This is a genomic window from Pseudomonas sp. FSL W5-0299, assembly GCF_005930655.1.
Lineage (GTDB): Bacteria > Pseudomonadota > Gammaproteobacteria > Pseudomonadales > Pseudomonadaceae > Aquipseudomonas > Aquipseudomonas mandelii.
This window is the reverse complement of the sequence record NZ_RXHX01000041.1, coordinates 1-53,985: the sequence shown is the minus strand read 5'-3', so window position 1 is coordinate 53,985 and position 53,985 is coordinate 1. Positions and strand designations below refer to the sequence as shown.

50 protein-coding genes and 3 pseudogenes are annotated in these 53,985 nt (G+C 59.6%); 22 read left to right on the top strand and 31 right to left on the bottom strand.

Annotated elements, in window-relative coordinates; genetic code table 11:
* The 3 genes and pseudogenes from FHL16_RS29525 to FHL16_RS29515 form a co-directional block, all read left to right on the top strand.
* Positions 1-294: pseudogene (locus FHL16_RS29525) on the top strand (phage infection protein); the annotation flags it as partial.
* Positions 295-492: 198 nt separating this feature from the next.
* Positions 493-921, top strand: a complete 429-nt coding sequence (locus tag FHL16_RS29520; RefSeq protein WP_010459164.1) for a nuclear transport factor 2 family protein — start codon at positions 493-495, stop codon at positions 919-921.
* A 109-nt stretch (positions 922-1,030) separates the two neighbouring features.
* A complete protein-coding gene (locus tag FHL16_RS29515) occupies positions 1,031-1,483 on the top strand; it encodes a hypothetical protein (protein WP_077750118.1) in 453 nt (150 codons plus the stop codon).
* A gap of 14 nt (positions 1,484-1,497) precedes the next feature.
* On the opposite strand, the gene FHL16_RS29510 is transcribed toward FHL16_RS29515, so the two are convergent.
* From FHL16_RS29510 to FHL16_RS29500, 3 genes are all read right to left on the bottom strand, one after another.
* Positions 1,498-1,956: a MarR family winged helix-turn-helix transcriptional regulator gene (locus FHL16_RS29510; RefSeq protein WP_077750117.1), complete on the bottom strand. Its 459-nt coding sequence runs from the start codon at positions 1,954-1,956 to the stop codon at positions 1,498-1,500.
* Positions 1,957-2,213: 257 nt separating this feature from the next.
* On the bottom strand, positions 2,214-2,708 hold the full coding sequence (locus tag FHL16_RS29505) for a cupin domain-containing protein (protein WP_077750116.1): 495 nt from the start codon (positions 2,706-2,708) through the stop codon (positions 2,214-2,216).
* A 255-nt stretch (positions 2,709-2,963) separates the two neighbouring features.
* The gene (locus FHL16_RS29500; protein ID WP_077750115.1) at positions 2,964-4,823 is read right to left on the bottom strand and encodes an ABC transporter ATP-binding protein; all 1,860 of its coding nucleotides are present in this window, start codon (positions 4,821-4,823) and stop codon (positions 2,964-2,966) included.
* A 276-nt stretch (positions 4,824-5,099) separates the two neighbouring features.
* Between FHL16_RS29500 and FHL16_RS29495 the strand changes: the two genes are divergently transcribed.
* Positions 5,100-5,795 (top strand): tRNA (adenine(22)-N(1))-methyltransferase, encoded by a 696-nt coding sequence (locus FHL16_RS29495; RefSeq protein WP_186353611.1) that lies wholly within the window; start codon positions 5,100-5,102, stop codon positions 5,793-5,795.
* Positions 5,796-5,854: 59 nt separating this feature from the next.
* Here the strand turns inward: FHL16_RS29495 and FHL16_RS29490 are convergent, their stop codons facing one another.
* The 6 genes from FHL16_RS29490 to FHL16_RS29465 form a co-directional block, all read right to left on the bottom strand.
* Positions 5,855-6,205, bottom strand: coding sequence for an antibiotic biosynthesis monooxygenase family protein (locus FHL16_RS29490; RefSeq protein ID WP_077750113.1), 351 nt, complete (start codon positions 6,203-6,205; stop codon positions 5,855-5,857).
* 33 nt (positions 6,206-6,238) lie between these two features.
* The gene (locus FHL16_RS29485; RefSeq protein ID WP_077750112.1) at positions 6,239-7,222 is read right to left on the bottom strand and encodes a zinc-dependent alcohol dehydrogenase family protein; all 984 of its coding nucleotides are present in this window, start codon (positions 7,220-7,222) and stop codon (positions 6,239-6,241) included.
* A gap of 65 nt (positions 7,223-7,287) precedes the next feature.
* Positions 7,288-7,590 carry an ArsR/SmtB family transcription factor gene (locus FHL16_RS29480; protein WP_010459152.1) on the bottom strand — a complete coding sequence of 101 codons (303 nt, stop codon included), beginning with the start codon at positions 7,588-7,590 and terminating at the stop codon, positions 7,288-7,290.
* A gap of 91 nt (positions 7,591-7,681) precedes the next feature.
* On the bottom strand, positions 7,682-8,608 hold the full coding sequence (locus FHL16_RS29475; RefSeq protein WP_077750111.1) for a Gfo/Idh/MocA family protein: 927 nt from the start codon (positions 8,606-8,608) through the stop codon (positions 7,682-7,684).
* A gap of 227 nt (positions 8,609-8,835) precedes the next feature.
* Positions 8,836-9,609, bottom strand: coding sequence for an L-iditol 2-dehydrogenase (locus FHL16_RS29470; protein WP_077750110.1), 774 nt, complete (start codon positions 9,607-9,609; stop codon positions 8,836-8,838).
* A 196-nt stretch (positions 9,610-9,805) separates the two neighbouring features.
* Positions 9,806-11,113, bottom strand: coding sequence for an ABC transporter substrate-binding protein (locus tag FHL16_RS29465; protein ID WP_077750109.1), 1,308 nt, complete (start codon positions 11,111-11,113; stop codon positions 9,806-9,808).
* 294 nt (positions 11,114-11,407) lie between these two features.
* Between FHL16_RS29465 and FHL16_RS29460 the strand changes: the two genes are divergently transcribed.
* Positions 11,408-12,358 carry a helix-turn-helix domain-containing protein gene (locus FHL16_RS29460; RefSeq protein ID WP_077750108.1) on the top strand — a complete coding sequence of 317 codons (951 nt, stop codon included), beginning with the start codon at positions 11,408-11,410 and terminating at the stop codon, positions 12,356-12,358.
* Between the two features lie 49 nt (positions 12,359-12,407).
* On the opposite strand, the gene FHL16_RS29455 is transcribed toward FHL16_RS29460, so the two are convergent.
* From FHL16_RS29455 to FHL16_RS29440, 4 genes are read right to left on the bottom strand one after another with little or no spacing between them, the layout of a single operon-like run.
* Complete coding sequence (locus FHL16_RS29455; protein ID WP_077750107.1) at positions 12,408-13,526, bottom strand: agmatine deiminase family protein; 1,119 nt, start codon at positions 13,524-13,526, stop codon at positions 12,408-12,410.
* 23 nt (positions 13,527-13,549) lie between these two features.
* Positions 13,550-14,647 (bottom strand): extracellular solute-binding protein, encoded by a 1,098-nt coding sequence (locus FHL16_RS29450; RefSeq protein ID WP_077750106.1) that lies wholly within the window; start codon positions 14,645-14,647, stop codon positions 13,550-13,552.
* Position 14,648: 1 nt separating this feature from the next.
* Positions 14,649-15,557: an N-carbamoylputrescine amidase gene (aguB, locus tag FHL16_RS29445; RefSeq protein WP_077750105.1), complete on the bottom strand. Its 909-nt coding sequence runs from the start codon at positions 15,555-15,557 to the stop codon at positions 14,649-14,651.
* A 4-nt stretch (positions 15,558-15,561) separates the two neighbouring features.
* On the bottom strand, positions 15,562-16,614 hold the full coding sequence (locus FHL16_RS29440) for an agmatine deiminase family protein (protein ID WP_077750104.1): 1,053 nt from the start codon (positions 16,612-16,614) through the stop codon (positions 15,562-15,564).
* 134 nt (positions 16,615-16,748) lie between these two features.
* On the opposite strand from FHL16_RS29440, the gene FHL16_RS29435 reads away from it, so the two are divergent.
* The 8 genes from FHL16_RS29435 (at position 16,749) to FHL16_RS29400 (ending at position 28,897) form a co-directional block, all read left to right on the top strand.
* Positions 16,749-17,636 (top strand): LysR substrate-binding domain-containing protein, encoded by an 888-nt coding sequence (locus tag FHL16_RS29435; protein ID WP_077750103.1) that lies wholly within the window; start codon positions 16,749-16,751, stop codon positions 17,634-17,636.
* A 607-nt stretch (positions 17,637-18,243) separates the two neighbouring features.
* Positions 18,244-19,482 (top strand): non-hydrolyzing UDP-N-acetylglucosamine 2-epimerase, encoded by a 1,239-nt coding sequence (wecB, locus tag FHL16_RS29430; RefSeq protein WP_077750119.1) that lies wholly within the window; start codon positions 18,244-18,246, stop codon positions 19,480-19,482.
* Between the two features lie 41 nt (positions 19,483-19,523).
* Positions 19,524-21,737, top strand: a complete 2,214-nt coding sequence (locus tag FHL16_RS29425) for a hypothetical protein (RefSeq protein ID WP_077750102.1) — start codon at positions 19,524-19,526, stop codon at positions 21,735-21,737.
* A 12-nt stretch (positions 21,738-21,749) separates the two neighbouring features.
* Complete coding sequence (locus FHL16_RS29420; protein WP_077750101.1) at positions 21,750-23,864, top strand: glycosyl transferase family protein; 2,115 nt, start codon at positions 21,750-21,752, stop codon at positions 23,862-23,864.
* The gene (locus FHL16_RS29415; RefSeq protein WP_077750100.1) at positions 23,861-26,404 is read left to right on the top strand and encodes an NfrA family protein; all 2,544 of its coding nucleotides are present in this window, start codon (positions 23,861-23,863) and stop codon (positions 26,402-26,404) included. The genes FHL16_RS29420 and FHL16_RS29415 overlap by 4 nt, the downstream gene beginning before the upstream one ends.
* 8 nt (positions 26,405-26,412) lie before the next feature.
* On the top strand, positions 26,413-27,066 hold the full coding sequence (locus FHL16_RS29410; protein WP_077750099.1) for an alginate O-acetyltransferase AlgF: 654 nt from the start codon (positions 26,413-26,415) through the stop codon (positions 27,064-27,066).
* The gene (locus tag FHL16_RS29405) at positions 27,063-28,037 is read left to right on the top strand and encodes an alginate O-acetyltransferase AlgX-related protein (RefSeq protein ID WP_077750098.1); all 975 of its coding nucleotides are present in this window, start codon (positions 27,063-27,065) and stop codon (positions 28,035-28,037) included. Before FHL16_RS29410 ends, FHL16_RS29405 begins: the two co-directional genes overlap by 4 nt.
* Positions 28,034-28,897: a hypothetical protein gene (locus FHL16_RS29400; protein ID WP_077750097.1), complete on the top strand. Its 864-nt coding sequence runs from the start codon at positions 28,034-28,036 to the stop codon at positions 28,895-28,897. Before FHL16_RS29405 ends, FHL16_RS29400 begins: the two co-directional genes overlap by 4 nt.
* A gap of 26 nt (positions 28,898-28,923) precedes the next feature.
* Here the strand turns inward: FHL16_RS29400 and FHL16_RS29395 are convergent, their stop codons facing one another.
* The 3 genes from FHL16_RS29395 to FHL16_RS29385 form a co-directional block, all read right to left on the bottom strand.
* Entirely contained in the window at positions 28,924-29,403 is a 480-nt protein-coding gene (locus tag FHL16_RS29395) for a VOC family protein (protein ID WP_077750096.1), read from the bottom strand.
* A 118-nt stretch (positions 29,404-29,521) separates the two neighbouring features.
* Positions 29,522-30,730 carry an MFS transporter gene (locus tag FHL16_RS29390; protein ID WP_077750095.1) on the bottom strand — a complete coding sequence of 403 codons (1,209 nt, stop codon included), beginning with the start codon at positions 30,728-30,730 and terminating at the stop codon, positions 29,522-29,524.
* An 880-nt stretch (positions 30,731-31,610) separates the two neighbouring features.
* Positions 31,611-31,991 carry a c-type cytochrome gene (locus FHL16_RS29385; protein WP_077750094.1) on the bottom strand — a complete coding sequence of 127 codons (381 nt, stop codon included), beginning with the start codon at positions 31,989-31,991 and terminating at the stop codon, positions 31,611-31,613.
* 172 nt (positions 31,992-32,163) lie between these two features.
* Here FHL16_RS29385 and FHL16_RS29380 point away from each other — a divergent pair, with 172 nt between their 5' ends.
* A complete protein-coding gene (locus tag FHL16_RS29380) occupies positions 32,164-32,469 on the top strand; it encodes a DUF7693 family protein (protein ID WP_010459128.1) in 306 nt (101 codons plus the stop codon).
* On the opposite strand, the gene FHL16_RS29375 is transcribed toward FHL16_RS29380, so the two are convergent.
* Genes FHL16_RS29375 through FHL16_RS29365 form a run of 3 tightly spaced genes read right to left on the bottom strand, consistent with a single transcriptional unit; the run spans position 32,466 to position 34,594 of the window.
* Complete coding sequence (locus FHL16_RS29375; RefSeq protein ID WP_077750093.1) at positions 32,466-33,434, bottom strand: saccharopine dehydrogenase family protein; 969 nt, start codon at positions 33,432-33,434, stop codon at positions 32,466-32,468. The two genes, FHL16_RS29380 and FHL16_RS29375, sit on opposite strands and share 4 nt — an antisense overlap.
* The gene (locus FHL16_RS29370) at positions 33,431-33,832 is read right to left on the bottom strand and encodes a VOC family protein (protein ID WP_077750092.1); all 402 of its coding nucleotides are present in this window, start codon (positions 33,830-33,832) and stop codon (positions 33,431-33,433) included. The genes FHL16_RS29375 and FHL16_RS29370 overlap by 4 nt, the downstream gene beginning before the upstream one ends.
* Positions 33,833-33,850: 18 nt before the next feature.
* A complete protein-coding gene (locus tag FHL16_RS29365; protein WP_077750091.1) occupies positions 33,851-34,594 on the bottom strand; it encodes an SDR family NAD(P)-dependent oxidoreductase in 744 nt (247 codons plus the stop codon).
* 138 nt (positions 34,595-34,732) lie between these two features.
* Here FHL16_RS29365 and FHL16_RS29360 point away from each other — a divergent pair, with 138 nt between their 5' ends.
* Positions 34,733-35,626, top strand: coding sequence for an AraC family transcriptional regulator (locus FHL16_RS29360; RefSeq protein ID WP_077750090.1), 894 nt, complete (start codon positions 34,733-34,735; stop codon positions 35,624-35,626).
* A 144-nt stretch (positions 35,627-35,770) separates the two neighbouring features.
* Positions 35,771-37,456 carry a sensor domain-containing diguanylate cyclase gene (locus FHL16_RS29355; RefSeq protein WP_077750089.1) on the top strand — a complete coding sequence of 562 codons (1,686 nt, stop codon included), beginning with the start codon at positions 35,771-35,773 and terminating at the stop codon, positions 37,454-37,456.
* Between the two features lie 142 nt (positions 37,457-37,598).
* Here FHL16_RS29355 and FHL16_RS29350 read toward each other — a convergent pair whose 3' ends face one another.
* The 3 genes from FHL16_RS29350 to FHL16_RS29340 form a co-directional block, all read right to left on the bottom strand.
* A complete protein-coding gene (locus FHL16_RS29350; protein ID WP_010459119.1) occupies positions 37,599-37,934 on the bottom strand; it encodes a hypothetical protein in 336 nt (111 codons plus the stop codon).
* 306 nt (positions 37,935-38,240) lie between these two features.
* Positions 38,241-38,669, bottom strand: a complete 429-nt coding sequence (locus FHL16_RS29345; RefSeq protein ID WP_077750088.1) for a DUF1801 domain-containing protein — start codon at positions 38,667-38,669, stop codon at positions 38,241-38,243.
* A 130-nt stretch (positions 38,670-38,799) separates the two neighbouring features.
* On the bottom strand, positions 38,800-39,735 hold the full coding sequence (locus FHL16_RS29340) for a Ppx/GppA phosphatase family protein (protein ID WP_077750087.1): 936 nt from the start codon (positions 39,733-39,735) through the stop codon (positions 38,800-38,802).
* Between the two features lie 281 nt (positions 39,736-40,016).
* Between FHL16_RS29340 and FHL16_RS29335 the strand changes: the two genes are divergently transcribed.
* Positions 40,017-41,081 (top strand): alpha/beta fold hydrolase, encoded by a 1,065-nt coding sequence (locus tag FHL16_RS29335; protein ID WP_077750086.1) that lies wholly within the window; start codon positions 40,017-40,019, stop codon positions 41,079-41,081.
* A 93-nt stretch (positions 41,082-41,174) separates the two neighbouring features.
* Here FHL16_RS29335 and FHL16_RS29330 read toward each other — a convergent pair whose 3' ends face one another.
* From FHL16_RS29330 to FHL16_RS29315, 4 genes are all read right to left on the bottom strand, one after another.
* Positions 41,175-41,633: a metallophosphoesterase family protein gene (locus FHL16_RS29330; RefSeq protein WP_077750085.1), complete on the bottom strand. Its 459-nt coding sequence runs from the start codon at positions 41,631-41,633 to the stop codon at positions 41,175-41,177.
* A gap of 19 nt (positions 41,634-41,652) precedes the next feature.
* Positions 41,653-42,243, bottom strand: coding sequence for an eCIS core domain-containing protein (locus FHL16_RS29325; RefSeq protein WP_077750084.1), 591 nt, complete (start codon positions 42,241-42,243; stop codon positions 41,653-41,655).
* Between the two features lie 90 nt (positions 42,244-42,333).
* Positions 42,334-42,498, bottom strand: a complete 165-nt coding sequence (locus tag FHL16_RS29320; RefSeq protein WP_010459110.1) for a DUF2986 domain-containing protein — start codon at positions 42,496-42,498, stop codon at positions 42,334-42,336.
* A gap of 179 nt (positions 42,499-42,677) precedes the next feature.
* Complete coding sequence (locus tag FHL16_RS29315) at positions 42,678-43,814, bottom strand: alkene reductase (protein WP_077750083.1); 1,137 nt, start codon at positions 43,812-43,814, stop codon at positions 42,678-42,680.
* A gap of 117 nt (positions 43,815-43,931) precedes the next feature.
* Between FHL16_RS29315 and FHL16_RS29310 the strand changes: the two genes are divergently transcribed.
* Complete coding sequence (locus FHL16_RS29310) at positions 43,932-44,303, top strand: winged helix-turn-helix transcriptional regulator (protein WP_234452946.1); 372 nt, start codon at positions 43,932-43,934, stop codon at positions 44,301-44,303.
* A 122-nt stretch (positions 44,304-44,425) separates the two neighbouring features.
* On the opposite strand, the gene FHL16_RS29305 is transcribed toward FHL16_RS29310, so the two are convergent.
* The 3 genes from FHL16_RS29305 to FHL16_RS29295 form a co-directional block, all read right to left on the bottom strand.
* Positions 44,426-45,415, bottom strand: a complete 990-nt coding sequence (locus tag FHL16_RS29305; RefSeq protein WP_077750081.1) for an MBL fold metallo-hydrolase — start codon at positions 45,413-45,415, stop codon at positions 44,426-44,428.
* 198 nt (positions 45,416-45,613) lie between these two features.
* Complete coding sequence (locus FHL16_RS29300; RefSeq protein ID WP_077750080.1) at positions 45,614-46,612, bottom strand: acyltransferase family protein; 999 nt, start codon at positions 46,610-46,612, stop codon at positions 45,614-45,616.
* Positions 46,613-46,860: 248 nt separating this feature from the next.
* Complete coding sequence (locus FHL16_RS29295; protein ID WP_077750079.1) at positions 46,861-47,202, bottom strand: hypothetical protein; 342 nt, start codon at positions 47,200-47,202, stop codon at positions 46,861-46,863.
* A gap of 207 nt (positions 47,203-47,409) precedes the next feature.
* Between FHL16_RS29295 and FHL16_RS29290 the strand changes: the two genes are divergently transcribed.
* A complete protein-coding gene (locus FHL16_RS29290) occupies positions 47,410-47,658 on the top strand; it encodes a hypothetical protein (RefSeq protein WP_077750078.1) in 249 nt (82 codons plus the stop codon).
* A gap of 135 nt (positions 47,659-47,793) precedes the next feature.
* Here FHL16_RS29290 and FHL16_RS29285 read toward each other — a convergent pair.
* Positions 47,794-48,022 (bottom strand): annotated as a pseudogene (locus tag FHL16_RS29285) (VOC family protein); the annotation flags it as partial.
* A 777-nt stretch (positions 48,023-48,799) separates the two neighbouring features.
* On the opposite strand from FHL16_RS29285, the gene FHL16_RS29275 reads away from it, so the two are divergent.
* Positions 48,800-49,249, top strand: a complete 450-nt coding sequence (locus FHL16_RS29275) for a hypothetical protein (RefSeq protein WP_077750077.1) — start codon at positions 48,800-48,802, stop codon at positions 49,247-49,249.
* A gap of 312 nt (positions 49,250-49,561) precedes the next feature.
* Positions 49,562-51,220 (top strand): arylsulfatase, encoded by a 1,659-nt coding sequence (locus tag FHL16_RS29270; RefSeq protein ID WP_077750076.1) that lies wholly within the window; start codon positions 49,562-49,564, stop codon positions 51,218-51,220.
* Positions 51,221-51,329: 109 nt separating this feature from the next.
* Here the strand turns inward: FHL16_RS29270 and FHL16_RS29265 are convergent.
* Positions 51,330-52,128 (bottom strand): annotated as a pseudogene (locus FHL16_RS29265) (transporter).
* A gap of 220 nt (positions 52,129-52,348) precedes the next feature.
* Between FHL16_RS29265 and FHL16_RS29260 the strand changes: the two are divergent.
* Positions 52,349-53,617 (top strand): OmpP1/FadL family transporter, encoded by a 1,269-nt coding sequence (locus FHL16_RS29260; RefSeq protein ID WP_077750075.1) that lies wholly within the window; start codon positions 52,349-52,351, stop codon positions 53,615-53,617.
* Positions 53,618-53,985: the final 368 nt, after the last annotated feature.

The window sequence follows — 53,985 nt, the reverse complement described above, 5'->3', positions numbered from 1 at the left end:
TCATTAAACCGCGTCGCCGAAGGTGGTTCCGACCGTCTGATCGAAAACCGCGTCGCCGAAGGTGGTTCCGACCGTCTGATCGAAAACCGCGTCGCCGAAGGTGGTTCCGACCGTCTGATCGAGAACCGCGTCGCCGAAGGTGGTTCCGACCGTCTGATCGAAAATCGCGTCGCCGAAGGTGGTTCCGACCGTCTGATCGAAAACCGCGTCGCCGAAGGTGGTTCCGACCGTCTCATCGAAAACCGCGTCGCTGAAGGTGGTTCCGACCGCCTGATTGAAAACCGCGTCGCCTGAATGAATGGCTTCACAGCGGTACCCATCAAAAAGCCCGGCCTGACCCGCCGGGCTTTTTCGTGAGCTACTTTTAGTACATTCGCATAGCCGTCAGTCGATCTTGGCGGCACTATCAGGGTCTTGCAGCAAGCCATCGGGCGACACTGCATGTGCAACACTGAAACGTTCTACAGAACAACAAAAATACAGGAGTTGAAAATGTCTGAGCTGAACCTGCACCCCAATGCCGCGCACTCCCTGAAGCAATGGCACGACATGATCCGCAAGGGTGACTTGAGCGCCCTGCCGGAGTTGTTGGACCCACAGGCAGTATTCCGCTCACCGATGGCCCACACGCCCTACCCGGGAGCGGCCGTGGTATCGATGATTCTCAACACGGTAGTCAATGTATTTGAGGATTTTGCCTATCACCGGGAACTGTCGACGGCCGACGGCTTGAGCGTCGTCCTGGAGTTCAGCGCCAAAGTGAACGGTAAAGAGTTAAAGGGTATCGACATGATCCGCTTCAATGAACACGGAAAAATCGTCGAATTCGAGGTGATGGTTCGCCCATTCAGTGCCTTGCAAGCCTTAGGCGAGCAAATGGGACAACGCCTTGGCGCTTTTCTGGCCGCCAGCAAAGCCTGATTGCAAAGCATCGGTTGGGGCGCGGTGCTGCAGGGGGCCGACAGGCAACCCGAGCACCTCGCTCTATACCGGCTAATCACCCATTGCAGTTCTTACGCAGGAGTTGGCAATGAACTTCAGATGCTCACTTGCAACCCTAATGATCAGCGTAAGCCTTTTCGGCTGCGCCACTTCAACAGACCATGGCGTGTCTGTCCCCTTGGTCGCCACCCGACAGAACACCGGGCAGATCGGCAACGTCACGCTGACAAGCTGGGAAAAACAGACCGGACTCAGCTTCTTCATCACGGGAGCTCCCAGCGGAGCGACTTTGCCCTTGCGTCTCTACAGCTTCATCCATAAAGGCACCTGTCAGCAGCCCGGGCCAGTGGCCTTTGCAATGAACGACAAGGTCAACACCCTGCGCGAACCTGTACGCGGCTGGTCGTTCTCAAGAAGTGCACCGATCGCCCTGCAAGACCTGCTTTCCAGCGAGTATTCCATCGTCGTGCGAACGGCTCCGGAGAGTGGCAACGTCGATATTTTTTGCGGTGACATCAAGCAGGGAGGCGCAGTGAAGTAGCCATTCGAAACGGCTTACTCCCTGTCTTTCGTAGTACGGATGAGGTTGTCCCGTAATTTCACAATGGCTTTCTGAATTTGCACGAATTCGTCGGGATCAAGACCGGTTTGCGGGAAGCCTTCTTCCGTGAGGCCTTCACGCAGTTTTCGCCCCTCGCTTGTGAGGCGGATGCGAACCTGCCGCTCGTCTTCCGGGTCGCGCTGGCGCAGCAGATAACCCATCGCCTCCAGTTTCTTCAGGATCGGCGTGAGGGTGTTGGATTCGAGGAACAGCTTTTCGCCAAGGCTGCCAACGGTCTGGTTGTCTTCTTCCCACAGCACCACAAGGGTGATGTATTGCGTGTAGGTAAGTCCGAGCCGTTCAAGCATTGGCTTGTATGCCTTGCCGAAAGCGAGGTTAGAGGAATAGACAGCAAAGCACAGGAAGTCGGAAAGCTTCAGGTCGAGGGCGGCTGTCTTTTCGGTGGATTTCATGAGCGTTCTCTGTGGCCAAAGACGGATGGGCTGCAAAGTCAGACTATACATCGCATGCGATGGTATCGGAAGTGCTCACTGCTACGGCCGCCGCTTTCAGGTCGATCAGGCCTTTGAAGGCCAACGACCGGTCCAACGGGAACGCCCCTTGATCGCGCGGTTCAGATCACTTTCACGCAGGAGCTGACCAGCATGCTGATTTCACACTCGCGCTTGCATCTCCGGGCCAAGGGGTAAGCCTGCCCTGCCCCTCTTCTTCACTTTGACGCATGACGAGGATCGTCACGACGGTCAATGTACTCAAGCCCCAGCGGACCTGTTCCGTACACCTGAGAAATATATTCCCCCGATCTGGCCCAGTGAAAATGCGGCGTATTAGCCGGGAGCACCACTACACTGCCCGGGCCATAAGCGACCAACTTGTCCGGATCAAACACAGACCCAAAACCAATGTAAAACACACCGGACATGACGGTGTATATACGGTCTTCAGGATGGGTATGGGGCATTAACTTCGTGCCATTCGGTACTTTGACTCGCACGACGTAGGGGCCTGGCTTGGCAGGATCACCGACCAGTACAGCCAGTTTTACTTCTTGCGGAAACGCTGGAAAGCTACGCCACTCCACGTCTTCGTTATACAAAGCACCGGTTTTACCGAGCGGCAATGGTTGTGCTTGAACCACCGACAGGGTTGTACACAGGGCAAGAAACGTAGTCAGGCAAGCAGTTTTCATAATGCTCTGAATCATGGGAGGCCCCTGAGAAAAAATGTCCTCTCTACTGTAGGGGTGGCGATCTCCTGTGATAATGCCGCTGATGCGTATTTCAGTTGATACGCAATGTAATCAATTCAATAACAGGTGTCATAACAGCCCCCCGACTCACCGCGATGGCTAGCCCTTTCACTTCGCGAGCGTGTGCGCTGACACAACCTCCAACGGAGGGATGAATTCAGTCCGGGCTCTTGCCAACCAACAGTTCGCCCGGACGCTCACCCTCCCCCCTCACACCTGATCCATCGCCTCGAACACACCCTTGTCCTCACCCAGGAATCCGCCGCTTTGGTGCTGCCACAGCCGCGCATAGACGCCGTTCTTCCCAAGCAATTCGCTGTGAGTGCCCTGTTCGATGATGCGTCCGTCATCCATGACGATGAGTCGGTCCATGGCCGCAATCGTGGACAGCCTATGGGCGATAGCGATCACGGTCTTGCCCTGCATCATTTCATCGAGGCTTTCCTGAATGGCGACTTCGACTTCCGAGTCCAGGGCGCTGGTGGCCTCGTCAAGCAGCAGGATCGGGGCGTTCTTGAGCATCACACGGGCAATCGCGACGCGTTGGCGCTGGCCGCCCGACAGCTTGATGCCGCGCTCACCCACAAGGGTGTCGTAGCCGGTACGGCCCTGCCGGTCGCTCAGTTGGCTAATGAATCCATCGGCCTGGGCATTGGCCGCGGCGCTGCGAATTTGCGCCTCGGTCGCATCGGGACGGCCGTAAGCGATGTTGTCGCGAATAGAACGGTGCAGCAGGGAGGTGTCCTGCGTGACCATGCCGATGGAGCCGCGCAGGCTTTCTTGCGTCACGTGTGCAATGTTTTGGCCGTCAATGCGAATCTCCCCGCTGTCGACGTCGTAGAAGCGCAGTAGCAGGTTGATCAGCGTGGATTTGCCAGCGCCAGAGCGGCCGACCAGGCCGATTTTTTCGCCCGCGCGAATGCTCAGGCTCAGGCCATCGAGCACCTGGCGTTCGCCATTGTAGTTGAAGCTCACCTTATCGAAGGTGACTGCGCCGCCAGAGGTCACCAGCGCGCCCGCGCCCGGTGCATCCTGCACCTTGGCGCCCAGGGTCAGTGTTGCCATGCCGTCCTGTACGGTGCCGATGCTCTCGAACAGCGAGGTCATTTGCCACATGATCCAGTGCGACATGCCATTGATCCGCAGCGCCATGGCGGTGATTGCCGCCACGGCACCCGCGCCAACCTCACCCAGGTGCCATAGCCACAGGGCATAACCACCGGCTGCCATGATCAACGCCACCACCAATGCCTGGTTGACGATCTCGAACTGGCTGACCAGACGCATCTGGCGAAAGCCGGTTTGCTTGAAATCCTCCATCGCGGCACGCGCGAAGTGCGCTTCACGATTGGAGTGGGAGAACAGTTTGACCGTCGTGATGTTGGTGTAGGCGTCCGAGATACGCCCGGTCATCATCGACCGCGCATTGGCCTGTTCCTGCCCGACTTTCCCCAGACGGGGTACGAAGTACAGCATGGCCAGACCGAACAACACGACCCAGGCAACGAACGGCAGCATCAGTTTCAGCGCGAAGCCGCCGGCCAGTGCGATGATCGCGATGAAATACACCCCGATCCCGGGTGCGATCTCGATCAGGGTGAAGAGCACGTCGCGCACCGCTAGCGCCGTCTGCATCACCTTGGTAGTGACTCGGCCGGAAAACTCATCGGAGAAAAACGAAAGGCTTTGCCGCAGCATCAGGCGATGGAAGTCCCAACGTAGCCGCAACGGCAAGTTAATCGCCAATATCTGGTGCTGCACCATGGTGCGCAACGCCACCAGCCCGACACTGGTCACCATGACGATGCCCATGCCCCACAACACGCGACTTTCCTGCGCCGCCGCTTCACCGCCCGCCTGCCAGGTCGAGAGCAGGTCCACGACCTGACCGAGGAAGGAAAACAGCCAGGCTTCGTAGATCGATACACAGGCACTGAGCAACGCAAGCGCAAGGATGTAACCGCGGGCGCCCCGGGTACAGGCCCACAGGAAACGAGCCAGACCGGCGGGTGGTGGTGGTACCTCGTCAGGAGGAAAAGGGTCGAGTCTTCGTTCAAACGCACGAAGCATGGTGTTCTCCAAAACGATCAAGTGGGGGAGATTCTGCCATTGAACGGTTGCTTTGAGGGTTTTGTGAAATTGAGGTAAGCCGCTGCTGGCCGATTGCACCGCCGAACTGACTCAGCAATGACAGAAAGTGCTCGGATTCATGTTCGCTTCGAGCGCCAAGGCACCGGGCGATCCATGGCCCCGGTCGCAGGAATTTGAAATGCACGGCGTTGCTCGACAGAATGGCGCCCCGATTCGGCCAAAGTGCCGGTCGTTTGTGGTGAAAAGGGGTTGCGGTTGAACGAACAGACATTGTCCATGCGCCTGGAACGCGTGGCGGCGCATGTGCCAGCCGGTGCGCGCCTCGCCGATATCGGCTCGGATCACGGCTACCTGCCGGTGGCGTTGATGCGCCGGGGCGTCATCGCATCGGCGGTGGCCGGTGAGGTGGCATTGACGCCGTTCCACTCGGCTGAACGCACCGTGCGCGAGAGCGGTCAAGACCTGCGAATCACCGTGCGCCTGGCCAATGGCCTGGCGGCCATCGAGCCGGAAGACGGGATCACGGCGATCAGCATCTGCGGCATGGGCGGCGAGACGATCCGCGACATCCTCGACAGCGGCAAGGCGCACCTGAGCGGCCAGGAACGCCTGATCCTGCAACCCAACGGCGGCGAGCAGCCGTTGCGCCAATGGCTGATGGACAACGGCTACCGCATCCTCTGCGAGGAACTGCTGCGGGAAAACCGCTTTGACTACGAAATCATCGTCGCCGAGCGCGCCTCTGCGGTGACGTACACCGCCGAGGAGTTGTACTTCGGCCCGCTGCAGATGCAGGCACGCAGCCCGGCGTTCCTGCTCAAGTGGCAGCGCATCTTGCGCCACAAGCAGCAGACCCTGACCCACTTCGCCCGTGCGCGGCAGGCCGTGCCCGAGGCGAAGCTGCAAGAGATCGCCCGGCAGGCCCGATGGATCACCGAGCTGCTGGCTTGAGATTGTGCAGGGCTTACGCGAACAGTGCAGAGCGGTGATCCGGCAAAGCTAAAAACACCTCAGACAACAGCATTCCCCATGCCGGCGGCGCTGTTCGGATCATCATATTCGCCTGTAGCAAAGGCTCCACCCTCGAGGTGATAGACCGTCGGTTCCTCCGAAAAATATTCCTCCAAGCCCATCATGAATATCCGATGGTCTTCACTCGCCTCGAAGCCCGGCGTGTGATCCTCGAGTGATTGCCATCGCACGATCAGGTTGAATAGCTGGGGAGTTTCGATCCCTTGAGCGAGCAAGTGACCGCGGTAACCCTTTGCGCGGCTGAGCAAAGGAGCGACCTCGGCAAATGCACGCCTGAACGTTTCAATCTGTTCTTTGTGCACGGGTAGCACAGCGATTTCGTAAATCATGGCGTTCCCTTAAAGTGAGTTCAACGGTCAAAATTACGCACTGACGAGATGGGACGATGGCCCTACTGCAATCGCGATTTTTCCTTGAACACCGTTGTTGGGCCTCTCCAGAAGGGCATGGGCGAGCGCAATGTCGGCAAGCGAATAGACAGCGCCAACGTGCGGCCGCAGCTGACCGCGTTCTATCAATGCGCTCAACTCATCAAGCTTGCCGCGGTTTTGTCTTGTGAAAACGAAGTGATAACTCGCGTTCTTGCCCCAGGCCTGAACGACGTTTTGTGGCTGGGCAATGTCCACAATCGAGACAACGCGGCCCAGTTGTGCGAGCACGTCGGGGCTACGCGACAGTGTGTTGCCGCCGATGGTGTCGAACACGACATCGACTCCGCGACCACCGGTTTCCCGGATGATGGCGTCGACGTAATCCTCCTTTTCGTAGTCGATGATCACGTCGGCACCCATACTTCGAGCGAACTCAACGTTTGCTTCGCGCACAGTCGTGAACACCCTTGCGCCCATGGCTTTTGCCAGCTGGATCGCCACATGACCGACGCCTCCCGCGCCGCCGTGGACCAGGATGCTTTCCCCCACTCGGAGCTCAGCACGCACAGCCAGTGCTTCCCACGCCGTTCCTCCGACCAGACTCAGGCTTGCCGCCTCAAGATGGCTGATCGAGGGAGGCTTCTTCCCGACAATGCTTTCGGCAGCAACGTGGTACTCGGCATAACTGCCTGGCCCGTCGAATATTTGCGGGGTGTACCAGACTTCGTCTCCCGGGGCGAAGGTCGTCACACCCGGCCCAACGGCTTCGACAACGCCAGATACGTCGTGTCCGGTAATGGCTGGCAGTTGCACCAGATCGGGATAATCGCCACGTCGTACCTGGTAATCCAGCGGATTGATGGAGGTTGCGTGTACCCGGACCAGGACCTGTCCTGTGTGCGGTACTGGCTTGGGCACGTCACGAAGTTCGAACGATTCCGGGCCGCCAAATGATTTGAGTATGAGCGCTTTCATGGTCAATCCTCGTTTCGACAAAAAGGGATATCGGGATTTCTCGATATCTTACGGTAAAAAAATAGCTACAGCTCTTTCCCCATGAGCTCGACAAGAGCACTGATGGTTGCTTCATTGCGCTTGTAGTAGGTCCACTGACCGATGCGCCTGACCTCGACCAGGCCCACTCGTTGCAGCGTTGCCAAATAATCAGACACCGTCGACTGCGACAGGCCGACGCCTTCTTGAATACTACTGACGCAGACGCCCACCGTATGAACGTCACCTTCATCCTGCGGAGGGAAGTTCTTGGCTGGATCCTTCAAACCTTTCAAGATTTCAAGGCGTGTACGGTTTGAGAGGGCTTTGAATATTTCGAGTAATTCCATAACACGAAGATATCGATATTTACCGATATGTCAATACATCAATACGAGAGCAAGCGGCTGACGCTTGCCTCACCCTTTGACCGAGCAGCCGTTAATCGTAGAACGGCTCGACCGATACCCGACTGCCGACAAAAAAGCTGTCAGCCACCAGTCGCAGCGGCTGGAGGTCCAGGTCACTGGTTTTGTCGCCAATCAGCTGTTGGAAATGTCGGTACACCGCCGCGTACTCGCCCTCCTCCGAGACGGCTTGACGCACGCCATCGATACTCAGCAGTGCGCCACCGTTGTCCAGTCGCAGGGTGCCTTCGGTGCAGCGAATCTCAATGCTCCAGAGTTCGTCATGACCGTGGTCGAAATCGAACTCTGCGCGCACGTCGAGGTGACGCGCGTCAGACATTTTGATCGAAGCGGCAATCGGCGACTGGCAGTTATTGGGGACTCGCAGTTCAGCAGACTCGACAAACAGCGGCAGCGCCAACAGATGGGTTGCAATCGACAACGCGTTGATACCGGGATCGAAGACGCCCAGGCCGCCCGGTTGCCAGATCCACGCCTGACCGGGGTGCCATTTGCGTACGTCTTCCTTCCAGTCGATCTGCACGCTGTGCAGGGTGCGGGTAGCCAGCCACGCACGGGCGGCTTCGATACCGGGCGCATAGCGTGAATGCCAGGCGAACAATCCGCTGACGCCTTGCTCCTGCACCTGGCTCACCAATGCCATCGCTTCACCCAGCGTGGCGCACGGCGGTTTTTCGACCAGCACGTGTTTGCCGGCGGCCAGCGCTTGTTGCACCAGCGCGAAGCGGCCTTGTGGCGGTGTGCAAAACGCAATCGCATCGACCTGCGGGCCCTTGTCGAGCAACTCGCCCAGGGACCGAAAGTTCTCGACCCCGGCGCAGGGCTGGCCTTGCGTGGCGACAGAAACCAACTGGAACGCGGGGTTGGCGTTGATAGCGGGGACGTGTTGATCCTGGGCAATCTTGCCGTAGCCCACCAGACCGAGACGGATCGGTTGCATCAATGACTCCTGTTTTTTTGTTTTTCTTGATACGCGAATCGGCAAGATTACGTTTGTGTGGCGGGGAAGTCATTGATGATGTGCTGACGTTTCATCTGGCACGCGAGCTGGAGCGATGCTATCCCTGCCAACGGACGCCGCGGGTCGATAGCGGCCCGCCACCGACGCCCCCCTGAACCCGGCGTGGCGAAGGCATTGCCCCGCCGCCACGCCAGCGCAAAAACAGGTCAGCTCATCCAGTTACCACCGTCGACATTGTAGGTCTGAGCCACCACATATTCGCTCTCGGACGACGCGAGGAAAATCGCCATGCCCGTCAGGTCCTCAGCGGTGCCCATCCGCCCAAAAGGCACTTCCTGCCCCACGCGCTTTTTCTTTTCACCCAATGGCCGGTTCTCATAGCGGGCAAACATTGCATCGACGCCGTCCCAATGCTCGCCATCGACGACACCTGGGGCGATGGCATTCACATTGATGCCATGCTTGATCAGGTCCAGCCCTGCGGATTGGGTAAGGCTGATCACCGCCGCTTTGGTCGCGCAATACACCCCCACGAGGGCCTCCCCTCTTCGTCCGGCCTGGCTGGCCATGTTGATGATCTTGCCGCCATGCCCCTGAATGATCATCTGACGGGCCGCTGCCTGCAGGGTGAAAAGCGTTCCTGCCACATTGATCGAAAACAGACGCTCGAAGCTGTCGCGGGTGATATCGACAATGGGTGCAAGGTCGAACAGTGCGGCGTTGTTGATCAAGATATCCAGCTTGCCGGTCTGCGCGATGACAGCGGCGATGGCCGCATCGATGGACGCCTGGCGGGTAACGTCCATCTCGACAGCGTATGCGTCAGGCCCCAGCTCGGTGGCCGTGGCTTGGGCACGCTCCAGGTTGATGTCCGCGATAGCGACGGTCGCTCCCTCGCGAATGTAAGCCTGGGCAAAGGAACGTCCAATGCCTCGGGCAGCCCCTGTGACAAGCGCGCTTTTTCCTTCGAGTCGTTTCATTGATGGTTCATCCGTTTTCTAACATTCGGGTAAGCCCGATCAAGGGCAGGCGGGGTGTAGCGTTCAGGCAGCGAGACGCATCAGGACAGACCCGCTCCCACATTAATTGCGCAATCCTGTGGGCGCGTGGCTTGTCCGCGATGGAGGCCACTCGGTGTCCAGACAAACCAGGACAGTGGCCCCGATGCACCGTTGGCTACTTGGGATAACCGGCGCGTTTCATTTCACGTTCGGTGGAGGTCTGTGCGGCAGCGAGTGCCTGATCGACAGACATTTGCCCCGTCAGCGCAGCGGAAAACAGTTTCCCCACGGAGGTGCCTATCGCCTGGAACTCAGGAATCGTGACGTACTGGATGCCGACGTAAGGAACCGGCTTGATCGAGGGGTGTGCAGGGTCAGCGTGCTGCATCATCTGCAAGGTCACTTGCGCGAAAGGCGCCGCTTGCAGATAGGCCTCGTTGTACGTGGATTGACGCGTGCCTGGCGGAACATTGGCGATGCCGTCTTTTTCAGCGACCAGCTGAATGTATTCTTTCGACGTGGCCCACGTGATGAACGCCTTGGCTGTCTCTTTATGCTTGGAGGTGGCCGGTATCGCCAGCGACCACGCATACAGCCACGACGAACCCTTGTCGGTGACCTGCGTCGGTGCCGGGGCAAAGCCAACGCGGTCGACGACGTTGCTCTGTTCCTTGTCCGTCGTGAAAGATCCCGCCACGCTGGCATCCACCCAGATCGCGCACTTGCCGCTGTTGAACAGCGCGAGGCTCTCGTTGAAGCCATTGCTCGACACACCGGGTGGCCCATACTTTTTCAGGGTGTCGACGTAGAAGTGCGCCGCGGCGGTCCACTCCGGGCTGGCCAGCTCCGGCTGCCACTGTTCATCGAACCAGCGGGCGCCAAAGGCATTGGCCATGGTGCTCAACAACGCAATGTTCTCACCCCACCCTGCCTTGCCCCGCAGGCACATGCCGTACTGTCCTTTATCGGGTTCGTGCAGCCTGGAGGCGAACTCGCCGAGCTGCGTCCAGGTCGGATGCTCCGGCATGGTCAACCCGGCGCCCTTGAACAGGTCGGAGCGGTAATAAGTGATCGTGCTTTCACCATAGAAAGGCAAGGCATAGAGCGTGTTGTCGACCGACAAGCCCTGGCGTACCGACGGGAAGATGTCTTGCAGATCGTAGGCCGGCGGCAGTGCCGTGATCGGCTCAAGCCAATGCTTGGCACCCCACAGCGGTGTTTCATAAGTACCAATTGTCAGCACGTCGAACTGCCCGCCCTGAGTCGCGATATCGGTGGTCAGGCGCTGACGCAGGACGTTTTCTTCCAGCACCACCCAGTTGAGCTTCACGTCGGGGTGCTGCTGCTCAAAGATCTTGGAGAGCCGCTGCATCCGGATCATATCGCCATTGTTCACAGTGGCGATGGTGACCGTTTCGGCTGCGTGACTGACGAGGGCAAAAGACAGGCCGGCAAAAATGTACAGTGCGTTCGGGATGGTCATCGTAGTGCTCTCCGCTTCGCGCCCTGGACGACGGAAGCTATTATTTTTGTTGTTAACCATTGCCGGGCAAATACAGCTGCGCAGCCGTGGTGGACGGCTTGATTACACCAGCTTGGAAAACCCCGGACAAACGCACAGAGGACGGCAACCCGATACTTTTTTTACCGTCCCCGGGACACAGCCTGGCGATCAAAAAAGTATCAGTGCCAAGCAATCCCCGAGCTAGCAAGCGCCAGGCAGGAAGGCGTATGTTGCCTGCATACGAACAACAAATAACAAAGAAAGAGACCTGCCATGCCTGATAGCCGAGCCGCGCTGTTTGAACAGCGCCCCGCCGAACTGGAGGTCATTCTTCCCGAGCCCGATCATTGTTTTCGCTGGTATGAACACGACTACCCCTACTCCCTGGCTCGCTGGAATCACCACCCGGAATTCGAAATCCATCTGATCCGCCAAGGCAGCGGCAAGCTGGTTGCGGGCGATTACATCGGCGCATTCGGTGCCGGACATGTGGCGCTGATCGGCCCTGATCTGCCCCATGACTGGATAGGCGATCTGGCACCCGGCGAGTTCCTGGCAGGACGCGATGTGGTTCTGCAATTCGACGGTGCCGCGATTCTGGCCTTGCGTGAAACGATGCCCGAACTGGGCGAGCTTCAGCACCTGTTTGAACGTGCACGCCGGGGCCTGGAGTTCTGCGGCGCAACGGCTGTGCAGGCCGCACATCTGCTGGAAGACATTGGCCCCGCTCAGGGGCTCGAACGCCTGATTCTGTTTCTGCAACTGATCAATGCACTGATGAAAGCACCCTCCCAAGACGTCCATGTGCTCGCCAGCGCTTACTACGCGCCAACCCTGGATGCCCAAAGCTCCGAGCGCATCCACAAGGCCTTTGACTACTTGTTGACCGAGCTCACAGGCGACATTCGCCTATCGGTGATTGCCCAGCGCCTGAACATGAGCGAGCCCGGTTTTTCGCGCTTCTTCAAGCGAGTCACCGGCCACGGTTTCATCGACCTGATGCGCAAGCTCAGGGTTCAGCGTGCCTGCCGGCTACTGTTGCAAACCGAGATGTCAGTGGCGGGCATCTGTTTTGAAGTGGGCTATGAAAACCTGTCCAACTTCAATCGGCACTTCCGTATCGAAATGGACCAGACCCCGAGTGAATACCGTCGCGGTTCGACGATGACCCTGTTCAATCGCAACGGTCCCCACGCCTCCCTGCCGTTCACCAAAGCCCATTGAATGAGCGATGCGAGCCAGTCGGTTCAACCTGGACTCGCTTCCATTGCGCTCAAACCGCCGGCTGATGACTGGTCACACAGTGAATCCCTCCGCCACCCGCCGCGACGGCGTCGATATTGAGCTGTACCACCTCCCGGTCCGGGTACAGCTGCGACAACAGTTCAAAGGCCTTCGTATCCGCCGCTTTGTCACCAAACTCGGGCGCAATGACCGCGCCATTCACCAGAAAGTAGTTGATGTATCCGGCAGCAAAGTCCGGGTTGTTGCGGGTGAACTGACTTTTGCGCGGATTGAGCGGTGGCGACAAGGTATGCACCTGCAGCTTGCGGCCATCCGCATCGGTGGCGTTTTTGAGGATGTCCAGGTGCGCCAATGTCACGTTCCGGTCGTATGAATCGGGGTCGTTGTCGAGGTTGGCGACCACCACGCCCGGCTTGACGAACCGCGCGTAGAAATCAACGTGAGCGTCGGTGATGTCCTTGCCCTTGATGCCCGGCAACCAGATTATTTTGCGCAACCCCAAACGGTCTTTCAGTTCCTGCTCGACCTCGGCTTTGGTCCAGTCGGGGTTGCGGTTGCGGTTGATCCAGCTGCTTTCGGTCATGATCCCCGTGCCGTGGCCATCCACTTCGATACCGCCGCCCTCGCCCACCAGTTCGCTGCGCAGATAACGTGCCTGCGTAGTCTCGGCCACCAAAGCGGCCACTTGCGCATCCTCGTCATGCTGCTGTTTGTTGCCCCAGCCGTTGAAGTTGAAATCAACGGCGCCGAGTCCGCCTTCGCCATCGATGACAAAATTGGCGCTGATATCGCGCATCCAGATGTCGTCAAGCTCAGTGGTGACGTAGGTGATATTGGCCGTGCCGCACTGTCGTTCGGCCAGACGCCGCTCGCCCTGGCGGCAGAACACGGTGACCGGCTCATAGCGGGCGATGGTGCGGGCGATCAGGCCCATGGTCGCTTGCACTTCGGGCGTGAAATCCTCCCAGATGGCGCTCTGTGCGCCAAACGCGATGAAGGCCCGTTCATGTCGGTCGCCCTCGTCCGGCATGCGCCAACGACCTTGTGTCGCTGCGTGCACGGGCGCAAAGCTGAAGCCGAGGGAAGCTGCGGCGCCGAGACCGGCAATCACCGACACCTGCTTGATGAAATCCCGACGTGTCGGCATGTGTTGATCCTTGTCTGAAGCACTCATTTCGCTGTCGCCGTCTTGAATTTGGTCCAGGTGCGCATCCGCGCCCGCATGTCGGATTGGGGAATGTCCTTGCCCGGAATCAGCCGCGCATAGGTGGCCTCATCGAGGTAAATATCCGGGTTGTTGCGCATCGTCGCATCGACGTCCGGGCGGGCCTTGGCGTTGGATGTCGGGTAGCCGGTGAAATTGCTGATGGCCGCCATGTTCTGCGGGCGCATGACGAAGTTGATGAACGCGTAGGCGTACTCCGGGTGTTTGGCGTCGACCGGAATGGCCATGGTGTCCATCCACACGGTCGTGCCTTCGCGGGGAATGCGGTACTCGAATCGGGTGTGCTTGCCGGCGCTGTCCGAGGTGCGTTGTGCCTGGGTCATGTCACCGCTGTAACCGAGGGACAGGCACAGGTTGCCGTTGACCAGATCGGTCACGGGTTGCGACTGGAATTTGCGAATGTGCGGTCGCAGCTTCATCAGCAACTCACTCGCTGCGGCCAGGTCTTCAGGCTTGGCGCTGCGCGGTTCACGCCCGAGGTAGTTGAGCACCACCGCCAGCACTTCGTCCGGCGAGTCGATCATCGAGATGCCGCAATCGGCAAATTTCGCCGCCAGTTCCGGTTTGAACAGCATGTCCAGGCTGTTGACCGGGGCGTCGGGCGAACGCTGTTTGACCTGTTCGTCATTGTAGGTCAGGCCGATGGTGCCCCAGGTGTAGGGGACGGTGGCCTGGCTCGACGTTTCGTACTGCCTGCGCAGCTTCTGCAAACCGGGTTCGATGTCGTCCACAGCGGTGAGTTTTGAGCGATCCAGCGGCAGCAGGCTGCCGGCGCGCATCAAGCGTTCGGCGACGGTGTCGCCGGGGAAGATCAGGTCATAACCACTGCCGCCGGCGAGCATCTTGGCCTCCAGGGTTTCGCTGCCGTCCATGACGTCGTAGATCACTTTGATCCCGGTTTCGGCAGTGAATCTGGCGAGGGTGTCTTCGGCGAAGTAATCGGCCCAGTTGTAGAGCCGCAGGGTCTTCTCTTCGGCGTGCAGCGGCGACGAGGCGATTGCCCATCCCAAGGCGCCGAGCAACAGCTTGCGGGGAATGCGCATATCAAACTCCTTGAGTGTTCCAGCGTGCATGAAGGTGACGACCGTCCTGACTCAGCAACGCCCCGTACATGTCCGGGCGACGGTCGCGGTAGATGCCCCAGCTCAGGCGTTCTTCGCGCATGGCGTGCAAGTCCAGGCTGTGGACCAGCACGCCGCTGCTGTCGCGATCAGCCTCGGCGAGCAACTTGCCCTTGTGGTTGCAGATAAACGACGAGCCGTAGAAGCTCATTTGCAAGGCCGCATCGGTGGTCGCCACCTCACGACCGACGCGATTGGCCGCCACCACCGGCAGGATGTTCGCAGCGGCATGGCCACGCATGGTCATCTGCCAGTGGTCACGGGAATCCAGCGCTGCACACCCCGGCTCAGAGCCGATGGCGGTGGGAAACAGCAAGACTTCGGCGCCCATCAACGCCAGGCAGCGGGCGGTCTCGGGGAACCACTGATCCCAGCAGATCCCGACGCCGAGGCGCCCGAACGCCGTGTCCCAGACACGGAAACCGGTGTCGCCGGGGCTGAAGTATTCCTTCTCCTGGTAACCGATGGCGTTGGGGATGTGGGTCTTGCGATACACCCCCAGCAAGCGCCCGTCGGCGTCGGCCACGCTCAGGGAATTGAAGTAGGCATTGCCAGCCTTCTCGAACCAGCTCAGCGGCAACACCACCCCCAACTCCTTGGCCAGCGCAGCAAAGCGTTTGAGTACGCCGCTGTATCGATACTCTTCGGCCAACGCCAAATGTTTATGGCTTTGCTCGATGCAGAAATACGGCGTAGCGAACAGCTCCTGTAACAGAATGACCTGGGCGCCCTTCGCGGCCGCCTCACGGATCAGTCGCTCGGCCTGATCGAGATTGTTCGGCAAGTCCCAAGTGCACGGCATCTGGGTGGTAGCAATCGTCAACAGGGTCATGGCATCACTCCTGCACGGGCCAGGCGGGCTGCTGCTGGGTGATGCAATGCACCCCGCCGCCGCCATGGGCCAGGTGATTGATCCGCACCGGCACCACCTCGCGCTCCGGGAACGCCCGGGCCAACACTTCGGCCGCCGCATGGTCGGCGTCGATGCCATAGGCCGGCATGATGATCGCGTGGTTGGCGATGTAGAAGTTGGTGTACGAGGCACAGAACACTTCGGCTTCGGTGTCCACGGCATCGGTGGCTTCATAGAGCTCGATCAGCTCGAACGTGCGCCCGTGGGCATCGGTGGCCAGCTCCAGTGCGCGACGGTTTTCCCGTGCAACCTCGGCGTACACCGAATCTTTGTCGTGGGTGGCATCCACCAGCAACACGCCGGGGCGGGCGAAGGCGCAGACGCCATCGACGTGGCCGTCAGTCATGTCACCCGTCACGTAGTCCGGGTCACCCGGCAACCAGATGGTTTTCTTCACCCCCAGCAGACGGGTGAAGATTTCCTCGATCTCGACCTTGGTCATGCCCGGGTTGCGATTGGGGTTGAGCAACACCGATTCGGTGGTGATCAGCGTGCCCTCGCCGTCGACATGAATCGCACCGCCTTCGTTGCTCAGCGGGGTGCCAAAGCACGGCACGCCGAGGCGATTGAGTGCGCGGCGCGCCAGGCTTTCGTCGAGGTTATGCAGCGACTTGCCGCCCCAGGCATTGAAGCGCCAGCTCACCCCGCCCAGACCGTGTTGCGGATGGCAGACGAAGCTCGGGCCGGAGTCGCGGCACCAACTGTCGTTCACGGCCAATTCGATCAATTCGATGTTGGGCCCACACAGCGCTTTGGCACTCGCAACGGCCGACGGGTCGACCACCATTTTCACCGGTTCGAACCGGGCAATGGCGTTGGCCACCCGGGCGAAATCCTCCTGCACCAACGGCAAGGTGACGCCCCAGCCCGACTCCCAAAGCGCCTGGTTGTGTGGCCAGACCATCCAGGTCGCGGCGTGCTTCACCCACTCTGCCGGCATCCACCAGCCACTGTTCTGAAGTTCGTTCTGCTGCATGACAAGCACCCTTGAGTTAAGTCATTGTGTTCAATGAAAACTGCCTTCGCGGTCTTGGCATGCATGCTACGGCCGTAAAACAAGGCCAACAAACGATGGATTTTGTAGAAAAGTGATTAGAGGAACTTATCGATATGCTCAAGCACTGGCCCCCGCTCAACACCCTTCGCGGCTTTGAAGCCGCAGCCCGCCTGGGCAGTTTTCACAAGGCGGCCGACGAGCTGCATCTGACCCAATCGGCGATCAGCCAGCAGATCCGCACGCTTGAGGCGTACCTTGAGCAGCCGTTGTTTTTTCGCAGTGGACGCAGCGTCAGTCTGACCGATGCCGGCCACGATCTGCTCAGCACCACCCAGGCGTTATTGCAGCAACTGGCGGTCGGCATTCGTCGCCTCGGGCAATACCAGAAACCCAACCAACTGGTGCTCAACACCACGCCGACATTCGCCCGCCATTGGTTGCTGCCGCGTCTGGGGGATTTTCGTCGTCAGCACCCGGAGGTCGACCTGTGGATTTTCAGCACCGATGAAGTCCCGGACATGACCACCCAGACCATCGACCTCGCGGTGCGTGACGACATCAGTTCCCAGGCCGAGTGCAGCTTCAAGGTGTTGCACGCCGACCGCCTGTACCCGGCGTGTCATCCAGACGTGTTGACGGTGCCCGTCGAGCAGCGCACCACCCTTCACGGAGAGCGGGAGATGGACTGGAGTCATTGGGCGGTGGAGGCCGGGATTGATGTCGGGCAGAAGGATCAGGGGCTGAATTTCTCCGACCCCGGCCTGCTGCTGGACGCCGCCTGCGCGGGGCTCGGCATCGCCCTGGTCAGTCAGTTGCTGAGTCGGCCGGCACGTGACAGCGGACTGTTGCAGCCCTTGGTGGAAGACACCATTCGCGGCCCGAACTGGGCCTTGCTGACCCATCGTGACAGCGAGAACAATCCGCTGGCGCGAAGCTTCGTCGAGTGGCTGTTGAGTAACCTGGACGCAAAGAGCCAGACGTCTCCCGCACTTGCAATATGAAAGGGGACTCGGCTAATGGCCAGTATTCTCAGCCAAGTCCGTTGATGAAGCTCATATTGAACAACAGAACACTCAACCTAGTGCTATTGAGAGATAGTCGCTTACAAGAAACTTAATTAGTTCAAAAGAACTTCCAGTGCGCCATGACATTATTCAGGCGCCATTTAAGTGACTTGTATTTCACAAAAAACACTCGCTAATGCCGCCGACCGAGACTGCAACAATCATTCAAAAATTCAAACACACCGACGAATGGACTTTAAATATTTAAATCCTTTAAAAACAATAACTTAATATTCTATTACCAACTAAAACAAAACCCCTTCAGAAAAACACAAAACCAAAAAAAGACAGGGATCAGTTATAAAAGTTTCAAACTCATTTAATAAATAATAAATTCCATGTAACGCTTTAAAACATCTCTCTTCAATGCTAATAATTCCGCCGCTTCCGGGCTTACAGGCGCTCTCCCCCTCACACGAAGTGAATATCAGCATCAACGCTGATCCCCGGCATTAATCAAATTCAAATAACACCGGCTTGCTCAAGTTCAATAAAACTTGGGCCTGCATTGTGCTGCGCACTAAAACTGCGCGAGGAAGGCATCATCGCTCGTCATCATTCAAGGATTAAAATCCTTTCGATCTTCGGTACCCGTCCAGAAGCCATCAAGATGGCGCCGTTAGTCAAAGCCCTCGCTGCGGAACCCGGCATTGATTCGCAGATATGCATCACCGGCCAACACCAAAGCATGCTCAAACAGGTGCTTGACCTGTTCGACCTCAAGGCCGATTACACCCTCGATGTCATGACCCCGCAGCAAACGCTCAACTCCCTGACGGCGGCGCTTTACGGGGCGATCGACCCGGTGCTGGAAATGACCTGCCCGGACCGGGTGCTGGTGCACGGCGACACGACCTCGGCCATGGTGGCTGCGATGGCGGCGTTCCATCGACGGATCCCGGTCGGCCATGTGGAAGCCGGGCTGCGAACCGGTGATATCTACAGCCCATGGCCGGAAGAAATGAACCGTCGCTGCATCGACCTGGGGGCGGACATGCTGTTTGCGCCCACCCACGAGTCGCGCCAGAACCTGCTCGACGAACGCCTACAGGGTCGCACCTTCGTCACCGGCAATACGGTGATCGACGCGCTGCAGATGACTGCACGGCGCATTGAGCGGGATGCCGACCTGCGCGCAAGCCTGGACCGGCAGTTTTCGTTCCTGCAGAACGGCCGCAAGGTCCTGTTGGTGACCGGGCATCGTCGGGAAAATTTCGGTGAAGGCTTCCTGGATATCTGCAAGGCCCTGAGCCATCTGGCTCGGCGTTCGGATATCCAGATCGTTTACCCGGTGCACTTGAACCCCAATGTCATGGGCCCGGTCACCGAGCATCTGGGCGATCTGCCCAACGTGCACCTGATCCAGCCGCTGGACTACCTGGCCTTCGTGCGCCTGATGCAACGGGCCCATGTGATCCTCACCGATTCCGGTGGCGTGCAGGAAGAAGCGCCGTCCCTGGGCAAACCGGTGCTGGTCATGCGCGATGTGACCGAACGCCCGGAAGCTGTGGCGGCGGGCACTGTGCGCCTGGTCGGTACCTCGCCGGACTCGATCATCGCTGGCGTTAACGCGCTGTTCGATGACGACCTGTTGTGGCGCCGCTGCTCCCAGGCGGCCAACCCTTACGGCGACGGCAAGGCCAGTGCGCGCATCGTCGATGCCCTGATGGGCCGTCCGGTGAATGAGTTCATCGTGACCGGACAGCCCTTGCCCAGATTTCTGCACGCCCCGTCAGCACAGCCTGTGCCCGAGAAGCATTACCCGGCTTTTACCTCTCGATAAACCAAACCGTTCCTCCCCTTATCAGCTCGAGATCTACCTGAATGAAGTCTTCCGTTGCCATCCATACGGGTGCCCTCAGCGCCCTTGCCTGTGGTGTGAGCCTGCTCGCGCTCATGCCGACCTTTGCCTTGGCCGCGGACAGTCCGCTCACCCAGGCGATCAACCGGCTCAACGCCGACACCCGACAAGAGCGTGAGGTGCGCTTGAGCGATCTGGGGATCGATGCACCGATCATCCTCGGCTCCACCGATGCCCGCCGCGAACTGTATCTGCCGGTGCCGGCAGGTGTTCCGCTGACGGATGCGACGTTGAATTTCGACGCCAGTTACCTCAATGGCGAAGGCGGCCGCAACACGCTGCTGCTGTCGCTGGACGGTTATCCGGTGCGTGCCCAAGGGCTGAGCGAACCCCAGGGTGACGCCAGCGTCACGCTGGGCGTGGACAAAAAAGCGCGGGACAGCGGCTCGCTGCGCCTGGGCATCGCCTGGTCGTCGATCGTGTCCCGTGTGCTGTGCGAAGACGAACGCGCCATCGGCAATGTTCTACGTATCGAACCGGCCACCCGCCTGACTTACAGCTATGACGCCAGCCAGTTGCGCGACGTCGGCGCTGCGTGGACGGCCTTGCCTGGCAAACCGGGGATCATGGTCGCGCCCGGCACCTTATCCGCTGAAAGCTACGATTCGGCATGGCGTCTGGGCGTGGCACTGGAGCGGATTGGCAAGCGCAGTCAAATCCTGCCCTTCCCTGCCGTACAAGACAGCGTCGACCTGAGCGGCCTGCGCATTCCGGCCGAACTGCAAGGTATTCCAGCGTTCGCCAGCCTCAACGGCAAAGGTCCGCACACCTTGGCGAACCCGGCGGAGATCGGCGCGTTGCTGGTATTGGGCCAGACGCCGAACGTTCAGGCGGATCTGGCGGTCAACGACCCGCAACTGCTCACAGCGATCAATGCATCCCTCGACGCGCTGCAGAGCCAGATCCAGAGCTTCGATGCCACGGCGGCCAACGCGTTCACGCAATGGCGTGAGACGCATATCAATGCCGGCCTTGCCGCCGATGGCACTGACAATGTGCGCCTGGCCCTGGTGGGCACGCGCCCGGTTCTGATGATTGCGCCGCATGCCACCGACAAGGCGCTGGCCTTGTTCAGTAGCGCCTGGAACAAACTGGCACGCAGTCGCCAATTGACCGTCAGCGAAGCGCAGTTGCCCTTGAGCACCGACGGCCGTGTCGCCCTGTCTCGCCTGGGCGGCAATCCCGGCGCCATCGACGTGCTGGCCAAGTCTGACTGGAGCACGTCATTCCCTCTGGGCAGCGTGGCTTACGACGGTCGCTTGCCGGTGAAGGCTGTGGTCGACGTGTCTGCCGCGCCCGGCGCATCAGACACTGCGCCGGTGGCCTCACTGTTTCTCAATGACTACCTGATTGGCGCGCAGCAGCTGGTGGCCAACGGTGAAAAACAACGCATCGAAGCGCGCATCCCGCGTTACGCTGTGGGCGCGACCAACGTGCTACGCGTGTCGTTCCAGCGCCAGCCCGTGAGTGATCGCTGCCTGGAAACGCCGCAAGCCTTCCCGGTTTCCGTGCTGCCGACCAGCCACATCGTGCTGGAAAAAACCGCGCTGGGTGATGACTTCTCCGGCATGGCCGCGCGCTTTGCCGTGGACACCCAACTCCTGGTGCCTCAGGCCTACCTCGATCATCCGGCGAGCAGCTTGCCGCAAGTGATTTCAGTCGCCGATGCCGCCGGGGTCTCGCCGCTGCGTGCGCAATTGAAGGTCATCACAGATCCGAAAGCCTCGGTCACGCTGGACAAGGCCTTCCTCGCCTTCGAGCTGCCGATCAAAGACAGCAAGGAGTCCGTGCAGGTCGATGAGCAGGGGCGCCTGCGCATCAATCACAAGGATCAAGTGTTGCTTGACGTGCATCCGCTCAATCACCTTGCCTCGTTGCAAGTGGTCGATGCCGGCGGCCAGCGCGGTATGGTCTATCGCGCATTGGGCAATGACTCGCCACGCTTCGCCAAACAGATTCTGCTGACCCGCGGCGATGTGGCCATCCTCGGCAACAACGGTGCCCTGACCACCTTCGACACTCAGGATCCAAGCGGCAGCCAATTGATCGACAACGAAGAACCCAAGGGCCTCGACGCCTGGCGTACGCCTTCGCTGTTGTGGCTGATTCCGGGTGGCATCCTGTTGGTTCTCATCCTGTTGCTGGCTGGCCGTAATGCCCGTCGCAATCGCCAGTAACGGAACCCTTCGATGACGTCGCTTTATTGGCCCTATTGGCTGGCTCACTACTACAGCTTTCTGGAGATCTCGACCATCGTGGTCGCGGTGCTGATCCTGATTTCCAGCCTGGACGACCTGTTCATTGACCTGTGGTACTGGTCGCGCCGCCTGTTTCGCAAGTTCACCGCGGACCGCAAATACCGACCGCTGACCGCCGAGCAGTTGATGGCCCGGGATGAGCAGCCGCTGGCAATCATGGTCCCGGCCTGGCTGGAATATGACGTCATCGCGCCGATGATCGAAAACATGGTGTCGACCCTCGATTACCAGAACTATGTGGTTTTCGTCGGCACCTACATCAACGATCAGCGCACCATTGACGAAGTGGAGCGCATGCGTCGGCGCTACAAGCAGCTGCACCGCGTGGAAGTCCCGCACGCCGGGCCGACCTGCAAGGCCGACTGCCTGAACTGGGTGATCCAGGCGATCTTCCTGCATGAGAAAACCCACGGCATGACCTTCGCCGGCGTCGTGTTGCACGACAGCGAAGACGTGCTGCACCCGATGGAATTGCGCCTGTTCAACTACTTGCTGCCGCGCAAGGACATGATCCAGTTGCCCGTGGTTTCGCTGGAACGCAACTGGTACGAATGGGTGGCCGGCACCTACATGGACGAGTTCGCCGAATGGCACGGCAAGGACCTGGTGGTGCGTGAAAGCATGACCGACACAGTGCCGTCTGCCGGCGTCGGCACCTGTTTTTCCCATCGCGCCCTGCGTGTGCTGGCCGGGGAAACCGAGAACCAGCCGTTTAACACTGACAGCCTCACCGAGGACTACGACGTCGGCGCACGCCTGGCCAAGGTCGGCATGAACGCGATCTTCGTGCGCTTCCCGGTGCAGTTTCGCGTGCTGCGCAAATCCTGGTTTCGCAAGCCTTACGAATCGACGCTGAAGATGCCGTTGTGCGTGCGCGAGTTCTTTCCCGACACCTTCCGCACCGCGTTCCGGCAGAAGGCCCGCTGGACGCTGGGCATCGGCCTGCAAGGCTGGGAGCAAATGGGCTGGAACGGTTCGCTGGCCAATCGATATCTGTTGTTCCGTGACCGCAAAGGCGTGGTGACGGCGTTTGTCAGCATCATCGCCTACGTGATTCTGGTCCAACTGTTGGGCCTGATCATCCTGCGCCAGAGCGGCCTGTGGGACGTGAGTTTCCCCACGCCGTTCGAAACCAACGGCTTCATCAAATACTTGCTGCTGGCCAACGGTGTTGCGCTGGCCTGGCGCATCGCGCACCGCTGCTACTTCACCACGGTGCTGTATGGCTGGCAGCACGGATTGCTGTCCATCCCGCGCATGGTGGTGGGCAACTTCGTCAACTTCATGGCCGCGTCACGGGCCTGGCGCATGTTCCTGGTCGGCAAGGTCATGAACCGCAAACTGGTGTGGGACAAGACCATGCACGACTTCCCGTCCACCGACCTGGTCGCCGCCGCCCCGCGCAAGCTGGGCAGCGTGTTGCTGTCCTGGCAGGCGATCAACGAAACCGACCTGCAAAGCGCCCTCGCCGAACAGAAAACCCGGCACATGCCATTGGGGCGGATCTTGCTCAGCAATGGCTGGCTGGACGACGAGACGCTGGCCGAAGCCATCGCCTTCCAGAACGACCTGCCGCGGGTGTTCGATGTGGCCCACAAGGCGCAGGCGTCGACCCTCACCCTGGATGATGAGTTCGCCCTGCGCTGGCGAGTGGTGCCGGTGGGCTTGAACGCCGACGGTCGAGCCCAACTGGCCGTGGCCAGTCCGTTGCCGGCCGAAGGTCTGCAACAAGTCAGCGAGGTACTGGGCAGCGAGCCGGTGCAGCTGATTGCCCGTGAAAGCGAAATCGTTGCGCAGTTGCGCCTGATGAATGTGCGCGAAGGCCAGTCGGTACCAGATGCCCGCGCGCCACTGTTGGGTGACCTGTTGATCGAAATGGGCCTGCTGGATCGCGACGTGTTCAACCGCACCATGTTGCAGTACCGCCCGCAGCGTCACGGACGCATCGGCGACTATCTGGTCGACAGCGGCGTGCTGCCCCGCGCCACCATCGAAAAGGCCGTGGCACGTCAACACAGCCACTACCCTGAGGAGCTTCCGGCATGAATCGCCCTTTGCTGACTCTCATGGCCACGGGGCTGAGCCTGATACCTGCGCTGGCTCATGCCGAAACACTGCCATTACCGTTGACCGGCCCGGCCTACGTCACTGCCAACGAGGCCTACAGCGCCTACGAGCGCAAAGACTACGACCTGGCCATCGCCAAGGCCCGCGAAGCGTTGCGTCAGCGCGCCGACATCACCCGTTTGAACAGGCTGATCGTGCTGGCTCAACGGGACAAGGATCTGCGTGATCATCCCAAGCGCTACCCACAGTCACGTCAGGCTCCAGGCTTCGGCGCCGCCGCCCAAGCCTTCAAGGCCTATGATCGCGATGATTTCGGCGCGGCGGCACAAGCGTCACGCAAAGCCATCGCTCAGGCACCCAAACGCATGGATTATCGACTGCTGCTGATCGAGTCGTTGCAGCGTCAACAACATCTTCAAGATGCGGATCAGGCCACCACTCAGGCATTGGCCGTGTTCCCGGACGACGATACGTTGCTGATGCGCCGCGAAGCGATTCGTCGGCAATTGGCCGCACCGCTGGCCGTCGAAAGTTATCGCGCCCTGGAGCAAGGCCAGATGCCGCTGGCCGTGGATAAGGCCCGGAAAGCCGTCGCCTGGGCACCGGAAATCGGCGCCAATCAGCAACTGCTGATCAGCGCCCTGCTCGCAGCCAAGGATTACCGAGGGGCCGAGCTGGCCGCGTCTGGCGCACTGGCTCAGGACGATGGCGAAATCGCGCCGTGGATCCTGCGCAGCTACGCCCTTGATCGTCAGGGTAAAACAGCGGCAGCCGAGGCTGACCTGAATCACGCCCTGGCCATCGATGGCCTGCTGGAAACCGAAACCCGCGACATTCGCTTCTTCGCCGCCGACGCTGCGCTGGCCCATGGCGAGCCTCAGCGGGCGCTTGATCAGCTGCAACCTTTGGCCGATGACGAAGGCGGCGAAGTGGCCCGTCGACGCACAGCCGCCCGAATGGCCCTCAGGCAAAAAAACAACGGGTTGAACGCTGTCGCCCAGTTTCCGGCCCCGGCCCTGAACTGTCAGGAAACCGCTTTTGGCCTGGTCTGCGATATCTGGCCGGGCAACCAGCGCGACGGCGGAACCGACAAGGCCGGTCAGGCTTACGCCGCACTCGCCAGCAAGGACCCCGCCTCGGCCGTCGTCCTGGCCAACGAAGCCATTGCCCGTGCGCCGCAGAATCCAGCGTATCGACGGTTGCTCGTCAGCGCCTTGAGTGATCAGAAGCGAGTGCCCGAAGCCATCGCGGCAGCCAGCGAGGGCCTCAAGCTCAGCGGCGATGACGCCCGACTGCTGGCCCAACGCGGTCGTCTGCGCCAGCAATCGGGTGACGACGCCGGCGCTCGCCAGGACTTTACCCAGGCCTTGGCGCTGGGGAGCCTGCCTGCTTATGAAGAAGCCAGTCTGTACAGCGCCATCGGCCAGCGCCGAACCGCGCGCGAACGGCTGCAACAAGCGCGGGACACGGGTGAACTGGAATCGATGAGCGACCTGCAGATCGCTTACTTGTCGGTCCAGGCCGGCGACGATGACGGTGCCCACGCATCGTTCCGCAAGGCCGATGCCGAGACGCGACTGACGCCATCAGCCACTCAGGACGCGGCCTATAACGCGATGCGGGTCAATGATGACGAACAAGCCGTCAGCTACTTCAAGCGCGTCATCGACGCAAACAATGCCGGTGAACCGGACCTGTCCCCGCAGCAGCTGTTCGACACCCGTCGCGCCGTGGCCGATGTGTCGCGCACCTGGGGCCTGACCAACACCACCAGTTACCGCGGCAACAGCACCAGCAGCGGCCTGAGCTCAGCGCCGAGCGGCGGCAATAGCAGCAATGACAGCCTGCAAAACAGCACCGAATTGTCCTGGCGCCCGTTGGGCTATCGCAATGCACGCTTTGTCGAACTCTACGGACGCGTCACCGACACGCTGTGGAGCAAGAACAGCGATTCGGACACCGGTTTCGATGCGCTGCAAGGCGCGGTGGGTGTACGGGTCAAACCCTTCACGTCGCTGAACGTGATGGCCGCCGTCGAGCGCACATTCCCCTTGGGATCGTCGGACGTCGACGGTGACTGGCTGCTGCGTCTGGGCTATGGCGCAAGCGTCGGGACCGATCTGCGGGTCGATGCCTCCAGCTGGTGGACTTCGCAGTTGTTCGCTGAAGCCGGACATTACGTCAACGACTCGCGGGACTATTTCAACAGCGAATGGCAGGTCGGCCGCAGCTATGCCATCGGTGGCGCGGGCTCACGCTGGGTGACGTTCCCTCATGTGGTGGCTGCGTTCGATTACGACTCGAAGATGAACAGTGGCACCGACTCCGATGGCAAATCGGACTCATCGTCCGGCAAGGCCGGTGGCATCGGTGTCGGCAACAACGTGCGCTACTGGTTCCGCGAAGATGCGTACAACGCGCCCCGCTCCTATCTCGACTTCTCCCTGCAGTACCGCGTCAAGGTGCTGGGCGATGATCGCGCTCAAGGTGTCTTCGGTCGCCTGACTTATTCCTATTGAGGACTTGCATGAAGATTCGATTCTGTTTGTGGCTGGGACTTGGCCTGATCCCGATGGGGGCAAACGCCGCCCCTGAAATTGCCCAGTTGTACGCGCCAAAACTGCCGGAGGGTTCGGCCTGGGTGCGGGTGGTCAATCCCTCCGACACTGCCATGCAGGTCCAGGTGAGCCAGGGCGCGAGTTTCGCCCTTTCGACCCAGGCGACGGTGGCCAGTCCTTTTCAGGTCGTGGACTCGCGACAACCGCTGCAAGTGACCGTCAACGGTCGCGAGATAAAGGGCCTGAGTGCACCGAAAAGTGCGTGGGTCACGCTGATTCTCGACAGTGACCCGGCGCGGGCACCCCGCCTGGTCATCGACCCGCCGCTGCGCGGCAAAGACTTGCGTGCCGAACTCAACCTCTACAACCTGGCCAGCGGTTGCGAAAAGGCCGGGGTGAAACTGGCTAACCATGCCCCGGTGTTCAATCAAGTGCCGTTCAACGGACAGGCCCAGCGCACGATTAACCCGGTGCAAGCAACGCTGGTTGCCAATTGCGAGCAGAACATCAGCCTGCCGTTCAAGCTGGCGCCCTTCAAGGCCGGCGATCGTTACAGCCTGTTCCTGGTCGGCTCCCGGCAGGCTCCACGCCTGATCGGCCTTGTCGACCAGACCGCGCCATGACCCTTCAATGGAAATCTCGCTGGCCGGTTTCCGCCCTGATCGCCGGTGTCTTGTTGAGCCTGTCGGGCACCGGCGTTGAAGCGGCCTCGGCGGTCATTACCGGCGAAGGTGGCTGGCTGTTCCCGGCCTGGGAAAGCCTGAGCAAGGTCGATAACCCCGGCACGACTCGCAACATTGCGCTGGTGAAACAACTCCAGCAGAACCTTGCGCGGGAACACATCAGTCTGGTCGTATTGGTAGTGCCGATGAAAGCGCCGTTTTATGCCTCGCGCCTGCCCGCCAATCAGCCCTTGAGCCCGGCCGTGATGCAGCGCTACGACCACATACAGAGCGAGCTGACTCAGGCAGGCCTGACCACGCTGAACATCAAGCCCGTCCTGCAACGCACTGAACACGGCAAACAGACCGCGTTTTATCGCGCCGACTACCACTGGACCGCCTGGAGCGCAGAAAACACCGCCGACGCCACGGCGCAACTGATTACCGAGCGTTACCGCCTGCAAGGCGAACCCGGCGGTGGCGCGGCGCTGGGCGAGTGGTTCGACCGACGCGCGTTCGGCGATCTGGCGAGCAATTTCCTGCCGGCGATCAAACGTAAATCGATTGGTCGCGACATCTACACCGTTCGCCATCAGGCCCAGAACGACTTGCTGATCGATGACGCACCGGCACCGGTTCAGGTGATCGGCAACAGCTTTGTCCAACCTTACCTGGGCTTTACGCAAAAGCTTTCCAATGCCCTGGACCGTCCCGTCGCGCTGACCTGGAATCCTGGCGATGTCGGCCCATGGGCTACGCTGCTGCAATACTTGGAGTCTGCGGATTTCGCCCAACACAAACCGCAAGTGATCGTCTGGCAATTCAACGAGGGCCAATTCCACCTCGGCCCCGATGCCGCAGCTAACTGGAACGCCAAAGGCGTCACCTCGCTGAGCCAATGGCATCAGCGCATCAATAAGGCGCTTCCGTGAACATTCTTGGTTACACCGCCAGTCGCGCGACCATTGCGGGTCTGTTGTTTGCCGCCATTCTCGGCACCGGGACCGGCGTGCTCTACGTGACGGACAAAAAGGCCCAGACCCCAGGGATCGTCGGCATCGTCTGGCAGCCGGACAACAAGACCGTCGGCATCAATGGCCACTGGGAAAAGCTGGGGGCCCGCGAGCTGCTGGTGCAATGGACTGTCGTCGACGATCAGGCATTCGTTGCCGGTTCCGGCCTGCCCAGCGTGCCGGTTCTGCCCGATTGGGCACGCATTGCCAAGGCCCCTTGGGCGCAAGACGTCATCCTCGGACTGGCCGGCTATTTCAGCGAAAACCGCTCACGGGACAACATCGAGCAACTGGCGGCAGTTTCGGCACGCATCGCCAAATTGCCGACGCCCTTGCACGTCACAGGCTGGTACTTCCCCGCCGAAGTCGACCCCAGCTGGACCCGCGCCAAAGAACTGCCCGCCCTGCTGGCCAAGCTGCCACGACCGTTATGGATCAGCGTGTATGACGGTGCGAACATCGGCCCTGTCGCCACGGCAGAATGGCTCAAGCAGTGGCTGCCGAATGATATTGGCGTGTTCTTCCAGGACGGCGTCGGTGTCTACGCCCGCACCGCACCGGTCGCCAGGACCTACGCCGACGCGTTGCGCGAGCGTCTGGGCAAAGACCGGGTGCGCATCATCGTCGAAGCCTTCCGCCCCAACTTCGGCGGCGGATTTCGCTCCGCCACCGCCGCCGAGCTCAAGCCGCAATTGGCGGCCTATGACGGTTATCCGCTGTACCTGTTCGACGGACCGCACTACGTGACGCCTGAGCTGGTGGAGCAACTGGCGCGATAAGGCAAATCACCGAGCATCAGACTGGGCTAACCCTTGACCGCCGCTTCTATCGCCGCGACATCGATTTTCCCCATCTGCATCATCGCGTTGAACGCGCGCTTGGCCGCTGCTTGATCGGGATTATTGATGGCATCCGTCAGGACGCGGGGCGTGATCTGCCACGACAATCCCCATTTGTCCTGGCACCAGCCACAGACGTTTTCCTGGCCGCCGTTTCCGACAATCGCGCTCCACAAGCGATCGGTTTCGGCCTGGTCGTCAGTCGCCACCTGGAACGAGAACGCCTCGTTGTGCTTGACCCCCGAGCCCCCGTTCAGGCCGAGACACGGAATGCCCATCACCGTGAATTCGACCGTCAATACATCGCCCTGCTTGCCCGCAGGATAGTCGCCAGGCGCGCGAAGGATGGTGCCCACCGCGCTGTCGGGAAACGTCTTGGCGTAGAACGTCGCGGCGTCCAGCGCGGCGCCGTCGTACCAGAGGCAAATCGTGTTTTTGCTGACCATTCTGGTTCTCCATCAATGGGGAATGAATGGTCATTCTAGCTGAGCGACCAGATGGACCACGAAGAGGGCCATGCCCCTTGTCGGCAGATCAATGCTGTAACGAAGTCCAGCGTGCTGATTACTGGAAACTCGGCTCGGCGCAAACCGCTGATGTGGCGCGAAGTGTACGCAGCCCCAACAGCACGATCACCACCATGACCAGCCCCGCGCCGATGGCGACGCCGAACCCTGCCCGTGCGCCATAGGCGTCGATGACCAGCCCCGCGAGTACGCCACCGAGCGCCACGCCGATGCTGATGCCCGTCGTCATCCACGTCAGGCCTTCGGTGATCCTGGACGGTGGAACGATGATCGTACCAAGGTTCATGACGACGACCATCGTTGGTGCGAATGACATGCCTGCCACAAACAGCATCCCGGAAAGGATGTAGACGTCCGGCGAGAAAATGGGCAAGACGGCTGTAACTGCCGTGATCAGAACGCCAACGAAGAACTGCTTTTCAATCGACAAGGAGACCCTCAACGCGCCGAACGTCAGGCCCGCGATCATTGAGCCGAGCGCATAGGCTGCGAGGATGAAGCTGGCGGACGCTGGCCAGTATTGTGCGTTGGCGAAGGCCACCACCGCCACATCGATTGATCCGCCAATCACGCCCATCGCCAAGAGTGCCAGAACGATGGTGCGAACGCCGGGAATCAGCAAGGTAGAGCCAGTGCTCTTCCTGACGCCCACGATGACCTTCGGTTCTGTCTGCTTTTGCAGAAGAAAAGCGCTCACGCCGATGACCAGCAGCAAGACCGCGACAAGCGGTCCGGCTTCGGCAAAAAACCTGACGCTCAGACCGATGGCCAGGGGTGGACCGATAATGAAAGCGAGCTCAGTCAGCACCGTGTCCAGGGAGAAAGCCGTGTGCAACTGCGGCTTGCCACGGAAAAGCTGTGTCCAGCGTGCTCTTATCATCGCGGGCATGCTGGGCATCGTGCCCGCCAGTGCCGCAAGAATAAACAACAGCGGGGTCGGCGCCCTCATAGAGACGGCAACGATCAGCGCCAGCAACATGCCAATGCTGAAGGTGGTGACTAAGGGCAGCACCCGACTCTGCTCCCGCTGATCGACGAGTTTCGACACCTGCGGGCCGATCAGCGCATTTGCCAGGGTAAAGGTACCGGCGACCGAGCCAGCCAGCCAATAAAGTCCCGTCTGCTGCACCAACATGGTAATGATGCCGATGCCAATCATTGCCTGTGGCAGACGGGCAATGGAACTCGCGATCACCAACCCCATGACGCCCGGGGTGGTGAGCAGTTCGCGGTAGGGATTTGCCATGATTTCTCCTTTTTATAATGCTTCGCCGATGGGTACCCAGCTGCACGCCCGCAAACTGTTGCGGGCGGTTTATCGGCGACTCAATGGCACATGTGAACCAGCAAGCAAGCGAGGCAGTTGTTCACCATAGCTGAGCGTCTCACCCTCAAAGACCAGCGACGTGGCTTCAGGACTGCGTGCAACCCGGGCTTCGAATAGTTGATGAATACACAGATGAACAGAAAATTCAGACGTAACTTGGTCGTGCATCCTTGCCTCCAGAAGTGAATAAACTCACTTCTATCGATTGTTCGCACTTACATCATGCAAGTGCAGTCCTTGGAATATTATCTAATCAATCTAACCTGCCATCTGCCGCAAACTATCCAATGGCAACGCGTCGATCATTAGAACTAACTATTTAGGGCAGGCATATCCGCCACCCCCTCTTACCCGTGTTATCACATGTAACCAATGCCACCTAAAACGCCCATCCCAGACAGCTCGCAGCTAACAAAAACGGTGTATTCATGGCGCATGAAAAACAACATTCACGGCCAGAAAACCAGAATGTTTTGTTTCTGCACTAGAGATACACGATGATCTTCGAGTCTATTTGGCAAGAGCATTTCTATCCGGTTTCAGCTACGGGATCCAGCGACGCCAAGAGTCTCCCCCTGAAACATCGAAGTCAATACCGGGAGGAAACTGACACATCCTAACGAAGTAAAACCGCCCCATCGGGCGGTTATCCAGTTCGATTATGAGTGTGAAAAATCATGGTTTCGTGAGTTTTTGTAGGTGCCTTCCTACATATAGATCGTCATGGTCCGCACGTCGCCTTGCTGAGGGTGGGTCCGAGCGTTTGATCGAAAGCCGCGCTGCGTCAATGCAGGGTGCCCTACTGCGGCTGAAAGGTCTGAAGATACGCCAACAGGTTTTCAATCTTCTCCGGATCGCTGAGCCCCCAGAAAATCATCCGGGTACCGGGCACTACTTCCTTTGGATCTTCGAGGTACGCGATCAGGGTCTCGCGGGTCCAGACAATGCCGGCCGATTTCATGGCGTCGGAGTATTGATAATCCGTCGTGCTACCTGACGGGCGTCCAAAAATGCCATTGAGTTGCGGCCCGAACGAACCCCGCGCCGACTCCCCCACTTGATGGCAGCCGCCGCATATCCGTTTGAACAGTGTCGCGCCGGCTTCAGCATCGCCGGCCGCCTGGACTTGCGCGCCGAACACCCCCGCAATAAGCACCATGAGGGCTGCGGCTTTATTCATGTCCTGCTCCAAATCATTTGTGGCCAAGCGCACGTAAATCAGCTCGCACCCGGTTGAACCTACTTCCAATAAGCCGCCGGCAGACGGGTGGAATAACGACCCCGCTATCCGCTGACAGCGGCAAGCGCAGACTCTATCCTGTGCAACCCTGCGATTCCACCGGAGATGCCCTGTGCCACCCTTGACCGCCCGCGAGGTTTACCAGCAGTTGCGCGACGCCGCGCTGGAACTCCGGCCGCTATCGCGCCTCGCCAGACAACCCGAGCCCGGCCACGTGCACGTCGATATCGAAGGCTGGCGCCTGAGCCTCGGTGTCGACGGCGCCCGTCTGCTGCATTGCCAACGTTGCCAGGCCCCGGACGGCCGCGAGGGTGAACTCGACCGCTGGCAACGTTACGGCACCGACCCGGTCAGTTTGCTCAGCACCTGGGAGTTGGCGCAGATCGAGCGCTTGCTGTGCCTTCAGCGCCAGCCTTAGAGATCAACGATCACCGTCCCGGCAATGCTCTCGGCGAATTCGACTCCGAACAGACGACCCGGTGTCTCGAACCCGGAACGCCGCTCCCCGGCCAACACGCGTCGCGCCGCTTCCACCGCGGCCAACGGTGTGTAGGAGTAGCCGTTGATAGTCTCAATCACCGACCGCGCAACCTGCCCATCTGCCCCTGTCACCTCAGCAACCGCATAGGCCCGATGCGACAGGCGCTCTTGCTCGCTGGGGCCATCGGGAAGTCGGGGCAAGTCGCCCTCGGGGAATGCGTCACCGCTGATGTGCACGAACATCGCGATGTTGGGGATACCCGTCGAGCGCCCACCCGTGACCAGATCACCGAACGACAGCGGCGCGCAGAGCACAGGCCCGGCGCCGAAGTCGAAGTGACGCGGTTGCGCATCCGGCGCAGGAACGAGTACGCCGTCGACCCGCGCCATCAATCCTGCACCGATGATCTCGCCAACGCTGTTGGCCGATCCACGGGACATGGAACCTGCAACCTGCAGCGCGATCCGTAGCGATTGCGGATGTTCGACACGACGGGCAACGTGCAGGGCGAGGCAGTCCGTGGGGACAACGTCCCAGCCGACGCCTGGCAATAGCATCACACCGGCATCCTCGCCCAACCGCTCCGCCAGCCGGTAAACGTTGATTTCGGCAGTGATGTCGAGATAGTCGACCCCGGCCTCGATGCAAGCCCGCATCAACGGTTCTGCAGTCATCACAAAAGGACCGGCGCAGTTCAACAAGACCGTGACGCCGCTCAGCGCTTGCGCCGTTTGAGCGTCGGCCGTGAAGGTGCGATAAGGCACGCTCAGCTGCCGGGCAAGCGCAGCCACGCTTGTCGCGTCACGTCCAGCGACTTCGAAGTCCAGCCCGGCTACCTTCGCTTGTGCCGCGACCATTCGGCCGGTGTACCCGGTTGCGCCATATATCAGAAGTTTGCTCATTGTGGGTGCTGCCAGTTTTTATAAACAAATTCGAGGCTGTAGCCATCCGGGTCCAGGACGTTAGCCGCGTAATAATTCGGGTCGTAATGCAACCGTGCGCCGGGAGCGCCGTTATCGGTAGCGCCTGCTTTCATCGCAGCGGCATAGGCCGCATCGACCTCGCCCCTGCTGTTCGCAACAAACCCGACATGCGCAGCCCGCCCCTCCACCACCCCTTCACGCAGCCAGAAAAACACCCGGCCTTGCGCACCGAAACCCTTGAGATCCGGGTGGCCCGGCGGGCCATCCTTGCCGTCGAAATCGAGCGAGTGAGTGATGCGGAGCGGTGTGAGCGCCGCGGTATAGAAATTGACGGAGCGTTGGGTGTCGCTGACTGAGATAAACACATGATCAAGCATGGAATGCGCCTCGCTGGTTCAGATGATGTAACCGCCGGAAACCTCAATGGATTGCGCGTTGATCCAGGCACTTTCTTCGGACAGCAGCGTGGCGATCACTCGACCGACGTCGTCCGGTTCGCCGATGCGACCGAGCGCCGTTTGCGAGGCCAGCAGCGTCTCGAATTCTTCGCTCAAGCCGCCGCCCAGTTCGGTGCGAATGGCGCCGGGCGAGACGGCATTGGCACGGATGCGTCGCTCACCAAACTCCTTGGCCATGTAGCGAGTCAGTACTTCCAGTCCGCCCTTGAAAGCGGCATAAGGCGCCACGCCTGGCGTGACCACCCGTGTCGTCGCGCTGGTCAGGTTGACGATGCTTGCGCCCTCCTCCATCAGCGGCAGCAAGGCCTGGGTCAGGAAGAACGGGCCCTTGAGGTGAACGTTCATGAGGTCGTCGAACTGCGCCTCGGTGACCGTCTCAAGCGGATTGAACAGGCCGTGGCCGGCATTGTTGACCAGACCACCCAGGGTGGTGGTTTGCCAGTTCGATTGCAGCGCCTCTCGTACCGCATCGACGAACACGCCGAAGCGCCCGGCATGGCAGACATCCAGTTCAAGGGCGACGGCATGACCACCTTCGGACGTGATGCGCTGAACCACCGAATCCGCCGCTTGCACGTTGCTCTTGTAGGTCAGGATGACGCCCATTCCACGCCGGGCACAGTGCACTGCGGCGCTGGCACCAATGCCTCGACTGCCGCCGGTAATGACGATAACGCTCATGGCTTGCTCCACTGTCAATCAGATGAGCAACCACGGTAACCATAGACCCTCGGGCGAGCGCAGCCGTTACTACTCCAATCCTGCCTGTTTCTGCTTTTCGCTTGCGCCGTGCGTCCCCCTGCGGTCAGATGTCTCCCCATGGAAAACCAACTGCATGAACTCAGAACCCTTGCCGCCAGGGCCGAAAACAGGCGTACAGAGACGGGCATTCCGCGCGTGGCCATGGTCCAGGGTGCGATTCCCGAACATCAGTTGGCCGCTGTCTACGAGCCGATGATCAACCTGATCCTGCAAGGCAGTAAGACCATCACCGTCGGCGATCGCACACTGAGGTATGACCCGGCGACCTATTTCGTGATGTCGATTGAGCTGCCGGCGGTCGGCAGTGTGCACCCGGCCACGTCCGGCGAGCCGTACCTCGCCGTCGCCTTGACACTGGACCCTGCCGTACTGGCAACGTTACTGACAGACTTGCCAAAACCTGTCGCACCGTCAGGACAGGAGGCCGGCTTTTCAGTGGCCGCGGTCACACCCGAGCTGATGGACGCCTGGGTGCGCATGCTGCGATTGATGGACCGGCCGGCGGACATCGCGGCCCTGAGCCCGGTGTACGAGCGGGAGATTCTCTATCGGGTTTTGCAAGGACCGCACGGCTGGATGCTGCGCGAGATTGCCGCGCCCGATACGGCCATGGCCCGTGTCAGCCTCGCGATCCAGTGGATTCGCCGCGCCTTCGCCGAGCCGCTGCGGGTCGAGGACATGGCCCGCACAGCGTCGATGAGCGTGTCAGCGTTCCACCGCCATTTCAAAGCCGTCACCACGCTCAGCCCCTTGCAGTATCAAAAACGCGTGCGGCTGCTTCAGGCGCGGACTTTGTTGGTGGCGAACGCTAAAAGCGTCACCAGCGCCGCGTTCGATGTCGGCTATGAAAGCGCTACCCAATTCAGCCGGGACTACGCCCGCGTCTTCGGTTTGCCTCCGGCCCGGGATGCCGCGCGGATTCTCGCGCAACTGCGCGGACGTGCCGACTGAGGGCGCTTCGGTCCGACTGACTCTGTTTCTTGTCATCGCGTTGGCGAATGCGTGTACCGATCGATGCCATGAAAGCGCCGCCACTGGCCCCCACCCGACCATTGCGCATACCATGCTGCGACTTCAAACCGTCAGGTGTCTTCCATGATCAAAGCCAGCTTGCGAAGCCACCTGACACTCTGGTTTGCCGGTCTGTCGTTGCTCACGCTGGTGAGTGTGGGTTTCTACGTGGGCCACATCGCCACAGAGCAAATGAAGCAGGCCAGCGGCAATGCGTTGTTGAGTACGGCAAGGTCGGCGGCCGAGCTATTGGGCGCACAACTGCATGAGCGTCAGCTCGAAGTGTCTCTGCTCAGTCGAGCGCCGTTATTCAAGCACGGCGACCTGGGCGATCCGGATATCTTGTCGTCGATGGAGCTGCGTTCGCAATCCCGCGCCGAGTACGCCTGGATGGGCGTGGCTGACGCCAACGGACGTGTACGGCAAGCCGTGAACGGTCTTCTGGTCAATCAATCGGTGAAAGAGCGCCCCTGGTTCCAGGCCGGGTTGCGCGGTGCTTATACCGGCGATCCTCATGAGGCGGTACTGCTGGCCAAACTGCTGCCCGGAACCGCCAGTGGCGAGCCTTTGCGCTTCATCGATTTCGCCGCGCCGATCCGCAATGCCGAGGGCCAGGTGATCGGTGTGCTGGGCGCCCATGCCCATTGGAGCTGGGCGACGCGGATTGTCGACGCGGCCGTGCTGCGCAAGGACATGACGCCCGAGGTGGAGGCGCTGATCGTCGACCACGACGGCAAAGTGCTCTATCCGGAGGCGCTCATGGGGCAACGTGTGGCGAACATGCCGGTCGTCCGGGAAAACCATTCCGATACCGCCGGCTGGTCAGTCGGCGACGGTTACCTGACCAGCGTGGTCGCGGTCCCCACGCCCTCGAGCACGGACCTGACGTGGTACATCGCGGTCCGCCAGCCACTGGATATCGCGCTTCAACCCGCACGTATCCTGTTTTACAAATTGCTGCTGTTGGGGGTCATTGCCGCCATCGTGTTTGCTCTGGTGGCGTACTACCTGGCGCTGTACCTCAGCCGCCCGATCGAACAGCTGGCAAAGTCAGCCAAACGGGTACAAAACCAACAACCGGGTGTGACGTTTCCGCGGGACCACTCGGTGCGAGAAATTGCCCAGCTGGGCCAATCCCTCCAGGGCATGACGGAGTCCTTGCTCGGCAAGGAGCGCGAGTTGCAGGAAGCCAATGCGTCGCTGGAAGCCACGGTCGCGCAACGCACCGCCGCCCTCACCCAGGCCAACGCCGATCTGTTGAAACTGGCCACCCACGACGCACTGACCGGCGTGTACAACCGGCGCCGATTCGACGAGAAACTGAATGAGTGCAACCTGCTGTTTCAACGCACCGGACGGCCCTTTGCGTTGCTGTTCATCGACGCCGACCACTTCAAGCAAATCAATGACACCCACGGCCACGCGATCGGCGATGAGGTGCTGCACCAACTCGCCCGGCTGATCCAGGGCAACACCCGCGCCACTGACTTCGTGGCCCGTTACGGTGGCGAGGAGTTTGCGGTGCTGTTACCGGAAGTCGAGGAACCCGAGAGCCCCGAGGTCGTTGCCGAGAAGATTCGTGCCGCGATTGCCGCAGCCATTTTTGCTACGGCCGGGCACGTCACGGTCAGCATCGGCATTGGCCTGGCCGAGATATCGGACAGCAATACCACCGCGCTGATCAAACGTGCCGATCAGCAGCTTTATCAGGCGAAGTGGTCGGGAAGGAATCGGGTGGCTCCGCAGGCTCGCGTGACGGAACGCCACTGACCTCCAGCTTCCACTGATGAAAACCCGGTTAAACCGCAAGGCTATTCACTTAAGAACATCTTCAGCTGAGCGACAACCTGTGGCGAGGGGACTTATCCCCTCGCCACAATTGCGCATCCGCAATCAAGACCGGGTATTGGGCTTACTGAACGTTTTTCAGCTTGACCACATCACCGGAGATCTTGGTGGTGTAGCCGGTCAGGACCCACGCCCAGAACCAGTTTTCCTGCACCTGGGTGTTGATCATCGCGTCACCGCCCTTGGCTTTGATCGCCGCGTTCTGAGCGCGAACAAAACGGTTGTTCTGCTGGATCGGGATCACGCCGAACAGCAGCAGGCCCGTGGCGCTCGCTTCACTGTGGCCCAGGACGGTGTATTGACTGCTTTCATAATGCTGGGTGTTCATCGGCGTGCCGGTGCAACCCGCCAGAACCAGACCGAACAGGGCTACTGCGACAACTTTACTAACGTACTTCACTGAAAAAGCTCCATGAGATATTGCCCGGGATCCATCTCTCGGGCGGCGCACACTCTAACGGATGAGGTGGCCAATTGGTATCAGCTAAAGCAGGTGATTGGCCGCCCCTTGGTTGGCGGCGGCTTTTGTTCGAGAGAGTGAAACGTCGCGCCTCAGCTCTGAGTTATCGCAGCCGGTGAACGCGCTGATGAAACAGGCTCGTCGTCCAGCTTGATAACATTGCCAGCATCGGCCCCAACCGCCGCCATGGGGATTGAAATGGCATAGCCGTAGAGATTGACTCACTGATCGGCATCAGTTCTTTGCTCATTTCACCGGTTTGGCACGCGCGGCAGCTCGCGAGAAGTTGAGCGCGACGGCAGCGTTAATCAACGCCTTCAACGCTTCCTCATCAATCTCATCGCCTTCATGCACATCAATCGCCCGTCGGGTATTGCCTTCAAGACTGGCATTGAAAAGTCCCGAAGGATCCTCCAGCGAAGCGCCCTTGGCGAAGGTCATCTTCACGGCGTTCTTGTACGTCTCGCCGGTGCAGATGATGCCCGCGTGTGACCACACCGGAACGCCCCGCCATTTCCATTCCTCGACCACATCGGGGTCGGCGTGCTGGATGATCGTTCGAATCCTGGCGAGCGTTTCGCCCCGCCAGTCACTCAGCTCTTTGATTCTCGCGTCTATCAGCGCAGAGGCGCCTTCGTCCTCTGCGTTCTTTGAGCCGATGGGTTCCTTGTTCATGAGATAACCGCCTCCTTCAGGATGGATTCGCCCGGTTCATGATAGATGGCGTTCACCCGCCTTTGAGGCGCGCTGACTGACGGCTTGCGTCCCTGACCGGTAATGACTGCAGTCAGTTATCAGAGTCCAGTCAATGCCTGGCCATCAATCCATGTAACACCCCGACCCTTAAACCCGCTTCCGAAGGCGTCATTTGCGACAGGCAAAAGACCTTGAACGCGGCCAGCATGACCACCAGTCCGCCAGGCAAGCTATTCAGGCGATGGGGTTGCAAACCCGCCAGCCTGAGGTGATTGACCTGCCCCGCTTCAAGCAGGCGCAACGACAGGCGCAGCAGGCCGCCGTAGGTGATTCCGCCTTGGTCATCATCGTTCAAGCCGTTGGCCTTGAGGACTTTGGCGAGCATCCGCGCGGTGCCTGAAGAGCCGATGGCCTGCTGCCAACCCAGCGCCCGGTAACGATGTGCGACCTTTTCAAACTGCACCGTAGCGACGCGCTCGGCTTCCAGCAGGCCCTGAGCCGTAATGCAGCCTCCGTGAAAATAACGCGTGCCAAAAGTGCTGCTGCCAATGGCAATGCTTTCGGTCAACAGGGGCTGTGCGCCCTGCCCCAGAATCAACTCGGTGGAGCCGCCGCCAATGTCCACCACGAGCCGCATACTCGCGGCACTCGGTGTCGTGTGGGCAACCCCGGCATACACCAGCCGGGCTTCTTCATGCCCGGAGATCACGTCAATCCGAAACCCCAGGTGACGCTCGGCGCTGGTCAAAAACAACTGGGCATTGTCGGCTTCGCGCACCGCGCTGGTCGCCACGGCCCGCACTCGTCCGGCCTCGAAGCCGCGCAGCTTTTTGCCGAATCGCGCGAGCGCCTGCCACCCTCGATCCAACGCCAACTCATCCAGCGCGCCGCCCTGGAATCCTTCCGCCAAACGGACGGGCTCGCGCAGGGTTTTGACTTCCTGGATCACGATCTGCTGGTTGCGTCTGACCGACTGGCCAATCATCAGGCGAAACGCATTGGAGCCCAGGTCGATGGCCGCAAACAGAGAGGCGTTCCCTTTCATGGTGGGGATTCCTGGCAGATTCATCAGCCCGCGGGCGGGTGCGCTGGGTATTGAAGATGGTTTGTGATGATCCTGCCATGCCTTAGGTGACACCAAGATGACACCGCCCCCCCCTGCGTCGCTGTGTATCACAGTGTGTACGGCTACCCTCTTGATACATGCGTTTTCACCGGGCCTGCGTTTCGACACAGGCCAGATACGTCGCCGCGTTCAAATGTTTTCAAGGTTTCAAGGGGCTCAGCCAGAACCCCTGGCCAACGCCTTGCAACGGAGACATCACCATGAAGATGGCAATGCAGAACAAAACCGGCATGACTCGTCGCCACCTGGTCAGCTCGTCGATCCTGGCATTCGCCCTGTTCGGCGCGCTCGGTGCGGCCCACGCACAAACGAGCGCCACCGTGCAGCCGGCGGCGGTCAAGGCCGACGCCGCTCAGGCCACACCCTCCCCGTTCGGCCCGCTGAAGCACATCAAGGCCGGACTGCTGAACGTGGCCTACGCCGAAACAGGCCCGGCTGATGGTCCGGTAGTGATCCTTCTGCACGGCTGGCCGTATGACATTCACAGCTATGACGAAGTCGCCCCGCTGCTTGCAGCGAAGGGCTATCGCGTGCTGATGCCGTATGCGCGTGGTTATGGCGATACGCATTTCCTGTCCGATAAAACCCTTCGCAACGGCCAACCGGCCGCATTGGCCAGTGACGTCATTGATTTCATGGATGCGCTGAAGATCAAACAAGCGGTGCTCGGTGGCTATGACTGGGGCGCACGTTCCGCCGGCATCGTCTCGGCGCTGTGGCCAGAGCGGGTCAAGGCGCTGGTTTCGGTCAGCGGCTACCTGATCGGTAATCAGGCGGCCGGCAAGAACCCGCTGCCACCCAAGGCCGAATTGCAATGGTGGTACCAGTTTTACTTCGCCACCGACCGTGGTCGTGCCGGGTACGAGAAAAACACTCATGATTTTGCCAAGCTGATCTGGCAACTGGCGTCGCCAAAATGGGCGTTCGATGACGCCACGTTTGACCGCAGCGCCAAGGCCCTGGACAACCCCGACCACGTCGAGATCACCGTCTTCAATTACCGCTGGCGCCTGGGCATGGTCCAGGGCGAGCCTCAATACGAGGCGCTCGAACAGAAACTGGCCACGGCGCCGTCCATCAGCGTGCCGACCATCACCCTTGAAGGCGATGCCAACGGTGCGCCGCACCCAGCCCCCGAGGATTACGCCAAGCGCTTCACCGGCAAATACGAGTTCCGGCTGATCAGCGGCGGCATCGGTCACAACTTGCCGCAGGAAGATCCACAGGCGTTCGCCAAGGCGGTGATTGATGCTGATCACCTTTGAGGCCGATCTGAAATAGTCCTTTCACAACGACGGCTCGTTTGATCAACGAGCCGTTTTATGTTGGAAAAAATTCCGCCGACCCCGTTCTGAACATCATTCCAGCAAAGACACCAGACGCGGCTCCAGGGACGTTTCGAACACATCCAGCAGCGCCAGCGTCACCGGCAGCTTGAAACGCCGCCGCCCCGCACTGCCGGGATTGAGGTAAAGCCGGTCGCCACGCCACTCTATCCGTGGCTTGTGCGAATGACCGGTGATCACCAGCTTGATGGCTGAGTCGAGCGCGGCCGGGACATCGGCGACGTCATGCACCAGCAGCGTTTCCCATCCGTCGAGATCAAAACGAAGAAGGTCAGGAAGTTTTTCTGCCCACGGGGCGTCCAGGTCATTATTCCCGCGGACAACGTACAGCGCGGCGATAGCCTTGAGTTGATCGAGAATGTCGGCGTTGCCGATGTCGCCCGCGTGAATGATCCGCTCACAACCCGCCAGGGCAGCCAAGGCTTCGGCACGGAGCAAGCCGTGAGTATCGGAAATCACACCAACTTTCATGCGCCGCTCCAGATCAGGTTCAAGGATGAGTGACAGCTCCGTCCCGCAACGTCCGCCTGACCTCAGCCTGTATGGCATAAGCCGGCGCCTCCACCGCATTGAAATCTTGTGTATACCGCTGGGCAAATCCTTCTACCCCCCATTCCTGGAACTGCTGCACATGCTTGAGCTCGTGCGCCCAGAGCACGATGTTCTGTTCTGCGGTTTCAGCATCCCGGAAGAGGATGATGTCGATCAGCGTCACGGCACCGACATCGGGGTTTTGCAGCATGGCAGTGGCGGCGTTGAACTGGCCGCTATCGCTGACTTTGTAGCGTGCGGCATCGAGGACGACGGGATCGTACCAGCGCAGCAATTGCTCCCGGATGTGCGGTGGAATGGGTTGCAGGCCGGTGACGGCGGCGTCGGCGCGGGCCTGGGTCAGCCACAGCGCCAAGGCTGGCGCGGCGATCTGGTAAAGGTCATCCGTCAGTCCCATATCTGGCAGGCAGATGCAGCCGTCCAGGCACACTTGCTTCTCGCCAGCCGGGCAGGCGCCGGTCTGGGCTGGCACTTCAAGCGTCAGGCAAAGAACAACAAGCGCCACCAGGCGCGTGATGATGGACGGCATTGGACGCTCCAGGGACGGATGCGGCGCTAACAGTGAATCGGCGTGTCGGCAAAACATCGCTGGACACGACAGACCACTGTTTCCTGCAACTCACTCGCTCTCAGAGGAAGTGGTGGGGTCGAGAGTGGATTCAGCCGCGAGCTTCAATCGATCAGCCTTGCTGATGTATTTAGACTTGCTTGCCGGTGCCAGTTTGGCACTGGCTTTTTTGGCATGCGCCTTTAATAGCTGCTTGATTTTTTTTTGACGATTCATGGTTTTCCACTCGGTGTGTCAGCGCCCGAATGATATCAGCTTAAATGGCCGGACCCGATCCCCGGGGGGCGCGCAGGGTGCACAACGCGGGCAATTGACGACAAATCGCAGGCGCTGGCAGAACCGCCCGCCACCGAACGCCTGCCACCGCCGCAATCAGTCCAAGGCTGCGAAAAGCACTACCCCAGGGAATAGGCGGGGAAATCCGTATAACCGACCTCGCCGCGGCGGGTGTAATACGCTGATCGGTCCGCTTCGGCTAACGGCCAGCCGTGCTTGAGACGCTCTGCAAGGTCCGGGTTGGCGATAAAGGGTCTGCCGAAGGCAATTAAGTCCACCAACCCGGTGTCGAGCGCAGCCTGCGCGCTGTTGCGATCAGTGAACCCGCCACACCAGATGATTGCGCCAGGGAACGCGGCCCGAACCTTGGCCAGCAGAGCGTGGTCGAGGTGGTTCGATTTGAACTCGGCCAACTCCATGTTTTCCTCAGGCATCAGCTCGTAGACCAGGTGCAGATAGGCGACGCCGAGACGACCCAGACGCTCAGCCACGTACAGCAAGGTTTCCTCGGTCAGCGGGTCCGCCGGAATACCGTTGAACTTGCCAAACGGCGACAGGCGCACACCCACACGCCCCGGCCCCCACTCACGCACCGCCGCTTCAACGACTTCCAGCAGGAACCGTGTACGGTTTTCCAAGCTGCCGCCTCCATATGAATCGGTGCGCGTATTGAGCACCGAGTTCATGAACTGCTCGACCAGATAGCCATTGGCACCATGGATTTCGACACCGTCAAACCCGGCCTCCCGGGCGTGGATGCACTCTTGTGTAAACGTGTCGACCAATGCCATCACCTCCTCTGACGTCAGGCGCCGAGGCTGGCCCGCCGGGATGTGGTCCAACTTGCCATCCGGGCCGTGAGCGAACACTTGCGACTCAGCCCTTTCGTCGGTCACGCCCCAAGGCGCCTCGCCGTTCGGCATGAGCGATGGATGGGCCATCCGGCCGACGTGCCACAGTTGCAGAAATATCGTGCCGCCGTTGCGGTGAACCTGATCGGTCACCAGGCGCCAGCCTTGCCGTTGGGCTGGCGTGTAGATACCAGGTGTCATGGCGTAGCCATTGCTGGAGGGCGCAACGTCCGTTGCCTCGGCGACGATCAGGCCGGCACTGGCTCGCTGCCCGTAATAGGTGGCCATCAATTCATTGGGGACGTCACCCTCGGACGTCCGCGTGCGCGTCATGGGCGCCATGACGATACGGTTTTTCAGTCTGAGGGTGCCGCCAACCAACTGAGATTCAAACAGGTCTATCATTGGGCTTCCTTCGGGTCGGATCTGATCGGAAGGAAAGCGTACTGTTCCTAAATCAGGCCTATCTACACACCGTTTAGTCAGTGGTACCCAATGAAGACAATCAATAGACTGCCGGGCTTGCCGATCGAGCGCACGCTGGCTGTGCTCTCCGGGCGCTGGAAGGGAGTCATCCTTCATGTGCTGCTGGACGGACCGCAACGCACCTGTGATCTGGAGAAGCGCATCGTCGGCGTTTCACAGAAGGTGTTGATCGAGCAACTGCGAGCGCTTGAGGAACACGGGATGGTGAGCCGCCAACCCAGCGCCCGGGATCGCCAGGGGATCGAATACCTGCTCACCCCGCTGGGCGAAAGCCTGCGGCCCATCCTCGAATTGTTGATCGAATGGGGCGTCCATCACGCGATGGAACTCGACGAGGCCGATCGGCTGTTGCCCTGCGAGGCAGTTGTTCGAGATCGCATTATCCGATCAGAGAATGAGAATGCCTGACTGGGTGCCCGACATCGCGTCGTGCTGATACGCATTGGGCCAGGTTAGCGCTGGCCCGGTAAAAGTTGTGCCCCCCGCTCGGCCTGCCTTGGCCTGAACGGAGGTCCGGCTCCCGCGAGCGATCAATAGTCCCAGATGGCCGCGATCCAGCGAAAGGCATCTCCGTCGATGGCCACTCGACCAACGGAGGGGAACGGCAGGTGCGTAGCGACAAACAGCTCGCCGCTCGCCGCCGCCTCGCGCATCAGGCGAACACGCACGCGATACGCTTCCTCCGGGTCATGTTCAAAGCCGTTGTGCCATTCAGGGTGCTCGAAGGCGACCGGGAACAGCGCGTCGCCTGCGAACGTCAACCGCTCACCGCCGGAGTTCACGTAGACCACACTGTGCCCCGGAGTGTGGCCGCCGGTCAGCTTGACGACCACGCCCGGTGCCACCTCATATTCGTCTTCGAACGTCTTCAGCTGGTTGTGGAAGGCATCCATGAACTGCTGGGCCGTGGACCGCAAAACGTCGGGCACCGGTGTCGGCATGGTGGTTTGGGTGAAGTCGGGAGTCGCCCAGAAATCGACCTCGGTCGCCGAAACGTGAATTCGCACATCAGGACGCAACCGGTTCTTCACCTCATCGACGAGCAGCCCGCCGATATGGTCCATGTGCATGTGGGTGATCACCACGTCGGTCACCGACGCCAGGTCGATGCCGGCCGACTCCAGACGCTTGGGGAACTGCCCGGCCCGCGGAAAGCCGGGGAACTGCCCACCCAGCCCAGCGTCGACCAGGATGGTCTGGTCGCCGCTGCGCAGCACCAGAACGTTGAGCGGCCAATCGAATGCGTCCGGCCCCAGGTATTGATCCTTGAACCAGGCCTCGCGATCGGCGGGGTCGACATTGGTGGACATCGTCGACGTCGGCAGCGGCAGCACCCCATCGCTGATCACCAGCACGTCAATCTCGCCGACTCGCAGGGCATAGCGCGAAGAAACCATCTCTTGCGCCCCCGTTCCGCCGAAATTCGAGGTGCTGTACAAGCTTAAGCCGGAGTCCGGCTGACCGCTCACTGGCTGAGATGCTCCATCCTTTGGGGTGGGGATGTTCAGATGCGTCGTCATGGTTATTCTCCGATTGCCTGACTCAAGGGGTCTTAAGCGAAAGCCACTCTCTCGAGGTGAAAGGGACTGATCGTTCAGGAATCGAGTCTGCATCGCGACGCACCACGCCAGCTACCATACCTGGGTATGGTGAGCTTGCACCTTAGCGTGATCGTTTCATGCAAAAGTGTGGAGACGGGCTCTACGAAGTCACACGCACTAAGCCACCTTTTCGCCGTCTCGCCGTTTACCCACGCTGAACCTCGCGCCCGCCCGAAGCGCATGGCGGAGTTTCAGCGCCGGCCGTTCGATGCTGTAGTACGAAACGCAGCTCAACCCGAACGACAGGATCAGAACGGCGGCAACGATGTGCGCGTCGTAGGCAACCGGCCAGAAAGCACGCAGGAAGTACATCACCACAAAGTGATTCAAAAACACGCCATAGCTGATGTCCCCGAGGAATTCGTCAACCCGGTGAAACTTGAGTTTCGTCAGCACGTACACGGCCGGGATGCCTAAGGCGATGCCCGCCGTCACCTCCGCGTTAAACGGCCGACGCTCAATCAGTCCCGCTTCGATGGCCGCAAACATCAAGGCAGCCACCACGGCAGTGCCGGCAGCGATCGCTAAACCCTTCGCCTGCGGTTTGTACAGGTAGCTGCCGCACAGGAACATGAACAAGACGCCCGGCAACAGGCGATAGCCGTACACATCGGTGTTGAGGAAACCAAGACACGCAGTCATAAATACGGCGACAGACAAGACAAACGCAACGCCCCTCGCCTTGTAGATCAACAGGAATGGAATCACCAGGTAGAAACACATCTCCAGCCCCAGAGACCAGGCCGGCGGCAAAATCAGCGGCCCGGCGAGCCCGAACATGTAGAAGCCGAGGGGCACCATCGTGAGGCTCGCCGCGATGTTCCCGAGCGTCAGCTCGGCGGCTTGAGGCGTGCCGGGCAGCAGGCAATAAATCACGGCGCACGATGCCAGGAAGTAGAACAGGAATTGAGGGTAAAGCCTCAAGGCCCTGTCCATGTAGAACAGCCCGATTTTCTGCGGCGCCTTGTAATTGCGCTCAATGAGCGAGGTCATTACAAAGCCGCTGATGATCAGAAAGGAAATCACGGCAACCACGCCAGGGTTAAGCCCCGCGAACGTTTTGCCCATATGAGAAACGGCCACAAGAATAGCCAACAGCAAACGATAAGCGCCCACTTACACTCCTGACGTCCTTGTATTTATGGCGCGTAAACTACGATGCTTTGCGTCCTGAGAACAGGATTATTTCGTGCTGCGGGAACCTGTTTACATTCGTGTGAGATCGACCAGGCAATCCGTGCCGTATGGCGATTCGAATTGGCCCTGACAAAAAAAAGCCCCGCGACCGAAAGGCGGTGCGGGGCAAAAAATTGGTTGGTTGCGGCCAACCAAAGGAGCGCTTGAAAAACGTTTACGGGTCGGGGTCAGATGCAATCCTGGGCGGCGCGTCCGAAACTCGACGGCAGGAAGTTCGAGGCCAGCAAGTGCCGCTCGTAGATGAACACCTTGCCGCCACTGCCGGACTTGTAGGCCTCCAGTACGTTGTCCGCAGAGACTTTGCTCGGCACCACGATCCGGTAGCTGCGCTGGGTCTGCGAGACGGTCGGGTTCAACGCACTGCCCTGCAATTTCGGTACGACGCAGTCGGCGTATTGCGCAGGTGTCTTACTGGTCTGCAGGGTCAGCGTCGGGTCGTTCGGCGCAGAGGCGCAACCGGCGAGCAATAAAGAGGCAAACGCCATGGCAGGCACAAATAAAGGGCGCATGGATGTCATCCTGAAAATAAAAAGTCCGGTTCATCGCGTGACGGGTCAGCGTCACGGGCTGTGTTCGATGGGGGCGATTTTCCGGTGATTACTGACAAAGCAGAACTTGTCTTTCGTGATTGTCACTATTACCTCACGCAATAGTTGCGCGCCGTGCAGACTCGTACACACTCAATCACAACCGAAATACATTGATGAGGCCTCTCCTTGAGAACGTTTGACCTGATCCGCGACGCCGTCCTGCCCGAGTTCCGTGACCGGGTGGCCGAGTACTTGATCCAGTACGAAACTGTACTGCTGTGCGAAAACCCGCACGACCGGGAGTTAACCCGTGCCACCGCCAACCAGCTGCGTGGTTATTTGCGCGGGCTGAACACCACGCGGGTGTTGGGCATGGCTGATTGGGAGGAACTGGATCGGCGGGTGGTGGATACGTGGCTAGCGCCCGACCAATGACAGCGGGTCCAGCCACCGGTCTCGGTCGATGAGACGGTTCACCCATTGGTGGATCATCTAGTGGAGTAATTGCGCTACGCCCTGCTGGGTATTTCCAACAGGATCATGGTGGCGAAAATCAAGGCGAACCGGGTTTTAATCGGGACTGAAGCCATAGGCCGCCAGTTTGTTGCCGTCCAGATCACGGGCATAGGCAGCGTAGGCATTCACAGGTACCGCCAGCGGCCAAAGCGGCTGCATGGAACGCGTCGATGGCGGCACGGGGCGGCGCTTCGAAACTGATGGTCACCCCATTACCGACGCTGGCAGGTGCGTCGTTCGCCGATATCAGAACAAAGAAGGACGGTGCGCTCTCGCCCCATATGCACCACTGGCTTGATGAAAGCGTTAACGGCGTAAAAACCGGTCTTTTTTGCCCCATCCAAAGGGCTTTAAGAGTTTGCTGAGCGGTTTTAACTGTTCGTGGAAACGTCACGGACTTGATCAGTTTGCGAAACGTCAGCACGGTCTCCTGGCGTCGATGTAGAAAACCAAATCTGACGTTTTTACACACTCTCGGCCAGAAGCTGCCGGTCAAAAGTACAGAAAACAAATCTGTCCCTTTCTTCTTTCTGGCCGGTTGGCTGACCGGATTGCGGGTTACGCGAGATGGTCACGTTGTGGCTGAAGGCCTTCTGGACGCAATTCGACGCAGAGTCCTTCGCAGCCGCCAATTGCCAGCAGGTCTGTTCGATCAGTGAGAAACATTCGCTCCATGGCGGAGCAGGCCTGCCTGGAATCAAGCCCGGACGTACTGCTCAGTACCCGAACCACACAGTCCGTGTTGGATCGCCCGCGCTTGCGTGGCGCCGATCCGGGTCAATTTTCATATTGAGCATCATCTGATGGCGTCAGCGCCCTATTTCCGCTTGCCTAAATTGCATGCACTTTAGCGCCAGCGCGGCATCGTGCCGCAACCACCCACCTACTTGCAGGTGCTCAAGCGTGTGAGCATGCGAGCTCACAACGTCTGATTGATAAACCTGGGGGATTCAGGGATTTAACGGGCTATAAAAGTAGACGTTCAAGAACGCACAGCGACGTTATTGAGCTATACCCAATAGTCCCCCCACCGCACTACTTCCAATATTGGAGGTTGGCAATGAAATTCCGTCTCCCCCTGTCAGTGCTATTGACTACCGCAAGTCTCTTCGGCTGCACCAGCTCCTCACACCAATCAATGAATCTTCCGTTGGCAGCGACCCATAAAAACCCTGGTCATACCGCCACGACTACATTGACTGGCGAAGGCAATCAAACCAACTTTGACTTCTACATTACCGGCGTTCCAAACGGGACCATCCTGCCGCCGCGCATCTACACCTTCATCAACAAAGGCAGTTGCCAGCAACCCGGGCCAGTCGCGTACGCAATGAACGATAAGGTCAACACCGAACCCAATGCAGGCACCGGTGGATGGACCTTTTACAGAAGCGCGCCCATTACAATGCCAGACCTGCTTTCCGGCAAGTACGCCGTCGTCGTGCGTACTTCACCCGAGGATGGCAGCGCCGATATTTTCTGCGGCGATATTGCACACGCGACTCGATGAACCGTCGGTAGTCATTTTTAAGTCGAGTCGCGCTTTGTGGCGATTGTGTTTACCGCGTTCATGGTTGGTATCTATTCAGTTTGTAATCCTGGCGTTACATACACCAACAAAACACGGCTATCGCCCCGTTGATTTGAAAAAACCGCACTAGACTCCTTCCTGCGCCTTAACCCGTGCATGGTCATGCCACAGGGGGAAATGATTCTGTACGCAGTACCTAGGCTAATTACTCGGTGGTCAATGCACCATGGGTCAATGTTGATGTGCACCATCACCGGTTGCCAGCACCATGAAACAACGAGGAATCCTGGTATGGAACAGCTATCGGATCGTTTCAAACTATCAATAGTGTTTGCTGCGCTTTTGTCACTGAACGGACTTGCCCATGCGGCTCAGACGGAAAAGACCAATATTCTGTTTATCGTCTCCGACGATACCGGCTATGGCGACCTGGGCCCTTACGGCGGTGGGGTCGGTCGAGGCATGCCGACGCCCAGCATCGATGAGCTGGCGGCGGAAGGGGTCACTTTTTACTCTTTTTATGCCCAGCCAAGCTGCACACCGGGTCGGGCAGCCATGCAAACCGGGCGTATTCCTAATCGTAGCGGCATGACCACCGTGGCCTTCCAGGGCCAGGGCGGTGGCCTGCCAGCAGCCGAGTGGACGCTGGCATCGGTGCTGAAAACCGGTGGCTACGACACCTATTTCACCGGCAAATGGCATTTGGGCGAAGCCGATTATGCGCTACCCAATGCGCAAGGTTATGACGTGATGAAATACGTCGGCCTGTATCACGTCAACGCTTACACCTACGCCGATCCGACCTGGTTCCCGGACATGGACCCGGAAACCCGCGCCATGTTCCAACAGGTGACCAAGGGCGCATTGTCCGGCAAGGCCGGGGAAAAACCGATCGAAGAATTCAAGGTCAACGGCCAGTACGTGGACACGCCTGTCGTGGATGGAAAACCTGGCGTGGTCGGCATTCCGTTCTTTGACAACTATGTCGAAAAAGCTGCCCTGGAGTTTCTCGACACGGCAGCCAAATCGGACAAGCCGTTTTTCATCAACGTCAATTTCATGAAAGTGCACCAGCCGAACATGCCTGCACCGGAGTTCGTGCATAAATCCATGTCTAAGTCCAAGTACGCCGACTCGGTGGTCGAACTCGATACCCACATCGGCCGCATTTTGGACAAGCTCAAGGCACTGGGCCTGGATAAGAACACGCTTGTGGTTTACACCACTGACAACGGTGCCTGGCAGGATGTTTATCCGGACGCCGGCTACACCCCGTTCCGTGGGACCAAGGGCACAGTGCGTGAGGGCGGTAACCGGGTACCAGCCATTGCCGTCTGGCCAGACAAGATCAAGCCCGACACAAAAAACCACGAGCTGCTCGGTGGCCTGGATTTGATGGCGACCTTCGCCTCTGTCGCTGGCGTGAAGCTGCCGGAAAAAGATCGCGAAGGTCAGCCAATCATCTTCGACAGTTACGACATGACCCCTGTACTCACCGGCAGTGGCCCTTCTCCGCGCAAGGAGTGGTTCTACTTCACCGAGAACGAACTGTCCCCGGGTGCGGCGCGTGTCGGAAACTACAAGGCCGTATTCAACCTGCGCGGCGATGATGGCGCGCAAACTGGCGGCCTGGCGGTGGACACTAACCTGGGATGGAAAGGCGCAGAAAAATATGTAGCTACCGTGCCGCAGGTCTTTGACTTGTGGCAAGACCCGCAAGAGCGCTATGACCTGTTCATGAACAACTTTACTGAGCGTACCTGGACGATGGTGCCGATCACAGGCGCGATCATGAAGCTAATGAAAACCTACGTCGATTACCCACCACGCAAACTGCAAAGCATGGGTTATGACGGGCCGATCGAGCTGTCGCAATACCAGAAATTCCAAACCGTGCGTGACACCTTGAAAAAAGAAGGCATCAACCTGCCGATGCCAGCAGGTAACTGATCAGACAGGAGAAACATGGCGGCTTCATCAGAGGCCGCCACTTCGCCATTTTGACGTTTGCGAGCAGCGACCACTCGTGACGCCTACAGATGCATCAGCGGAGCTGGAATCATTTTGGAAACAACAGCGTATACGCTACCCGAAACCCCCAGCCTTGTGCGCCATCTTTCGGACTTTCAGCCCAATACCGTGGGCCCACTTGCAAGCTCATGGGTTGATGACCCACTTTGAACAGCTGGGTCACGAACAGGTTGATTGGCACTGACCATTCCGGGTTTGCCAGTCGTAGGTGGACTCAGTGTTGATGCCGAAGGTGGTGTAGGTAGGGGTGGTGTAGCTGAAGAACGGTTGCAGGAAGGTCTGGTTGATTTTGTCTTTTTCATCGGGAGGGCTGTGGTCCAGCGACCAAATGTGATTGGCCAGGATACCGCGGGTCCAGCCGTTACTTTGCTTGAGGGCAACCACGGTAGGACCCGCCCCCCACTGCTCACCACTCAACAGCTCATCTCATCACTGCCGGTTGGCACCAGGATTACCGGTCCTGCCCCTCAAATCCAGCCGCTCGCGGTCGGGTGTTTGGGTGAAAAAAAGAAGCTCTGGGTCACATCACCGACCCCGGACTTGTCCGCCTGCCCACCTGGTACCAGACCGTGTTGATCGATAACTGGCAGGATGGTTCGGGAAATAAGGTTCCACTCGTCATTGAGGGTAAAGGGCAGCACCGGCTGGATATTGGTGACGCTTTGGTAGCCCTCGCCACTGGGGCCAAGTTTCTGGTTCCAGTTGTACTGAATCGGCACGCTGTACAGCGCAGCAACCGGGTTCAGTGATTGTTTGGCCAGCTCGGCCTGGCTATCGGCAGTTTTGCCGGTATCGGGCCAGATAATTACCAGGGCAATGACAGGCATGAGGTGGACGACTTTGCTCATCAGTAGCTCCTTCTCGATAACGAGAATATGCACTACCACTGCGGTTGTGCCGCCTCGATGCGAAGCGACCCGGAGAGCTTAGTTCAGGTTTTCTCGACTAGTATCAATTCGACTTGAGAAGGCGCGTGGGATGCCTGCTGTTACTCCATGGACATGCGTGCGTGCGCTACGTTAATTCGAAAATGGATAGAGGTTAACCATGCCAACCAAAACCACTGCCCTGCCTGCTTGTACGCTCCTCGCGCTGTGCTGCCAGCAAGCCTGGGCCGGCGGCATGATGCTCTACGAAATCGGCACCGATAACGCTGGCCTGGCCAACGCCGGTGCCGCTGCCCGGGCCCAAGGCCCAGCGACCATCGCCAGTAACCCGGCGGGTATGAGTTACCTGCCGGGCACGCAGATCACCGGCGGCTTGCAAGTGCTGTATGGCGACCTGAGCTTCGATCGCGACGCCGGCAGCAATGTGGCCGGCAGCGGCAGTGGCAATGCCCTCGAACCGATCCCCGGTGGCAGTTTCTTCATCAGCCATGAACTGGAAGAACATTGGAGCGTCGGCTTCGGCCAGTACGGCGACTTCGGCTTGGCGGTCAACTACGACAACGATTGGTCCGGCCGCTACTTCGCGCAGAACTCCAGCCTGCTGGGTCTGTCCCTGGTGCCCAGCGTGGCGTATCGCTTCAACGAGCAATGGTCGGTGGGCGTTGGCGTCAAGGCCATGTACGGCATGTTGCAGGCGCAAACCGCCATCGACCGCTCTCCCTTCGGTTTCACCGATCGCGCTGACGGTCAGTACAAGTACAAGGATGGTGCCTGGGGTTATGGCGCCAACGTCGGGGTGATCTATGCCCCGCAATCCGGCACCCGCATTGGCCTGGCCTACACCAGCAAAGTCGACCTGGACTTCGAAGACCCGCTGGATGTGAAAGGCGACGGCCGTTTGCTGGAACGCATCAACGACACCAACACCAAACTCGACACCACCGTGCCGCAGACCGTGACCCTCAGCCTGTTCCAGCAACTGGACCGGCAATGGGCCTTGCTGGCCTCGGCCAACTGGCAGGACTGGTCGGAATTCGGTGAGATCGGCGTACAGGTCGACACCACGGCGTTTGGCGCGCAGTCGAAATCGGTCGATGCCGGTTTCAAGGACACCTGGCACCTGTCCCTTGGCGCGCAGTACCAGGCCACCGAGCAATGGCTGTGGAATGTCGGCGTGGCCTACGACAGCAGCGCTGTCTCCGATAGCAAACGCAGCGTGATCGTACCTATGGGCGAGTCCTGGCGCATCGCCACAGGCGCCACCTATGCTCTGAACCAAGACACCGACATCAACGTCAGTTGGGCCATGGTCTGGCTCGGCGACATGCCGGTGGACCAGACCAAGTCGATCTCGGGCAACCGAGTCTCCGGTCAGTTCGACGATGCCTGGATTCAAGCCCTGACCGGCAACATGACGTGGCGTTTCTGAAGTTCCGCTATCGAAAAATGATGACTCAATCCATGAATCGCATTTTGAGCCCTAAATTCCTCTGTAGAGGCAGACATGAATGTCTGCAATGGGCCCAGAGTGTGTAAAAAAGCTTCGCCAAAATTGAAGTGTACGCGTCTACGTTAAATCTGAAATTTATCTGCACGTCAGCAGATGTGGATTTCGTGTAGAGGCGCGATTTCCAGTCCTGTTTTGAGTACCTGACGCGCTCACAAACGTTTTTACACAGTCTCGGCCAGAAGCGGACGCTCAGCCCACTCTTTTTCGGCAATACGTCACCGCCTGGCAGGCATTCCTAAAAAGGATTTACACTCGTTTTGCCTCGATTCAGACCGCTGTCTACATAC

What these genes read in the sequence shown, in the direction of transcription:
- FHL16_RS29420 (WP_077750101.1), top strand. Translation starts at nt 21,750, where the DNA reads ATGACGTCGCTTTATTGGCCCTATTGGCTGGCTCACTACTACAGCTTT.
- FHL16_RS29480 (WP_010459152.1), bottom strand. Translation starts at nt 7,590, where the DNA reads ATGGAATTACTCGAAATATTCAAAGCCCTCTCAAACCGTACACGCCTT.
- FHL16_RS29485 (WP_077750112.1), bottom strand. Translation starts at nt 7,222, where the DNA reads ATGAAAGCGCTCATACTCAAATCATTTGGCGGCCCGGAATCGTTCGAA.
- FHL16_RS29425 (WP_077750102.1), top strand. Translation starts at nt 19,524, where the DNA reads ATGAAGTCTTCCGTTGCCATCCATACGGGTGCCCTCAGCGCCCTTGCC.
- FHL16_RS29510 (WP_077750117.1), bottom strand. Translation starts at nt 1,956, where the DNA reads ATGAAATCCACCGAAAAGACAGCCGCCCTCGACCTGAAGCTTTCCGAC.
- FHL16_RS29435 (WP_077750103.1), top strand. Translation starts at nt 16,749, where the DNA reads ATGCTCAAGCACTGGCCCCCGCTCAACACCCTTCGCGGCTTTGAAGCC.
- FHL16_RS29505 (WP_077750116.1), bottom strand. Translation starts at nt 2,708, where the DNA reads ATGATTCAGAGCATTATGAAAACTGCTTGCCTGACTACGTTTCTTGCC.
- FHL16_RS29295 (WP_077750079.1), bottom strand. Translation starts at nt 47,202, where the DNA reads ATGCGCCCTTTATTTGTGCCTGCCATGGCGTTTGCCTCTTTATTGCTC.
- FHL16_RS29315 (WP_077750083.1), bottom strand. Translation starts at nt 43,814, where the DNA reads ATGATAGACCTGTTTGAATCTCAGTTGGTTGGCGGCACCCTCAGACTG.
- FHL16_RS29325 (WP_077750084.1), bottom strand. Translation starts at nt 42,243, where the DNA reads ATGCCGTCCATCATCACGCGCCTGGTGGCGCTTGTTGTTCTTTGCCTG.
- FHL16_RS29470 (WP_077750110.1), bottom strand. Translation starts at nt 9,609, where the DNA reads ATGAAACGACTCGAAGGAAAAAGCGCGCTTGTCACAGGGGCTGCCCGA.
- FHL16_RS29270 (WP_077750076.1), top strand. Translation starts at nt 49,562, where the DNA reads ATGGAACAGCTATCGGATCGTTTCAAACTATCAATAGTGTTTGCTGCG.
- FHL16_RS29440 (WP_077750104.1), bottom strand. Translation starts at nt 16,614, where the DNA reads ATGCAGCAGAACGAACTTCAGAACAGTGGCTGGTGGATGCCGGCAGAG.
- FHL16_RS29355 (WP_077750089.1), top strand. Translation starts at nt 35,771, where the DNA reads ATGATCAAAGCCAGCTTGCGAAGCCACCTGACACTCTGGTTTGCCGGT.
- FHL16_RS29330 (WP_077750085.1), bottom strand. Translation starts at nt 41,633, where the DNA reads ATGAAAGTTGGTGTGATTTCCGATACTCACGGCTTGCTCCGTGCCGAA.
- FHL16_RS29320 (WP_010459110.1), bottom strand. Translation starts at nt 42,498, where the DNA reads ATGAATCGTCAAAAAAAAATCAAGCAGCTATTAAAGGCGCATGCCAAA.
- FHL16_RS29370 (WP_077750092.1), bottom strand. Translation starts at nt 33,832, where the DNA reads ATGCTTGATCATGTGTTTATCTCAGTCAGCGACACCCAACGCTCCGTC.
- FHL16_RS29335 (WP_077750086.1), top strand. Translation starts at nt 40,017, where the DNA reads ATGAAGATGGCAATGCAGAACAAAACCGGCATGACTCGTCGCCACCTG.
- FHL16_RS29450 (WP_077750106.1), bottom strand. Translation starts at nt 14,647, where the DNA reads ATGCGCATTCCCCGCAAGCTGTTGCTCGGCGCCTTGGGATGGGCAATC.
- FHL16_RS29305 (WP_077750081.1), bottom strand. Translation starts at nt 45,415, where the DNA reads ATGACGACGCATCTGAACATCCCCACCCCAAAGGATGGAGCATCTCAG.
- FHL16_RS29405 (WP_077750098.1), top strand. Translation starts at nt 27,063, where the DNA reads ATGACCCTTCAATGGAAATCTCGCTGGCCGGTTTCCGCCCTGATCGCC.
- FHL16_RS29415 (WP_077750100.1), top strand. Translation starts at nt 23,861, where the DNA reads ATGAATCGCCCTTTGCTGACTCTCATGGCCACGGGGCTGAGCCTGATA.
- FHL16_RS29465 (WP_077750109.1), bottom strand. Translation starts at nt 11,113, where the DNA reads ATGACCATCCCGAACGCACTGTACATTTTTGCCGGCCTGTCTTTTGCC.
- FHL16_RS29385 (WP_077750094.1), bottom strand. Translation starts at nt 31,991, where the DNA reads ATGAATAAAGCCGCAGCCCTCATGGTGCTTATTGCGGGGGTGTTCGGC.
- FHL16_RS29340 (WP_077750087.1), bottom strand. Translation starts at nt 39,735, where the DNA reads ATGAAAGGGAACGCCTCTCTGTTTGCGGCCATCGACCTGGGCTCCAAT.
- FHL16_RS29500 (WP_077750115.1), bottom strand. Translation starts at nt 4,823, where the DNA reads ATGCTTCGTGCGTTTGAACGAAGACTCGACCCTTTTCCTCCTGACGAG.
- FHL16_RS29345 (WP_077750088.1), bottom strand. Translation starts at nt 38,669, where the DNA reads ATGAACAAGGAACCCATCGGCTCAAAGAACGCAGAGGACGAAGGCGCC.
- FHL16_RS29260 (WP_077750075.1), top strand. Translation starts at nt 52,349, where the DNA reads ATGCCAACCAAAACCACTGCCCTGCCTGCTTGTACGCTCCTCGCGCTG.
- FHL16_RS29360 (WP_077750090.1), top strand. Translation starts at nt 34,733, where the DNA reads ATGGAAAACCAACTGCATGAACTCAGAACCCTTGCCGCCAGGGCCGAA.
- FHL16_RS29365 (WP_077750091.1), bottom strand. Translation starts at nt 34,594, where the DNA reads ATGAGCGTTATCGTCATTACCGGCGGCAGTCGAGGCATTGGTGCCAGC.
- FHL16_RS29455 (WP_077750107.1), bottom strand. Translation starts at nt 13,526, where the DNA reads ATGCCGACACGTCGGGATTTCATCAAGCAGGTGTCGGTGATTGCCGGT.
- aguB (WP_077750105.1), bottom strand. Translation starts at nt 15,557, where the DNA reads ATGACCCTGTTGACGATTGCTACCACCCAGATGCCGTGCACTTGGGAC.
- FHL16_RS29410 (WP_077750099.1), top strand. Translation starts at nt 26,413, where the DNA reads ATGAAGATTCGATTCTGTTTGTGGCTGGGACTTGGCCTGATCCCGATG.
- FHL16_RS29460 (WP_077750108.1), top strand. Translation starts at nt 11,408, where the DNA reads ATGCCTGATAGCCGAGCCGCGCTGTTTGAACAGCGCCCCGCCGAACTG.
- FHL16_RS29475 (WP_077750111.1), bottom strand. Translation starts at nt 8,608, where the DNA reads ATGCAACCGATCCGTCTCGGTCTGGTGGGCTACGGCAAGATTGCCCAG.
- FHL16_RS29395 (WP_077750096.1), bottom strand. Translation starts at nt 29,403, where the DNA reads ATGGTCAGCAAAAACACGATTTGCCTCTGGTACGACGGCGCCGCGCTG.
- FHL16_RS29490 (WP_077750113.1), bottom strand. Translation starts at nt 6,205, where the DNA reads ATGATTTACGAAATCGCTGTGCTACCCGTGCACAAAGAACAGATTGAA.
- FHL16_RS29520 (WP_010459164.1), top strand. Translation starts at nt 493, where the DNA reads ATGTCTGAGCTGAACCTGCACCCCAATGCCGCGCACTCCCTGAAGCAA.
- FHL16_RS29515 (WP_077750118.1), top strand. Translation starts at nt 1,031, where the DNA reads ATGAACTTCAGATGCTCACTTGCAACCCTAATGATCAGCGTAAGCCTT.
- FHL16_RS29390 (WP_077750095.1), bottom strand. Translation starts at nt 30,730, where the DNA reads ATGGCAAATCCCTACCGCGAACTGCTCACCACCCCGGGCGTCATGGGG.
- FHL16_RS29375 (WP_077750093.1), bottom strand. Translation starts at nt 33,434, where the DNA reads ATGAGCAAACTTCTGATATATGGCGCAACCGGGTACACCGGCCGAATG.
- FHL16_RS29275 (WP_077750077.1), top strand. Translation starts at nt 48,800, where the DNA reads ATGAAATTCCGTCTCCCCCTGTCAGTGCTATTGACTACCGCAAGTCTC.